Raw genomic sequence first — 57,671 nt, 5'->3', positions numbered from 1 at the left:
ATATTTACTTGAAGGAAGGATTGATTATTTTGACTATTTCAACTGAATCATTTGGACAAGGAATGCTTCTTTACACACTGACAAATAAAAATGGTGTGACTTTAAAAGCAACAGATTTTGGTGCGCGAATTGTTGCGCTCGACGTTCCTCTTACAAAAAATGAATCCCGATCACTCGTGCTAGGCTTTCCCTCAGCAGATGAATATTTGTCTAAAGACGTATATTTTGGTGCAACAATTGGTCGAACAGCTGGCCGAATTGCCGATGGATCCTTTGAACTAGCGGGTAAAACGTATCAAACGATGATTAATACTCCTACTCAAACAACACTTCACGGCGGCACACCTGGGTTTGAAAGTAAAAAATGGCACAGCGAAATCCAAGAGGCACAAGTGAATCCTTCTGTGAAATTTTGGCTAGAGAGTCCTGCTGGTGAAAATGGTTTTCCTGGAAATCTCACTGTTTCAGTCACGTATACATTGACTGAAGAAAATGAATGGCAAATTGAGTATCAGGCAACTACAGATGAACAAACACTTTTTAATCCAACCAATCATGTCTACTTTAATTTAACTGGAAATCCTGCAATCCCCATTGATGCGCATGAGTTACAAATAAATGCCCAAAAGTTTGTCCCGCTTGATGAAAGAGTTTTACCGCTTGGAGAATTAGCTTCCGTCGACCAGACAGCTTTTGATTTACAAAAACCTAAAAAATTAGCTGAGGTTTTTTCAAGTAACGATGAACAAATCCAAAAGATGAACGGCTTCGATCACCCTTTCATCTTAACCAATCATGATTTAATTAACCCAGATGTTATCTTAAAAAGTCCTACTAAAGATATCACCTTAGAAATGTTCACTGATCAACCTTCAGTTGTTATTTTTTCAGCAAATTTTGCTGATAGCGGTCCCGATATTCAAGGGCAAAAATTAGTCAATCACGGAGCGCTCACATTTGAAACCCAAGTCTGTCCTGGTGCTGAAAGATTTCCGTTGTTCGGTTCTATCACCCTCTCACCTGAACAGGAATTTCACTCAACGACCCGTTTCAAACTAATTTATTAAGTGAAAAGATGCTCTTAACCAAGCTTATCTTCGAACTAAAAAAGATAAGAATGGTTAAGAGCACTTCTATTATTTGACATTTTTAATCGCTCCAATTACACTATTTTCAATTAGAAAGGCGGTGATGTCTATGTATGCAATCAAATTTTTTCATGGCTATTTAACTGCAGATGGTAAACGTACGCGAGATAAATCAGGTTGTTTAGTTTACCACTCTGAAAAAGAAGCACAAAAATTAGCAGATAAAATTGGCGGGAGAGTTAAAAAAATTGGATAACCTTAGGTAAAGGATAGATAAGCAAGGCTATTTTGCTATCTATCCTTTTTTATTTTACATATTCCTCGACTTATTGTATTGATTTGATACAATAGAGAAAAAGCCTAAAGGAGCGCTTACATGAAACAAAATGACTTTGATTATATGCAAATGTTAAAAGGTGAATTATATTACGCCCCCACCATTTTACCCGAAAACAAATCAACAAAAGGCAAGGTGTTAGCTCAAAAAATCAATCAACTTCCTATCGATAATGTGAAAGAAATTGTGGCCCTAGAAAAAGAATTATTAGGAAAAACTGGCAATGAGTTATATATCACCCCACCCCTCCATGTAGATTACGGTCGCCATATTGAGGTAGGAGAAAATTTTTATGCAAATATGGATTGCATTTTTTTAGATGTAAACAAAATCATCTTCGGTGATAATGTCATGGTTGGCCCTCGTGCTAGTTTTTATACTGCCGGCCATCCAATTGATCCAACGATTCGAACTGCAGAATTAGAATTCGGTACGCCAATTACTGTTGAAGATAACGTGTGGATTGGCGGAAGTGCCACCATTTTACCTGGCGTTACAATTGGAAAAAATGCTATTGTTGCTGCTGGTGCTGTGGTTACAAAAGACGTTCCTGCCAACACGATTGTTGGGGGTAATCCAGCAAAAGTCATTCGCAAAATTGATGAAAAAGATCAGCAATTTTGGACAGAAAAGCAACGGCAGTATCAAATCGCTAAGAAGCAATTCTTTCATGAATAAAAAATCCCCAATCCAATGAAAATAACGGATTGGGGATTTTTTTAATCTTCTTCATAATAATTAAACATCCAATGGATGCCAAACTGATCTTTTAGGGAACCATACTTTTTGGACCAAAAAGTTTCAGATAATGGCATTGTAACAGTGCCACCTTCAGATAATCGTTTAAATAAGCGATCAATTTTTTCATCATCATCTGTGCTAACCACGAGCGAAAGGTTATTTCCTTCCGTAACTTCAAAACCAAACATATCAGGAACATCTGAAATCATTACATAGGTTCCTTCAATAATGATACTTGCGTTCATCACTAAATCCTTCATCTCGTCGTTTATAGGATGCTCAGGATCTTCAGGTGCTTCGCCAAAAGTCATTAAATTTTGACATTTTGTATCAAAAACATCTTCATAGAACGCAATTGCTTCTTTTGCTTCACCTTTAAAATTTATATACAGCTCTAACAAATGACTCACCTTCTTTCATGATCAAATTTTATACTTTATTTTCTCATGATTTGTCAGAAAGCAAAAATAGTCTGCTTAAAAATCTGATTTTTCTAGTAACAAGGTAACAAATTTTTCCAAATACAGTTGGTCAACCGCATCATAGCTATTTGTTACACCACTATCAATATCTAAAACACCGACCAATTGATGATTTTTTACCATCGGTACAACGATTTCAGACATCGCAGCTGAGTCACAAGAAATATAATTGGCGTGTGTCTTCACGTTATCAACAATCAATGTAGCTTGTTTTTCCGCGGACTCACCACAGACACCTTTGCCCATTTTAATTCTGGTACAAGAGACTTTCCCTTGAAAAGGACCCAAAACTAATTCTTCATTTTTATATAAATAATACCCAGCAAAAACAGTGTCTGGTAACGTTTGCGCAAGTAACGCAGACGAGTTTGCTAAATTTGCAATAGCATCCGTTTCTATTTCTAACAAACCGCTCAATTGTTGTAAGCACAATTCGTAGGCTGCTTTTTTGTTTTCTCTCGTTTGTTCAGTCATGCTTGGTTCATCTCCTTCATTTTGTCTTATTATAAAGGAAGATACGCAAAAGTGCTATGTTAAAGTGAGTCAAACAAACTTGAAAAGCTGATCCACGTTGTGAGCAGAAGCACTTTATACGCATTAAACTGTGACGAGTAACCGCAGGACTAAACACTGTGCGTTGCTCAGAGCTGAACCCCGTTTCCTCTGTTTGGCTTTTTAGCATTCTATTTCTACCTAATTTTAAAGCAAGTTAAACCCATTGTCCTTTCAACATAATCTGGCGTTTCTGTGGTTTTCTAGCAATCACTTCTGATGTAGAAGCTGCTTCTGTAAAGATAAAGTTTGCTTCGTCGCCTTCTGTAAACCAAAGACGTTCTTCTTCAAATGAAAAAGGTGCTTCTTTGCCACAGCCATGGACGTAAGCTTGAGTAAGTTGCTCTTCTGTAATCTTTCCTGTCATTTCACAAAAATTACGTAATTTTTCAAATAAATCACCTGAAACATTAGAACTCCAAGAGTCAAAAAAGCCATCACTACCTAAATGAACCGATACACCAGCTTGGCGTAACACATCAATTGGTGGCAATAAATAACGAGGATCATAGGGAATTGTAGACATAATCGCCGTTTGATGCGTTGCCAAGCGTTGGTATAGTTTTTCTTTTTCTGCTGGTCGTACATCTAGCAGCGCAAAGGCGTGACTGATAGCGGTTCGCTGAGTAAATTTTCGTTCTTCTAAAATGTCTAAAAATTTATCAATTGTATAAACGCCAACTTCCCCCGTATCATGCAAGTGGATATCGATTCCTACTTGAAATTCTTCTGCCAGATCGAAAATAGTTTCTAAAGATTCTTCAATTGCATAATCAATGCCTGCAGGATCTAAACCGCCAACCATTGTTCCACCATTTTTTAGGGCTTCTCTCATGAGTAAAACCGTGTGGGGATTTTTTAATAATCCATGCTGTGGAAAGACAACAATATCATAATCAATCACATGCGCATATTTTTCTAAGGCTCTTTTGACGCCCCAGAAGTTTTCTAGTTCTACATAAGGATCAATGTTGACATGTGTCCGAATATAAGAGGCTCCATAACCAATCAATTTTTCAATCATGGCCGTCGCTCGTTGTTCTGTTGACGGAGCTAACAATTTAAGTTCACTGGCTTCGTCTGCTAAACGCTCTTTTAAATTTTTAACAGGTTGGCTAGCACGCCAGCCTAATGAAAGGTAGGTTTTATCTAAGTGATTATGGCTCTCTTGAAAAGCGGGAATAGCCAGTTGTCCGTTTAAATCAGTGCCTTGTTGCTTTTCAGTGACTTGATTTTGCGGAATAATCGCTTGGATTTTGCCTTCTTGAATCGCTAAAGTATAGCGTGCGGTTTTAGTATACGTTAATTCGTGGTGGTCTTTAGCAAAACCAGTTTCTAAACGAACATTATTCAAATAAACAATGGATGCTGTCATTCTTTTTCCCCCTTTTGAACGGCTTCAACCAGTTGTCCTTTTAGTATCAGTTGTTGGATTGGCTGTTGGCGTGCAATCACGTGAGCAGTGCTCTCAGCATTAAATAGTAGGAAATCTGCAGAATCGCCGACGTTAGGCCAAACTTGCTGCCCGTTAGGATCAAGAGGCGTTACAAAATTACTCGCTAAGCCCCATAAACGATTCAAGCGATACTCATCGCTAATTTTAAATCTTTGAGCGGCTGTATTTAATTTTTCTATTGTATTGCCACTGCCAAAAGGCGACCAATGATCCGTCAAACTGTCATGAGCAACGGAAATCTTAACACCTTGTTCAACCAAGGTTGGAATCGGCATGGTGGGCATTCCAATTGGTACAGTCGAAGTCAAATCAATACCTGTTTCGATGAATTTTTGCGCAATGTCTCTAATTGCTGCTTCTTCTAAGCTCCCTAAGGCTAAAGCATGACTTAAAGTGACTTTGCCAAACATCTTTGCTTGTTCTGTATAATCAACAAATTTATTAAATTCATAAAGTCCCAAAGTATCACGGGCGTGTAAATGAACATCAATTTTTTTATTAAATGTGGTAGCTAATTCAAATATTTTTGCGATTGAATGATCCACATGACGATCCACAAGGGCTGGATCAACGCCGCCGACATGAGTTGCCCCCATGCGTAAGGCTTCGCGCATCAAAGGTTCGACTTGTGAGCGGAGTAATCCGTGTTGAGGAAAAGCCACAATTTCATGAGTAATGTATTGTTCATATCGACTAAATGCTTCTTTAGTAATTTCAATATGTTTCGTTCCAATAGATGGATCTACATTACAATGACTGCGAATATGATAATGGCCTTGTTGAATATACTGCTCAATAACTTGGCAAGCACGTTCTAAACTAGTTGGTAATTGTTCAGGTAACAGCCAAGTTTCTTCTTCAATACGTGTTAAAATTCCTTTCGTTAGTGGACGACAGGCCTTCCAAGGTCCCCCAAAATACGTTTTATCAATATGAATATGCATTTCTCTTAGAGCAGGTAAAACGAGTTGCTGATTCATATCGATAACTGTTTCGTTCTCTAAAGGCCTTAACTGCGGTGCGACCGCAGTACAGACCTCGTTTTCAATTCGAATATCATAGCTAGCTGTTTCTGTCGCAACAATTCGCTGATTCACAGTAGAAAATCCTGTTTCTAATTTACAGTTTTTTAAAAGCATGACAAACCCCTTCCTACCTTCATTCAATTAGTTAACATAAGCCCATTTTAAACTGTACGTAGGTCCAAATGAATGCCAATACAGATCCTTGATTTTTTGATTAGCTAATACAGAAATGCTTCGATTGTAGATTGGTGCTAAAACCGTTTCCTGATTCACCAAAATATCTTGTGCTTGAGCAAAGTCATTTAAACGAGCCTCTTGATTAGCCGCATGTGTTGTTCTAGTCTCTTGGATTAATTGATCATACGTATCACTCTTGAACGTTACGCCGCCCAAGGTACTATCCGAAGTAAAGATGCGCATAACTGTTAATGGATCACGATAATCGGTTCCCCAACCAGATAATTCTAAATCATAGTCTCTCGTTTGATCACGATCAACACGAATAGTAAAAGGAACTTGAGTAACATTCACTTCTAATCCGTCTAGATTTTCTTCCAATTGAAATTGGAAAAACTCAGCAGCTTTTTTGGCGCTGTCTGTATCATCTGTTAAAAATTCTAATTTGATTTTATCCAGCCCAATTTCTTTTTTCCCTTTTTCCCAGAATTCTTTTGCTTTCGCTGTATCGTAGGTTAAATAGTTATTTTTCTTAGCAGCTAGTTTTGTGAAATCTGTTCCATCTGGCGCAATCGTTTGTCCCGGCGGAATTACTTGATCTGTAGCCGTTGATTGATCTTGCAAGACTTCTTTTACAAAACTTTCTTTATCAAAAGCTTGTGCCAACGCTTTACGAATATTGTTGTTCGCTAAAGCCGGATTTTCTTTTCCATCACGAACGCTGTTCATTTTTAAAAAGTATGTGACGAATTGAGGAATTGAAAGAAAGGCTGGATTATCAACATAACCAGGAATAAATTCACCACTTAGCTTATTCACTACATCCAATTCATTCGAGTCAAACAAATTCACCGCTGTCGTTGGGCTCTTAATTACTGAAACTTTTGCTTCTGTTAATTTAACTTTTTCAGCATCCCAATACGTATCATTTTTTTCGTAGGTCCAGTCATCGGAAGAGGCATTATCCCATTCTTTCAATTTAAAAGGACCATTATAAATCAAATGTTCTGCATCAGTGGCATATTTATCCCCTTGTTCTTTGATATATTTTTCATTTTGTGGAAACAAAACAGGAAACGAAAGTAATGATTTCAAATAAGGGGTAGGCCGCTCTAAAGTTATTTCTAACGTTTTATCATCTAGCGCCTTAACCCCAAGAGTATTCACATCAGCGCCTTCTAAAGCAATTTCCTTAGCATTTTTAATGACATCAAAAAATAAAGCTTGATGAATCGATCCTGATTTAGGGGAAGCAACTTGTTGCCATGCATAAACAAAGTCGTTTGCTGTTACTGGATCATCATTCGACCATTTGGCATCTTCTCTAATCTTAAATGTATAAACGGTTTCATCTTCAGAAATCGCTGGTTCTTCGGCAGCGACCCCCAACTCTAATTCATCTTCTTTACCTAAAACATAGAGTCCTTCATAAACTTGATTCATGACTAAAGTCGAGGTCGTATCCCCCGCTGTGTGTGGTTCCATTGTCGAAATAGCCGCTTCAGAACTAATTGCAATTTTTTGTTCCGCTGCTTTGTTACTATCAGCCGAGTTTCCCGTTCCCGCCTGACAAGCCGTTAAAGCTAAAAGCAAACCGACGCATCCTAACATTTTTAATTTTTTCATACCGATCCCTCCATTTTACAAACTATAACCTTCAAAGTTACCAGAATTTTCTGATAAAATATAGAAAAAGAAGCATATCTGATAAGAGTCTCAAAAACTTACAGATTATAGAAATACTTGAGAAATTTAAAGTAGCTGAAACAATAGTAAAAGCATTAAAAATTAAGTATACTATTGCTATATCTTTAAACGATGCGTTTCTATAGGTTGTAAGCGCTGATTGTTCTTATTTGGTCACTTGTGACTACCAATCACGTGATGACTTGGAACTTTTTTCTATTAGTATAAGGATACCTTATTTTCCCTAAAATAGTTTTGTAACATCTTACAATAAATACACTTAATTTTTAGATAATTCATACAAAAGGAGGCCTTGCTAATGATGACGGTCAATGATCTACTCCATGCAGAAGAACTACCTGGTTTAACCTTATTAACGCACGAGACCAATTTAGATGCGCCAATTCTACAAGCAAATATTTTAGAAAATCCTGATGCTTTTGACTGGTTAACGCCAGGAGAAATTTTATTAACTACCGGCTATATTTTCAAAGATCAGCCTTGCTTGCAAAAACGTCTTATTCAAGAACTAGCAAATATGAACTGCGCTGCTCTAGGCTTTAAAGTCCAACGTTATTTCAATGAAGTTCCACAAGAGATGATCCAATTAGCGAATGACGTCGGATTACCAATTCTCTCAATCCCTTATAATTACAACTTTTCTCAAATTATTTCATTGGTCAATCGCCGAGTCAATCAACCTGACGAAACGATTAGCCAACATTCTGTTCATATGCATAATAAATTTTATACAATTATCAAAGCTGGCGGAAAAAGTACCCAATTACTGGAAGTATTAAGTGCCGCGATTCAAGCGCCTGTAATGCTTTTAGACGAGCGTTTTCAGATTATGAATCATTTTGATTTACCTGATGCACCAACAAGAATCACCAGTATTTTAAACAACGCGACTCTCAAAAAACAGTTTGAGACAGCTTTAAAAGCCCAGAACAATGAGCTACTATTATTTTATAAAGAACCATTGACTGTTGAATTTTCCTTAGCGAACCATCAGTTATCTTTGCGAATTTTACCCATCAAAAAGAAAAATCTCAGCTTATCTTACTTAGTGATTTGGCAAACTACCAAAAAATTACAGACGATTGATTTATTATCTGTGGAGGTCTGTGCTCACTACCTTTTACCACAACTTCAATTAGAATCTTCGGAAAATTTAACAACGAGGCAAAAGATTGGGGCGCTGTTTCAAGACCTTATCCAAGAAAAAAATACCAATCCTCAAGCTTGGCAAGAATTTAGTAATTATCTGCAATTAAATGAAAAAGATACATTTAGTCTCTTGCTTGTAGCCATTGAACAATTGGAACAACTGTTTAATCCGACTATTCAAATGAATAGCATTGGCCATCAATTGAATCATATTTTAGAAGGATATCGACAAAAAATTACTGCCTTTCCTACACAAACTGGCTTTATTTTATTACTAGAAAATCCAGCACAAGAGGAAGCCACCTACCTTGCACAAACCACTCATCTTGCCAAGAATTTACTAGAGCAACTAATGAAACTGAATCCAAAATTATCATTTAAATTAGCGATTGGTCCAACTGTCAAGAAAATCACCAATCTGTGTGATTCTTATAAATTAGCACAAGAAACATTCCACTTAGCACAAGCAAGTCAAGAATTACAACAACGAACTATTTTGAATTATGACGACCTCTTTTTTTATCGTTTAATGATCGAAACCCTGACCAAACAAGCCAAACAAAAAATATATCAACGATTGATTGAACCATTAGAAAAAGAAGATCAAAAACATGAAAGTTCCCTACTAGAAACCATCAATACCTACTTTCAATCGAATAAAAATATTTCGTTGACTGCCACAAATATGTATGTACATCGTAATACAATTATTTACCGCTTAAAAAAAATAGAAGAGATTCTTCACTTAACTTTAGAATTTCCTGATAGTTCGCTACAACTAAGTTTGGCTGTTTATTTATATAAACAAAAATTACTATAAAAAGTCCACCACGAATAGTAAATCGTGGCGGCTTTTTTAACTGTTTCAATTTTGTTAGCGAATAATTATTACAGAAATTGGGGCATATCGAGCCATATAAGCTGCTTGGCTACCAAAAAAGCTTTTTAATTTGCTAGTTGACTTAGAGCCAATAATTAACAAATCTGGTTTATTCAAAGGAATAAGCTTATTAATAATTAATTCTCCTGGGTTCCCTTCATTGACAATTACACTTACTTTATCGATGCCATTCGCTAACGCTTCTTGTTGATATTTTTCCGTTTGTTTCTCTAATTTCGCCAACTGTTCTTGCCAATAATTTTTATCTAACGATTGGTAAACATTAATCTCTTTCTCTTCTAAAATCGAAACAATAACCAATTCAGCTTGTTCTTCTTTTGCTTTTTGGATAGCATAATGAAATGCTTTTAACGCATCTGGCGACTCTTCAACACCAACCATAATTTTTGAAAATTTCATTATTTAACCTCCTCTACTTGTTGCTCCATAGCTGCAAGCTGCTGTGCATATCGTTTATCGCCTTTATATAATTCCACAACCGTCCAAACTAACAAGAGGATGACGAGTGCTATGATGACATAAGCAATATTATCGGCTAACGTAATTTGACTCGCTGTCGGATTATCACCGAAGAATCCTTCAATTTGATCAGGTAAGCCTTTCATATTGAGGTAAATTAAGCCAATGACAGAAACCCAGCCTAACAATTTAATTAACCACGAGTTTTTAAAATGTTCACCCATTTCAACACGGCTATCTGTAAACATCAGTAAAGGCAACATCGAAAATGGCAAAGCAAATGCTAGAAAAACTTGTGAATTGTTCATTAAATTATTAATCGCGATATGCTCCTCCACTGTACTTTTCCCGCTGGTCATTAAAACACAGATTAAGACAGGAATAACAGATAACAAACGTGTGACCATCCGACGTAACCAAATTGGCACACGCATATGAATAAACCCTTCCATAATGATTTGACCAGTTAACGTTCCTGTAATTGTTGAATTTTGTCCTGATGCCAATAAGGCTACCGCAAATAAAATCGATAAAATTCCAGAACCTGCAATATGCGCTAAAATAGAATTACTCATAACCGCTGGATTTGATAAAGCATCAAACAAACCAAAGAATGAAGGATCTTTGACACTACCGGATTTAAAAACGGCCACACCCATAATCAATAACAAAGAGTTAACAAAAAATGCCATCGTTAATTGAATATTAGAATCCCAAGTTGAAAAGCGTAAAGCGCGTTGAATATCGGTTTTATCTTTACGATCAATTTTACGACTTTGTACAACAGAAGAATGTAAATACAAATTATGAGGCATCACTGTTGCACCAATAATCCCCAATGCACCTGTCAGTGGCGTTTGCCCATTCACCGCATGTGATGTAGAAAAAGCTTCTGCGCTAGGAACCAGCCCTTTAATTACATCTCCCCATACTGGATTTGACAATGCCACTTGATAAGCAAAAATTACAAAAATTACAACAATTAAAGCAACAACAATAGCTTCAATTTTTCTAAAACCAATTTTTGTCAATAACAACAAAAGTAAAACATCAAATACCGTAATGAAGACAGCCAGACCTAAAGGAATATGAAATAATAAATATAAGGCAATTGCGCCCCCGATAACTTCAGCGATATCTGTAGCCATAATTGCTAACTCTGTTAAAATCCATAATACAATACCTAACGTCTTACTAGTTCTAGCACGGATTGCTTGTGCTAAATCCATCTGTGAAACAATGCCTAATTTAGCAGCCATATATTGGAGCAACATTGCAATCAAACTGGAAATTAAAATAATCGACATCAATAAATATTGAAAATTTTGTCCCCCAGTAATTGAAGTAGACCAGTTTCCTGGATCCATATACCCCACTGCTACCAATGCTCCTGGACCTGAGTAAGCAAATAACGTTTTCCAAAAACTCATATTTTTAGGCACGTCGATGGTGCCATTAATTTCTTCAAGCGAAGGACCATTTGCATATTCAATCAAATGATGTCTTTGCTTTGGTTCATGTTCTTCTGAATTTTTCAATTCAATTCCTTCTTTCGTTTTGCAATAATTTTAAAAGGCCCTTCCCGTCAGAAGGTTAACCTCTAATATATTTTAGGTACACCTAAAATATACTGCTAAAAATAACAAAATGCAAGACTTGAAAGAAAATTTTGACAGTGTAAAAATAGATTGTCGTAAATGTGCGGTCTTAAAGTTTGAAGAAATCAGGGTAGCTGGTAGTTGATTATCTTAAGAAGTAGAAAATAAGGGACCTAAGTCATTTCGGCTTAGGTCCCTTATTTTATTTTTATTCGGTTATTCTATTAAGAATGGTTGCTACAATTTCTGTCGTGTCAGCTGAATGATTTCTAAAAATCTCGGTAAACTGAATCTGACGAAAACCTTCAAGTACTTCGGGCAACTTATTTTTCCCCCATTCAAAAGTTCCATCATTTCTTTTCAATAATCTCTGTAAAATTTCTTCTTTCTCGACCGCTAACAAAAAATGATAAACGTCAATGCCTGCTCGTCTCAGATATCCAATCAGCTCTTCTTCATATTCATTTTTATAAAGGGTCATTGGAACAATAATCGGCCGTCCAGACTCTTTGGACATTCGTTTTAATAAATGAGCATTCCAGCAACGCCATTCCTGATACTCCTGAAAATCATTTTCTTTCATTTCTTCGGGAACTAACTCCATCAATGCACTACCAATAATTTCTGTATCATAAATGATTGCATTGGGAAGTTTTTGTTGTAACTCATGTGCAATGGTCGTTTTCCCGGCTCCAAACGCACCGTTTACCCAAATAATCATCATAATTTCCTTTCTTCTGAACAAATTTCTTTGTTGTTTAATTTAGGTGCTAGATTACTTTTAATTTTTTTAGCCATTCACGTATAGTTACTACTTACATCTTTAACAGTAAACGAGACAAACTAAAAATACAACATCCTACGCTATTAACCTCGGGTTATAAACATACTCATCTGATAATTTCTCCCTAAAAAAACAGAATGTGGGCAATCTTTTTAAGAATCATTGAATAGAATAACAACAAACAGTAATTCAGGTATAACCAGCTAGAAATTGTTTTATTTTTAGTCACGAGTATGATAAGCATGTAAATCAAATAGAATCATATTAGGTGAGGTTACTCTGAAGAACACAGGTTATCGCTCGGAAATGTCGAGAGACAGTAACGAGTAAAGCAGGGATTGTCGAATTAAGGCTTTCCTAAGATAACTAGAATTTTTTTCTTACGTCTCAGAAAGCCAAAGCTCAATTATTGTGATTACCCTATAATCTTCTTTTATTCGGCGACCTCTTTAATATGATTAATTGGAGGTTTTTAAATTGAAAGCTGTCACTGCATCATCTAAGAAAAATACCCTACTTGCTAAAAGTATCGGGAATCTTACCTTGCTCATCATTTTAGGCATTTTCATTTTTATCATCGTCTTCTCTTGGCTAAAAATGAATCGCCCTCTCCACACCCTTCCCTCAGAAGAATTCCTCGCAACACCAAGTAAAACAGATGATTTCTTATCTCCATCAAATCTTTTTTACTTTTCAATTCGAACCATGTTTCGAATGATTGTGGGGATGGCTTGGTCCTTCCTGTTTTCCTTTGTTTTTGGTATTTTAGCCGTAAAATATAAAACGGCACGAAGAGTCATTTTACCATTAGTTAATTTCCTTGAATCTGTTCCATTACTAGGCTTTTTGACCTTTACAACTGCTTGGTTACTTGGTTTATTTCCAGGAAATGTGATGGGCGCAGAAGCGGTTGCTATTTTTGCCATCTTCACAGGTCAAGCTTGGAACATCATGTTGACCCTTTATCAAATAATGGAAGTTATTCCTTCAGATTTAGTCAATGTGACCGATCAGTTCAAGTACAATGCTTGGGAAAAATTTTGGCGTCTTGAATTTGTTTACTCAATTCCTGGCTTACTTTGGAACGTTATTATTTCTCAAACTGCGGCTTGGTTTGCCTTGGTGGCTAGTGAGCAAGCTTCTGTTGCCTTTCCTAAAGAAACCAACCTTTATTTACCAGGAATTGGTTCTTATATCCAAGTAGCATTAAATCGAGCCGACTTTAAATCCTGTTTATGGGCTGTTTTTGCCTTATTAATCAATGTGGTGATTTTAAACTTTTTAGTCTTTCAACCTTTAGTTAGAGCCACTTATTATTTTAAATATGAAACAGATGTCGAAAGTACAACGCCACCTAAATCCATCATTTATCATTTATTAAAAAAAGCAACTTTAACAAAATACTTTTCAAAAGCTTTTGTGAAATTCAGTCATTTTTGGATTTACGATTTACCAAAAGTTTGGTACTTTTTCAAGCTAGACTATCTCTATCGATTACTAGCAAAATTACGCCATTTCTTCAAAACATTATGGTATGTCAGCCTAACCATTATTGGGGTTTATTGTTCTATTAAGCTCTATCATTTTTTGCCCCATCAAGATTTCAGCATGATTCCTAGATTAACACTTTATACTACGCTACGGGTTACCTTGGCTATGGTCGTTGCTGGCATTATCTTTACTCCCTTAGCAATCTGGGTTGCGAATGATAATCGGCGCTTAAGTATCGTTCAACCGATTGGACAAATTTTAGGCTCCATTCCGTCAAATGTTTATACTCCATTCATTGTGTTGATTATTAGTATGGGCTTCAACAAATTAGAATGGTGGATTTTACCACTCATCATGGTTGGTTGCCAATGGTATTTTTTCTTTAATGTAATTGCTGGCTACTTAGCCATCCCTGATGATATTCGTGACGTAACCAAACTTTTTAAATTATCTAAATGGCAATGGTGGACAAAATTTTTGATCCCTTCTATCTTACCTTACCTCATTACAGCAATTATTAACGCTGCTGGTGCTGCTTGGAACGCTGATATCGCAGCAGAAAGCATTCAATGGGGAAAAAAATCAATAGATGTTACTGGCCTAGGACAATATATTGCGGCAAACGATGGCGTAAAAGATAAATCTGCCTTAGGAACCTTAGCGATGTGTTTCGTTGTTGGTTTATGTATCGCCTTTGTTTGGCAACCTTTATATCGAGCAGCAAAACAAAAATTTCACTATTAATAGCTGGACGACTCAACTCGACTAAATTTTTAAGATAAACTAGAGAGGAGAACGATAGGTGATTTCCCTTTACCTATCTAATAAGACGATGGAAAATAAAGAATTATTAAGCATAAAATCAGTATATAAAGAATTTGAAATTGAAGGACATTCAGAACATTTAAAAGTCCTTGAAAATATTGATTTAACAGTTAAAACGAATGAATTTTTAAGTATTATCGGACAATCAGGAACAGGAAAATCAACGTTGCTCAGAAGTATTGCTGGACTTCTTCGTACAACTAGAGGTGAAATTACTTTTGAAGATAAAATCATTAATGAGCCTGATGCCAATATCGGCATGGTTTTTCAACATTTTGCCCTTTTTCCTTGGTTGACAGTTGAAAAAAATATCAGCTTTGGCTTAGAAAACCGTAAAGAAATTTCTCGCGAACAAATAAATAAAAGAGTCAGTAATCTCATTGAAATGATTGGTTTAACTGGTTTTGAAAAAGCTTATCCTAGAGAGTTATCTGGTGGAATGAAACAGCGTGTAGGCTTTGCTCGTGCTTTAGCCATCGAACCTAGCTTATTGCTCTTAGACGAACCTTTTTCAGCTTTAGATATCATTACAGCCAGCCAATTATCTAACGATTTATTAGAAATTTGGTTAAACAATCAAATTGCGACTAAATCAATTGTAATGATCACGCATGACGTTCAACAAGCAGTCCAACTTTCTGATCGGGTTGTATTAATGGATGCAAATCCTGGTCGTATTGCCAAAATTTACTCAATCGATATCCCCAGAAATCAACGTTCGCCAAAAACAACCATTGATATTGTAGAACAAATAACAGAAGAAATGGTTCGTCGCATTCATTTGTAAATAGAACTGTTTTGACTTCTGCTTATGTCTTGACAAAGAGTTACTTAAAAGATTATTATTTCTTTGTAATAAGTTAGGTGAGGCTCCTATACAAACATAGGCTATTGCTCAGAAATGTCGAGAGACACCAATGAGTAGAACAAGACTGGTCGAGGAGAAGGCTTTTCTCAAAATAGCTAAGAGTGATCTTTACGTTGTATAGTGCTAAAGCTCAACGTTCATGTTGATGTATCTTTTTAGTCTCTAGTCAATCAGTTAAGTACTTTTATTTAAAATTAAGAGAGGAGTGAAAGTATGACTACTATGTTAGCAATCATTGGAACTGTTGCAATCATCACAGTTCAAGTTATTGAATATAATATGACAGAAATTCATATTCCTACTGCAGGAACATTTAATGACGATGATGCAGAACCCCCACATTCTTCTGTAATCCTTGTATTTATTCGCACTATACTTATCACTCTCTCACTTAACTTTCCATCTCATTTTTTTGAGATGGTTTTTTTATGTATTCGAGAAAATAATAAACAAAAAAGACTGTTAAATCAATGATTTAACAGTCTTTAGTATACCGGCGGCCGGGGTCGAACCGGCACTCCCGTGAAGGAACTGGATTTTGAGTCCAGCGCGTCTGCCAATTCCGCCACGCCGGCAAGATATTTTGGAAGGCGGTAACCGGATTTGAACCGGTGATGAAGGTTTTGCAGACCTCTGCCTTACCACTTGGCTATACCGCCATATTCCATTTTTGTTACAAAAAAACTGGGGTAGCTGGATTCGAACCAACGCATGACGGAGTCAAAGTCCGTTGCCTTACCGCTTGGCTATACCCCAATAAAATTACAAAGGGCGACCGATGGGAATCGAACCCACGAATGCCAGAGCCACAATCTGGTGTGTTAACCACTTCACCACGATCGCCGTAATTTTAAAAAGTGTATCTATTAAATAATTAAATGGCAGGGGCAGCAGGAATTGAACCCACACCAACGGTTTTGGAGACCGTTGTTCTACCTTTAAACTATGCCCCTAAAATGGAGGAAAGTGGATTCGAACCACTGAACCCTAAGGAACGGATTTACAGTCCGTCGCGTTTAGCCACTTCGCTATTCCTCCATAAATGGCGTGAGACAGAGTCGAACTGCCGACACACGGAGCTTCAATCCGTTGCTCTACCAACTGAGCTACCACGCCTAAAACAAAAGCTTGTTCAAATAATTTTCAAGTAACAACATTAAATGGCGGTTCCGACGGGATTTGAACCCGCGATCTCCTGCGTGACAGGCAGGCATGTTAACCCCTACACCACGGAACCAACCGAGTAATGGAGGTTAACGGGATCGAACCGCTGACCCCCTGCTTGTAAGGCAGGTGCTCTCCCAGCTGAGCTAAACCTCCAAAAAGGAATGTTACTATTAAAATAAATGACCCGTACGGGACTCGAACCCGTGTTACCGCCGTGAAAGGGCGGTGTCTTAACCGCTTGACCAACGGGCCAGTTTGTAAATATGAAACGGAGAGTAAGGGATTCGAACCCTTGAGACAGTGTTTACCGCCTACATGATTTCCAATCATGCTCCTTCGGCCTCTCGGACAACTCTCCATAGCTGAAAGAAGCACATACTCGTGATATTTCATATGTTAAACTCCGGCAGTAGGACTCGAACCTACGACATCATGATTAACAGTCATGCGCTACTACCAACTGAGCTATGCCGGAATAATCGCGTGGCGACGTCCTACTCTCACAAAGGGAAACCCTTCACTACAATCGGCGCTAAGAAGCTTAACTTCTGTGTTCGGCATGGGAACAGGTGTATCCTTCTCGCTATCGCCACCACACTGGGTGTTGTTTCTTATTGAGTTGAATCTTCATTCACTCAAAACTGGATTGAAGTTTGAATCAAAATAACCAAGTTGCTTTTACTTATCCATTCTTTGGTTAAGTCCTCGACCGATTAGTATTGGTCCGCTCCAACTATCACTAGCCTTCCACTTCCAACCTATCTACCTGATCATCTCTCAGGGGTCTTACTTTCTTAAAGAAATGGGAAATCTCATCTTGAGGTGGGCTTCACACTTAGATGCTTTCAGCGTTTATCCCTTCCCTACATAGCTACCCAGCAATGCCCTTGGCAGAACAACTGGTACACCAGCGGTAAGTCCATCCCGGTCCTCTCGTACTAAGGACAGCTCCTCTCAAATTTCCAACGCCCGCGACGGATAGGGACCGAACTGTCTCACGACGTTCTGAACCCAGCTCGCGTGCCGCTTTAATGGGCGAACAGCCCAACCCTTGGGACCGACTACAGCCCCAGGATGCGACGAGCCGACATCGAGGTGCCAAACCTCCCCGTCGATGTGGACTCTTGGGGGAGATAAGCCTGTTATCCCCAGGGTAGCTTTTATCCGTTGAGCGATGGCCCTTCCATGCGGAACCACCGGATCACTAAGCCCGACTTTCGTCCCTGCTCGACTTGTAGGTCTCGCAGTCAAGCTCCCTTCTGCCTTTACACTCTTCGAATGATTTCCAACCATTCTGAGGGAACCTTTGGGCGCCTCCGTTACCTTTTAGGAGGCGACCGCCCCAGTCAAACTGCCCATCTGACACTGTCTCCCACCACGATTAGTGGTGCGGGTTAGAGGGTTCATAACACAAGGGTAGTATCCCACCAGCGCCTCCTCCGAAACTAGCGTTCCGGTCTCATCGGCTCCTACCTATCCTGTACATGTGGTACAAACACTCAATATCAAACTACAGTAAAGCTCCATGGGGTCTTTCCGTCCTGTCGCGGGTAACCTGCATCTTCACAGGTACTAAAATTTCACCGAGTCTCTCGTTGAGACAGTGCCCAAATCGTTACGCCTTTCGTGCGGGTCGGAACTTACCCGACAAGGAATTTCGCTACCTTAGGACCGTTATAGTTACGGCCGCCGTTTACTGGGGCTTCAATTCTGAGCTTCGCCGAAGCTAACCCATCCTCTTAACCTTCCAGCACCGGGCAGGCGTCAGCCCCTATACTTCATCTTACGATTTTGCAGAGACCTGTGTTTTTGATAAACAGTCGCTTGGGCCTATTCACTGCGGCTGACCGAAGTCAGCACCCCTTCTCCCGAAGTTACGGGGTCATTTTGCCGAGTTCCTTAACGAGAGTTCGCTCGCTCACCTTAGGATACTCTCCTCGACTACCTGTGTCGGTTTACGGTACGGGCAGTTGTTTTCTCACTAGAAGCTTTTCTTGGCAGTGTGACATCAGGAACTTCGCTACTATTATTTCGCTCCCCGTCACAACTTGTCCTTAGAGAGTAAAGCATTTAACTCTACTCAAGACTCATTGCTTGGACATGCACTTCCAATCGCATGCATTCCTTAGCCTACTGCGTCCCTCCATTGCTCAAACAAAAACAACTGGTACAGGAATATCAACCTGTTGTCCATCGCCTACGCCTATCGGCCTCGGCTTAGGTCCCGACTAACCCTGGGCGGACGAGCCTTCCCCAGGAAACCTTAGTCATACGGTGGACAGGATTCTCACCTGTCTTTCGCTACTCATACCGGCATTCTCACTTCTAAGCGCTCCAGCCGTCCTCACGATCGACCTTCAACGCCCTTAGAACGCTCTCCTACCACTACACCTAATGGTGTAGTCCACAGCTTCGGTAATATGTTTAGCCCCGGTACATTTTCGGCGCAGGGTCACTCGACTAGTGAGCTATTACGCACTCTTTAAATGGTGGCTGCTTCTAAGCCAACATCCTAGTTGTCTGTGCAACCCCACATCCTTTTCCACTTAACATATATTTTGGGACCTTAGCTGGTGGTCTGGGCTGTTTCCCTTTCGACTACGGATCTTATCACTCGCAGTCTGACTCCCGGATATAAATGAATGGCATTCGGAGTTTATCTGAATTCGGTAACCCGAGATGGGCCCCTAGTCCAAACAGTGCTCTACCTCCATCATTCTCAATTCCGAGGCTAGCCCTAAAGCTATTTCGGAGAGAACCAGCTATCTCCAAGTTCGTTTGGAATTTCTCCGCTACCCACACCTCATCCCCGCACTTTTCAACGTACGTGGGTTCGGTCCTCCAGTGCGTTTTACCGCACCTTCAACCTGGACATGGGTAGATCACATGGTTTCGGGTCTACGACTACATACTCATTCGCCCTATTCAGACTCGCTTTCGCTGCGGCTCCGTCTCTTCGACTTAACCTCGCATGCAATCGTAACTCGCCGGTTCATTCTACAAAAGGCACGCCATCACTCATTAACGAGCTTTGACTTGTTGTAGGCACACGGTTTCAGGATCTATTTCACTCCCCTTCCGGGGTGCTTTTCACCTTTCCCTCACGGTACTGGTTCACTATCGGTCACTAGGGAGTATTTAGCCTTGCGGGATGGTCCCCGCGGATTCCGACGGAATTTCTCGTGTTCCGCCGTACTCAGGATCCTCCTAGGTGTTGTCAGCATTTCGTCTACGGGGCTTTCACCCTCTTTAGCGGAATTTTCCAAATCCTTCAACTATACTAACAGACTACCATATTGGAGTCCTACAACCCCAACAAGCAAGCTTGTTGGTTTGGGCTCTTCCCGTTTCGCTCGCCGCTACTCAGGGAATCGAATTTTCTTTCTCTTCCTGCAGGTACTAAGATGTTTCAGTTCTCTGCGTCTACCTCTAATCAGCTATGTATTCACTGAAAAGTAATATCCTATAAAAGATATTGGGTTCCCCCATTCGGAAATCTCTGGATCATAGCTTACTTACAGCTCCCCAAAGCATATCGGTGTTAGTCCCGTCCTTCATCGGCTCCTAGTGCCAAGGCATCCACCGTGCGCCCTTATTCACTTAACCTTATCAACCTTACGGTTGGGTCTTAATCACTTCTTCTAGCGATAGAAGGTTAATCAATAAATAAGCAATTGAACTTATTAAAAAACTCATTCAACGCGGTGTTCTCGGTTTGTTTTGATTCTTTTTACTTCAATATCCAGTTTTCAATGAACGAATCTGATAGCAAAAGCTATCAATGGAGCCTAGCGGGATCGAACCGCTGACCTCCTGCGTGCAAAGCAGGCGCTCTCCCAGCTGAGCTAAGGCCCCGAACTTATTTGATTAAGAGTAGACCTCTCAAAACTGAACAAAGTAAAGACGAAATGTGTATTTCCGTAATATTCCTTAGAAAGGAGGTGATCCAGCCGCACCTTCCGATACGGCTACCTTGTTACGACTTCACCCCAATCATCTATCCCACCTTAGGCGGCTGGCTCCAAAAAGGTTACCTCACCGACTTCGGGTGTTACAAACTCTCGTGGTGTGACGGGCGGTGTGTACAAGGCCCGGGAACGTATTCACCGCGGCGTGCTGATCCGCGATTACTAGCGATTCCGGCTTCATGCAGGCGAGTTGCAGCCTGCAATCCGAACTGAGAGAAGCTTTAAGAGATTTGCATGACCTCGCGGTCTAGCGACTCGTTGTACTTCCCATTGTAGCACGTGTGTAGCCCAGGTCATAAGGGGCATGATGATTTGACGTCATCCCCACCTTCCTCCGGTTTGTCACCGGCAGTCTCGCTAGAGTGCCCAACTAAATGATGGCAACTAACAATAAGGGTTGCGCTCGTTGCGGGACTTAACCCAACATCTCACGACACGAGCTGACGACAACCATGCACCACCTGTCACTTTGTCCCCGAAGGGAAAGCTCTATCTCTAGAGTGGTCAAAGGATGTCAAGACCTGGTAAGGTTCTTCGCGTTGCTTCGAATTAAACCACATGCTCCACCGCTTGTGCGGGCCCCCGTCAATTCCTTTGAGTTTCAACCTTGCGGTCGTACTCCCCAGGCGGAGTGCTTAATGCGTTTGCTGCAGCACTGAAGGGCGGAAACCCTCCAACACTTAGCACTCATCGTTTACGGCGTGGACTACCAGGGTATCTAATCCTGTTTGCTCCCCACGCTTTCGAGCCTCAGCGTCAGTTACAGACCAGAGAGCCGCCTTCGCCACTGGTGTTCCTCCATATATCTACGCATTTCACCGCTACACATGGAATTCCACTCTCCTCTTCTGCACTCAAGTCTCCCAGTTTCCAATGACCCTCCCCGGTTGAGCCGGGGGCTTTCACATCAGACTTAAGAAACCGCCTGCGCTCGCTTTACGCCCAATAAATCCGGACAACGCTTGCCACCTACGTATTACCGCGGCTGCTGGCACGTAGTTAGCCGTGGCTTTCTGGTTAGATACCGTCAGGGGACGTTCAGTTACTAACGTCCTTGTTCTTCTCTAACAACAGAGTTTTACGATCCGAAAACCTTCTTCACTCACGCGGCGTTGCTCGGTCAGACTTTCGTCCATTGCCGAAGATTCCCTACTGCTGCCTCCCGTAGGAGTCTGGGCCGTGTCTCAGTCCCAGTGTGGCCGATCACCCTCTCAGGTCGGCTATGCATCGTGGCCTTGGTGAGCCGTTACCTCACCAACTAGCTAATGCACCGCGGGTCCATCCATCAGCGACACCCGAAAGCGCCTTTCACTCTTATGCCATGCGGCATAAACTGTTATGCGGTATTAGCACCTGTTTCCAAGTGTTATCCCCCTCTGATGGGTAGGTTACCCACGTGTTACTCACCCGTCCGCCACTCCTCTTTCCAATTGAGTGCAAGCACTCGGGAGGAAAGAAGCGTTCGACTTGCATGTATTAGGCACGCCGCCAGCGTTCGTCCTGAGCCAGGATCAAACTCTCATAATAAAAGTTAGAACAATCTTGCGATTGTTAAGCTCAATTTGTTTGCTAGCATATTGCTTGCTTGTTAAAAATGTTTGTTGTCTTGAATTGAATCAAGACGCCCTACACATTTGGTTCGTCTATTCTTTGTTCAGTTTTCAAAGGTCTACGTTACCTCGCAGCAACTTTTATATCATAACAAACTTTCATTTGAATGTCAAGAACTTTTTTGAAAAAGTTTTTTTAAGTTGTTTTGCTCGGTTGTTGTTGTCTGTTGTGACAACTTCTATATCTTATCATTATCTCAGTTGTTTGTCAACAACTTTTTAAAACTTTTTTGTTATTTTATAACAAGTTTTTTTGATCAAATGATTGATTTAAAAGCAATCTCTTTAACGACTTTGTTATTCTAACATGTTATTTATCTTTTCGTCAAGAAAAATTTTTAACTTTTTAAAACTTTTTTCTTAACGAACTGTTTGTCAGAACAGATATTAATATACCAAGGATTTTTCTAAAACGCAACTATTATTTTGCAGAAAAATAACATTTTTTTCAATTTCGAACGATGAATATTTTCTGCAAAGAAAACATTCGTTTCTTTATCTTATAATCCCTTTTCTCTTACTGAAATGTTCGTTAATCATTCGTAAAAAAAGCAACGTACTTTATTGTACGTTGCTCTCTTCTTTTATTCCAGCGATTGGAATAAAAATTCTAAAGATCGTTCCTTGATGCAATACGCTTTCTGCATCAATACGTCCTTTATAGTTTTCGACTAATTGTTTTGCAATCGATAGTCCTAAGCCATTACCGCCTTTATTTCTTGCACGGGCTTTATCTACTCGATAGAATCGATCAAATATTTTCTCCAAGTCTTCTTCAGTGATTCCTTCACCAAAATCTTGCACAGCTATTTCAAATTCATTCATCGTTCGAGAAATGGAAATATGCACTTCTTTTCGATCTGTTGAATATTTAATAGCATTATCTAATAGAATAATTAGCAATTGTTCAAAGTGATTACGATAGATTTTCAGTTCAACTTCGGTTGGTAAATCGTCATCTAATGTGATATGAAACTCAGGATAAACCAATTGGAAGTTATTAAATACTTGGTAGACTACTTGTTTAGCATCTGTTCGTTCATTTGCATATTGGGTGTCCACTTGTTCAGCGCGTGAAAGGTCAAGCATTTCTTGGACCAAACTCTTCATACGACTAATTTCTTGTAAACTGGCCTTTAATGATTCATCTAAAATTTCAGGATCGTCTTTCCCCCAACGATTTAAAAGGTTTAAATGGCCTTCCATAATCGCAACGGGCGTTCTTAATTCATGGGAAACATCTTCAACAAACTGCTCTTGTTGTTCGATATAGCGTCTCATACGATCTAACATTTCATTAAAGATTTCCGAGATATCTGCTAACTCATCTCTCGTATTAATCTCCGGCATGTGGACATCTGATTGCGGGTCTTTGCGGATTGTATCCATCGTGTCTCTCAATACTTTTAATGGTTTTAAGAAATAAGAAGAGAGGATAAAGCCTAAGACACTACTTACAATCAGAGAAATCACTTCTAAAACTACAAGTGTTAATAATAAATGATTACGAATTTCATAAAAAGAAGAAAGTTCATAAAACGCTTGAATATAGCCAATCTTTTCTCGTGTTTCTTTTGAAAAAATAGGTTCCACGGAATAAAAACCGGTTTTATCAAAAACGGTTCGAACAACAGGTAATTGTCGATCCAATTGTAATAACTTATCATATTCATTTTGTGTTTTAAAAACTAGCTTTTGGTTTGTGTCATACACAGATAAATAAAGTTCTGGTTGTCCTAGTTCAGATATGAAACTGTCCATTTCCATAAACGAACCTTCTACTGCTGTATGCTTATTATAGTAGTTTTCATCTCTTTCACTCGGCGTTTTTAAATAGTCAAAAACGTCTGTTACCGTTAAATTTTCATTGGCATTAGCTAATCGATTTGTTACTTCTGCAATCGTTGCTTCGACATTTTCCTTTTCTTTGGCAACAATAAGACTGACAGAAGACTTATAGGTAATCACCGCAAAAATGGTAAAAACTACAAATATAAAGAAAGAACTTGCGAAAGCCCACTTTATAGTTAAAGATGGGCCTTCCAGTTCTTTTTTAATCGTTCTTTTCATTAATTAGTTCTCACGAACGCATAACGTAGCCAGTTCCACGGACAGTTTGGATGTAGCTTTCTTCTCCAGGTACGTCAATTTTATTTCGCAAGTAGCGGATATATACATCCACAACGTTTGTTTCTACTTCTGTTTCATAGCCCCAAACTTTATTTAGTAACACATCACGTGCCAAGACAACGTTCACGTTTTCCATTAGCGTTAATAGTAATTCGTATTCGCGTTTTGTTAATTCAATCATTTCAGAATTACGACGAACGACACGATTTTCTTTTTCAATTGTTAAGTCACGATATGTAATCGTTGTTTGTTTTGCAACGTTTTTATCGCCCTCAATATCAATACGACGAAGTAACGCACGTAAACGAGCTAACAATTCTTCAATTGCAAATGGTTTAACAATATAATCATCCGCTCCATGGTCTAAGCCAGAAACACGGTCAATTACTGAATCACGCGCAGTCATCATAATAATTGGTGTATTTTTCACTTGGCGAACACGGCGACATACTTCTAATCCATTTAATTCTGGTAACATCAAATCAAGAAGGATAGCATCCCATTCGTTGTTAAGAGCGGCTTCCAATCCTGTACGACCATTGTAGTGTACTTCTGTCGTATACCCCTCATGTTTTAATTCAAGCTCAACGAATCTCGCTAAGTTCTTTTCATCTTCAATAATTAAAATGTTGCTCATTTGATTAATTGTCCTTTCTCTTTAAAAGCTATACTCAAGCTCAACCTTTTTATTCCTTACTACTTATTAGAGAATTACTACTCAATCTGTCTGGTTCTTTTTTAAGCCACAGTAAAACCATGAGCATGGTGAGCCACACTCATGGTCTCCAGCGTGTTTATTCTTCGTTGTACCAGCTGTAATGGTAGATTCCTTCTTTGTCTGTGCGTTCGTACGTATGAGCACCGAAGTAATCACGTTGTGCTTGAATTAAATTCGCTGGTAAGCGATCTGAACGATAAGAATCGTAATAAGCAATTGCAGATGAGAATGTTGGTACAGGAACACCTGCTTGAACAGCAATCGCAACAACTTCACGAACGGCTTGTTGATATTTTTTCGTAATTTCTACGAAGTATTCATCTAACAACAAGTTTTCAAGTGCTGGATTTTTTTCATATGCATCGGTAATTTTTTGTAAGAATTGTGCACGGATAATGCAACCTGCTCGCCAGATTTTTGCAATTTCACCAAATGGTAAATCCCATCCGTATTCTTCAGAAGCTGCACGGAGTTGTGCAAAACCTTGCGCATAACTCATTAATTTACTAAAGTATAATGCTTCGCGAATTTTTTCAATCAATTCTTTTTTATCGCCTGCAAAGTTAAAGGCTGCAGGTTTTGATAAAATGCCACTTGCTTTTACGCGTTCTTCTTTGTAAGCCGAAATAAAACGTGCAAATACTGATTCTGTAATTAATGGTAATGGTACGCCAAGATCTAACGCACTTTGGCTTGTCCATTTACCTGTTCCTTTGTTGCCTGCTGCATCAAGAATAACATCAACGATTGGTTGGTCGGTTCCTTCATCATCTTTACGTGTCAAAATGTCAGCCGTGATCTCGATAAGGTAACTGTCTAATTCGCCTTCGTTCCATTCTTTGAAAATCTCTGCCATTTCATCAACAGATAAACCTAAGATTTGTTTCATTAAATCGTAGGATTCAGCAATTAATTGCATGTCCCCATATTCAATCCCATTATGAACCATTTTTACATAATGTCCAGCACCATTTGGGCCAATGTAAGTCACACATGGTTCACCGTCTTCTGCTTTAGCTGAAATTTTTTCAAGAATTGGCGCAACTAACTCATACGCTTCTTTTTGTCCGCCAGGCATGATAGACGGTCCTTTCAAGGCTCCTTCTTCTCCGCCAGAAACGCCAGTACCAATAAAGTTAATTCCTGAGTTTGCTAGTTCTTCATTACGTCGCATTGTGTCTTTGAAGAACGTATTACCGCCATCAATTAAGATGTCGCCTTTATCAAGGTGTGGTAACAATTCTTGGATTGTCGCATCTGTTGCAGGTCCAGCTTTAACCATCAACATAATTCGACGAGGTTTTTCAATTGCATTCACAAATTCCTCAATTGAGTATGTTGCTTGAAAGTTTTTGTCAGGATGTTCTTCAACCACTTCTGTTGTTTTTGATCCTGTACGGTTATACAGCGCAACTGTATAGCCTCTGCTTTCAATGTTTAAAGCAAGATTTTTTCCCATGACAGCCATGCCGACTACGCCAAATTGTTGTTTTGTCATTTTATGACCTCCTATATTATAATCAACGAAAATTCTATGAGCATTCTCTTATAATCCTCACTATTATAACGCACTATCTTTCATATGAAAACAATATAGTGCCAATAAATTTCCAATTTCTTCATATTTTCTTAAAAAAATACAAATCCCCTAGGCTCCATGGTTAGCCTAGGGGATTCAACATTTCAAAAAATGTTTTTATGCTTATGCTTCTTTAGACATTACGTCTTTTCCATCGTAGTGACCACATGCTGGACATACGTGATGGCTTTTTTTCATTTCACCACAGTTTGAGCATGCATTTAAGCCTTTGATTGTTAATTTGTAGTGTGTGCGACGTTTTGCTTTTTTCGCTTTAGAAGTTCTTCTAGCTGGTACTGCCATTGTTGTTCCACCTCCTTGTAAAGATGCGTGTATTTACATACACAATATATTCCAACCTAGCTGTTATCTTCCTCTTCAGCATTATCGCTGAGTAATTCTGATAGTTTAGCCAGACGAGGATCCACTGTTTGTTCTGCTGCTTTCTGCTTACTTTCCAAATATGCTTCTTCTGAAATCACTTCCCAGTCATTGCCACTTGGCATTTCTTGACTGTTTTGTTCTTCTTCCGTAAGCACTTGAATTGGAATGGACAATAGAATGTTGTCTTCGACAGATTCATCTAAATCAATTGTTGGCTTGTCCAATAAAATAATCTCTTCAGCTGCAAATCGTTCATCTCTTGTATCCATTTGTTCTTTTGTCATAAAGACTTCATCGACCGTGATTTGCATTGGCAAAGCCACAGGTTCTAAAGAACGGGATGAAGGAACGGTTACAGTTACCTGAATAGTGTAATGAAGTAAATATTCTGATTTATTGACTGCTAATAAGCCTTCTACTTTGATTGGACTAACATCCAACAAGGTATCATCTCGTTGAAGAAGCTCTTCTTTAAGATGCAATGTTTCTGAAAACACTAGCGGCTCTTCTTTGTATTTATTTAATTCTAACAAAGACCACTTCATAATTATCACTCCTAAGCAACAAAAGCTATTATACAGGGGTATGAAAGCTTTGTCAATGAAATTTTCTTGACAGCCCTTTCTTATTTCCTGTTTTTCTTTCGTTTTTTTTATAATTGTTTTTCTGTTGAAGATAACTTAGCGCTTATTTAATTAAATAACAAAATTTTTGTGTGAAATAACATAAATAATTTAAAACTCAGACATAATTTTACTATTTGCGCCCAACTCTTTATTTACTGAATACGTGTTTTCTGAACATTTCATACCACTGTCTTCCTTGTAAAAAAAGCTGAGACAAACTGACGAATCGGTTTGTCCCAGCTTTGCGTCCGAGTACATATTGCTTAAAATCAAATGATTGAATTAATTAGACTTAGATAGCTGTTGTTGCTCCGCGGTAAACAATACCACGACGAGGATCAACAGTAATCACTTCGTCATTATTAATTAATGATGTTGCATCTGCAGCACCTACGATAACTGGAATATTTTGCGCAATCGCTACAACAGCTGCATGAGAAGTTAAACCACCTTCTTCAACAACTAATGCTGATGCTTTTTCAATTGCAGGCATGTATTCTTTATCTGTTGTTTTTGTAACTAAAATAGCTCCTTCAGTCGCTTTAGCAACTGCTTCTTCAGCAGTTCCTGCAACAACGGCTTTTGCAATAATTGCTTCTTCGCCGACACCTTGACCTTGAACTAATTTAGAACCGATCATTTGAATTTTCATTAAGTTTGTTGTGCCTTTTTCGCCAACTGGAACACCAGCAGTGATAATGATTAAATCACCTTCTGAAGCATAACCTTCTTCTTGTGATACTTTTGAAGCTAAATTAAACATTTCATCTGTGCTTGATGGTTTGTCAGCAACTGTTGCGTAAACACCCCATGATAATGATAAGCTACGTGCTTTTTGTTCTGAGAACGTAATTGCAACGATATGTGCTTTTGGACGGTATTTAGAGATCATACGTGCTGTATGGCCTGATTCTGTTGCCGCAACGATTGTTTGGATACCCAAGTTACGTGCTGTATGGCCAACAGATTGTCCGATTGCTTCAGTCATATCTGTTTTGCTATATAATTTCAATGCGAATGAATCTTGGTTAACTAATGTTTCTTCTGTACGAACTGCAATACGAGCCATTGTTTGAACAGCTTCTAATGGGTAATCCCCTGCTGCAGTTTCGCCTGATAACATTACTGCATCTGTTCCATCGTAGATTGCGTTTGCTACGTCATTTGCTTCCGCACGTGTTGGACGTGGGTTACGTTGCATTGAATCTAACATTTGTGTTGCAGTGATAACTGGTTTACCTAAAGCATTACATTTTTTAATTAAAGCTTTTTGGACAACTGGAACATCTTCTGTTGGAATTTCAACACCCATGTCACCACGAGCAACCATTAAACCATCAGAAACTTTTAAGATTTCATCGATATTATCGATACCTTCTTGGTTTTCGATTTTAGGAATGATTTGGATGTGTGTTGCGTTTTCTTCTTCTAAAATTTTAGTGATTTCTAAAATGTCAGAAGCACGACGAACGAAGCTAGCTGCGATAAAGTCAATTCCTTGACCAATTCCGAAACGGATATCGTTAGCATCTTTTTCAGTGATCCCTGGTAAGTTTACAGAAACGCCTGGTACGTTAACGCCTTTTTTGTTTTTCAAGACGCCTTCGTTTTTAACAACTGTTACGATTTCGTTTGCATCACGGTCGATATCAGTTACTTCTAAATCGATTAAACCATCATCTAAAAGAATGTGTGAACCTACGTTTACATCATTGATTAATTCTGGATAAGTGATTGAGAATTTTTCATTTGTTCCTAAAACTTCTGTCATAGAAATACGTACTGAGTCACCAATTTTCATTGTGATTGCGCCATTTTCCATGTCATTTGTGCGGATTTCAGGACCTTTTGTATCTAGTAAGATCGCTACGCGTTTCCCTGTAATTTTTACAGCTTCACGAATGTTTTTAATACGAGCACCATGCTCTTCGTAGTCACCATGTGAAAAGTTCAAACGGCAAACATTCATACCTGCATTAATTAAGTTTACTAGCATATCAACGGATTCACTAGCTGGTCCAATCGTACATACGATTTTCGTTTTTTTCATTACTAAAACGCTCCTATTCCAAATTTGTTTATACAAAGCTAATAAGATTAGCTAATATACAAGATTAAAAAGAAATTTCATGATTTAACTCATAAAGAGATAAATCTGGTTTGTGTTTATTGTTTTCTAACGTATCAATAATATCAGCTGCAACTACTTGGTTATCTAACATACCGATACATAAACCGCCTTTGCCTTCTTTTAGAAGTTCAACAGCATATGACCCAAATTTACTTGCTAATACACGGTCACGAGCACTTGGCGAGCCCCCACGAACCACGTGTCCTAAAATTGATACACGCGTATGGAAATCACCGTATTCAGAAAGTTTATCAGCAAATTCATTTCCACCCATTACGCCTTCTGCTAAAATGATTAAGCAATGTTTTTTCCCGCGGTCGCGGCCTTCTTGAATACGTTTGGCAACGTTTTTCATATCAAAATCATGTTCAGGAATAATGATTTCATCTGCTCCGCCTGCCACGCCTGACCACAATGCGATATCACCAGCGTTACGTCCCATTACTTCGATAACGAATGTACGAACATGAGAAGTTGCTGTATCACGAATTCGGTCAATTGATTCCAAAACAGTGTTAATCGCTGTATCAAAACCGATTGTGAAATCTGTTCCAGGAATATCATTATCAATTGTTCCAGGAATTCCAACAGCGGGGAAACCACGTTTTGTCAAAGCCATTGCGCCATGATAAGAACCGTCTCCACCAATAACAACTAAGCCTTCAATACCGAATTTTTTCAATTGTTCGATTCCTTTTAATTGCCCTTCTTCAGTAGCAAATTCAGGATAACGAGCAGAGTACAAGAATGTTCCACCACGTTGAATCTTATCGCCAACGTCAGCAACATCTAAACGACGGATGTCGCCTGCGACTAAACCGGCAAATCCATAGTTAATACCGTAAACTTCGATTCCATCAAAAATACTTTTGCGTACGACTGCACGAATTGCAGCGTTCATTCCAGGGGCATCTCCCCCGCTGGTTAAAATACCAATGCGTTTCATTCGCTATTTCACCTCATATAATATACTTTCAACTGCCAAAAGAAACCTTTTCGCAAAAATTGATATACAAAAATATTACGTCATTCATTTTACCATTAAAGAACCAAAATGTCTTGAGTTAAGAAGAAAAAAATGAAAAAAGTTGAAAACAACTAGTATTTTTTACCGTAAATCATTTGAAAATGACGTTTTGCTCGCCTAAAACGTAAGCTAATTGTTGCTGACTAGCGCTTGTATGAGCGACCCAATTTTCTTCATTTAATACTATTTTCTTTCCTGTTTTTTCAAAATAGACAATCACTGGAATATGTCCAGCGTGACGACTGAGTACCTCTTTCATTTTCTGAAAAACGTCCGTTTGTTCGACATCTTTTGTAATTCTGATAAAACACGTTTCGTCACTAATTGATGTTTCTACTTGTTGCGCTTTTTCTATTCGTTGAACCAATATTTGCAATTCTTGATTGTAAGTACTGCGTTCCACTTTTCCTTCCACATAATAAACTTGCCCTTTCTCGACACTCTGTCTTAACTGGCGAAAAACGGTTGGGAACAACGTTAGTGAAATACTTCCTGTTGTATCATCCCCATCAACAAAGGCCATTTGTTCTCCCTTTTTGGTCCGAATCGTCCGAATGTTTTTGACATAAATCAATAATTTCGTGGGCTGATTTTCAACAAGTTCATGAACAAGTTGCGTTTGCTTGGCTAAGCGTGTTTTTTTGAACTCTTCTGTCGGATGTCCTGATAAATAGACCCCTAAATATTGTTCTTCTTGTTCTAGTCGCTCTTCTAGCGGATAATCGGCAATTTCTTCTTCCTTGGGCTTCAATGTTTCTAACAAATCCATACTACCACCGCTGAGAAGAATACTTTGGATATTACTCTCTAAACCTACTGCTAATTGACGGCGATTAGGCGCAATTTCGTCAAATGCACCGATGGCAATCAATGGTTCGATATTTTCAACTTTCAACCACTTACGGTCAATTCGCAAAAGAAACTCATCGAACGTTTTGTACGGTCCATTTTCTCGGCGTTCATTTAAAATATTTTGAATGAAGTCTCGGCGGATTCCTTTTAAAGAACTAAAACCAAATAAAATTTGCTGTTGCTGATTTAGGTAAAAGCTGTAGTGACTTTGGTTAATTGACGGCTGCAAAATCGTCTGCTTGTTTTTTCTAGCTTCGCCAATATATTCTTTAATTTTTGTTGGATTATGACGAACAGAATGCAACAATGCGACATAAAAAGCACTCGGATAATGAACCTTCAAGTAAGCCATTTGAAAACCAATAAAGGAATAGGCAAATGCATGCGAGCGGTTAAAGCCATAATTAGCAAAGCGCTCAATATAATCGTACACTTGGTTAGCTGTTTCTTGGGGATAGCCTTGTTGTAACGCACCATTAACAAAATGATTTCGTTCTTCATCTAGCACATCTTTTTTCTTTTTACTAATGGCCCGACGTAAAATGTCAGCTTGCCCTAAAGAGAAGCCTGCCATTTTCGCAGCAACTTGCATAATCTGCTCTTGGTAAACAATAATTCCGTACGTATTTTCCAAAATGGGGGCGAGACTAGGCTCTGGATAACTAATTTGTTCCAAGCCTTTTTTCCGGCGGATGAAAACATCAATATTTTGCATCGGACCAGGACGATACAGGGCATTGACAGCAGCAATATCTTCAATGCTAGTCGGCCCTAATTTTCTTAATACATTCCGAATTCCAGCAGATTCAAACTGAAAAACACCACTTGTTTCCCCTTTTCTAAATAAAGCCAGCGTCGTTTCGTCATCTAATGGAATCTGATTCAAACGAATGGTTTGATTATAGACGCGTTTAACAGCTGTGAGGGTATCATCAATGATGGATAAATTTCTTAAGCCCAAGAAATCCATTTTCAGAAGACCAATTTTTTCAACATCATTCATAGTAAATTGGGTCAATAAAATTTCATTCGATCCTAGTTGTAACGGAACCAAATTCAAAAGATTTTCATCACTAATTACCACACCTGCTGCGTGCGTAGAAACATGGCGAGGCAATCCTTCTAGCTGAACAGCTGTTTTATAGAGCAATTGATTATTTGGTGAAAAATTGACCAATTCTTGCATCCGTTTCGACTCTTGGTACGCTTCTTCTAACGTAATTTTCAGCTTGTTGGGGACAGCTGCCGACCAACGATTCGCTTCACTCTGGGACAACCCGAAAACACGTGCAACGTCCCGTAAAACCATTTTCGCAGCCATCGTACCAAACGTGGCAATTTGCGCCATGTGATAATGACCATATTTTTGACTGACATAAGCTAAAACTTCCTCCCGCCGATTATCAGGAATATCTAAATCAATATCGGGCATCGTGTAGCGTTCCGGATTCAAAAAACGTTCAAAGAGCAAATCATATTTGATTGGATCTACATCTGTAATTGATAGCACATAGGACACTAAAGAGCCTGCAGCTGAACCTCGGCCAGCGCCTGTAACAATTTGATTGTTATGACAGAAGTCCATCACATCCCAAACGATTAAAAAGTAATCATCAAAGCCCATATTGTGAATGATGGTTAACTCTTTTTCTAATCGTTTTTGGTAAACTTCATTTAGATGAGGCACTCTTTCTGGTAATTTTTCTAAACACAATGTGCGTAAATAAGAACCAGCCGTTTGATTATCAGGCACAGGAAAATGCGGTAATAATTTTTGATGTAAAGGAATGTCAACTCGGCAATTTTCAGCTAGCTGAATCGTATTCTGGACCACTTCTGCACCAGCTATTTGAAGCATTTGTTCCATCGTCGTCTCTGCTTCACGCAAGTAATTCAGACCTTCTATTTCCGGTGTTTGACTTGTAATATTCAATTGATTATTTTCTTTGATGCTCTCAAGAACAGTTACGGCAAAGCCTTCTTCCCTTGTTAAATGACGTACCTCTTGCAAAGCCACGCCAGGTAATTGTTCTCTTTGGTAAAAAGAAAAGAGCGCTGGATTACGTTGTTGATTCATTGAAAAAGAATGTTCAACAAATAACGACTGGGGATCAAAATATGAAGCAAGTTGTTGGAAAGCGTGAACCGCTTGTTGTTCATCTTCAAAAAATGTTTGGGCGACTTCTCCTTTGGCTGACAAAGTCACGGCAAATAAATCACTTAATAAGGATTGATGTTCCGCTAAGTAAAAGGGACCCTCTGTCGTCATTTTGCTGCTAGATAGTTGCATTAATTGCTGATACCCTTTTAAATTTTTAGCAAATAAAAGCAATTCGGAATGCCCTTCTTTTTCTGCTGGGGTATATTCTAATCTTAAACCGATAATTGGTTGAATTCCCGCTTCTTGGCATGCTTCATAAAATTCAACCGCCCCATGCAAGACATTGATATCGGTAATCGCTAATGTTTGATAACCTAACGCTTTCGCTTGTTTTACATAGGAACGAATCCTAACCGTACTAGATAAAAGCGAATAGGAAGTAACGGTATGTAATTGTGGAAATGACATTGGACAGCTCCTTTTTGAATCCTTGCTATTTTTTGCCTCTTCTCTTATTTTCCTATCGCGGATTCTTTACTTTTAAAGAAAATATGCTAAACTAAGAGCTAGAAAAGAGGTGCTCATATGCGTTATCTTGTTGTATTTTTCTGGACCTTCGCATTAGGCCAAGTCGTTGGATATATCGGCGGTGCATTATCTGGTGGTTCATACGACTTTAAAATGACAACGATTCTATCGTTGGCAACAGCCGTTATTATTTTATTAATTGCACACTTTGCAGTACCGAAAGAAACCAAACCTGTTAAATAAGAAAAAACCAGTTACTAAAGTTATTGTAACTGGTTTTTTTATCTTTTCAACTGTTTAGAGCTTTTTATTTAAAACTTTTCGGAAATTAAAGAAGGACAACCCAATGTTTCCTAAAACGAAACAAGCGGTTACCAGAAAAACAGAAGAATAGCCAAAACCATGGGCAACTGTCGACCCTACCATCGGTCCTAAAACTTGACCGAAATTACTACACATCTGATTGTAACTATAAACTCTACTTACGCCCTCTGTTGGCGTTATTTTACTAATTAACGTATTAATTGATGGCATTAAAGCACCTGTTGAAAAACCTAAAAGGAATCGTAAAACACCTAACTGAAAAGGTGTTTGCACAAACGCCATGGGAATGTAACAAATAAAAGAAAGAATTAATCCGCCTAATAAAACTTTTTGGTTCCCAATGCGGTCCCCAATTTTTCCCAAAGTTGGAGAAGAAATAATTGCTGAAACGCCGGCAATCGAAACAATCAAACCACTAACAAATAATACATTCTCTGTATCGCCACTTAAAGATCGAATATATAGCGTTAAGATTGGGCTGATACTTGTAATTCCTAATTGTAAAATTAACGTAGTCACAAACAAACCAATCAATACTGAAACATGATCCATCTTACTAAAAATTTCTTTAGTCGTTAATAAATCCTTTTTCTCAACTGGTTGAAAATCTTCTTTAACTAAAAAGATAGTCAACAACGTTGTAATGAATAAAATAACGCCGGTAATAATAAAGACATTTTCCATTCCAAACCACTGTGCCAACGCACCGCCAATCGATGGCGCAATTAACGTCCCAGCAATTGCACCTGTTGATAATGTTCCTAGAGCCCAGCCATTTTTCTCTTTTGGCGCCTGCGACGCAATCATCGCTGTTGCGTTAGGAATATAGCCGGATAAAATCCCGTTCATAAAACGCATAATCAACAGCCAGTATACATTAGGGACAAATGCTAACGCCCCCATCGTGATCGTCATTCCTGCTGCAGCCCGAATCATCATAATTTTCCGACCTTTTCGATCAGCTAAATTTCCCCAAATCGGTGCAACAATCGCAGCAGCAAACGCCGTGACGGAAATTGCCAATCCAGAAAACAACTCTACTTGACTCTTAGGCGTCCCTAATTGTTCAACGTATACTGGAATAAACGGCATAACTAAGCTAATACTCGCCCCTGTAAAAAAGCAACCAATCCATGCGACTAACAAATTCTGCTTCCATTTTATTTTCATACTTTTATCCACCTTATCACCTCTTCACCTACCACTATACTCTAAAAGAGTGAATCTCTCAAAAGAAAATTCTTTAAAAAAAAGTCTGACAGACCGGTCAAAACGACCAATCTGCCAGACTTCTTAACACTTGGGCTTAAGATAAATAGCTGAATAAACGCAACACCTTCAAAGCTAACCGCTGTTATCTCAGCCTCACTTCTATTTACTATAAAATAGCTAAGATTACAAAGTTTAAGATAAACAACGCATCAATGACCCAAATAATTGGTGAAACTTCTTTGGCTTTTCCTTTGACTACTTTCACCACTGCATAAAAGATGAACCCAGCAGCAATCCCATAAGAGATGCTATAACATAATCCCATGAAAATTGAAGCAAAAAATGCTGGAATCGCATCTTCTAAATCCGTCCAATTGATGTCTTTGAAAGAAGCTAACATCATAATTCCCACTAAAATTAACGCTGGAGCCGTAGCTTGTGCTGGTACAATAGCAATAAGTGGTGAAAAAAGACTACTTAAGGCAAATAGAATTGCTACCACTACCGATGTCAAACCTGTTCGACCACCCGCACCGATTCCTGCTGCACTTTCTACATAAGTTGTCGTATTCGATGTACCAAAAATCGCACCGATAGATGTTGCAATAGCATCTGCAAATAGAGCTTTGTCCATTTTAGTGCTGAAACCCTTACTATCTTCTAAAGCTAATTCATCTTCTTTAGAGAAAATCCCTGTTCGACGTCCCGTACCGATAAATGTTCCAATTGTATCAAACGTATCTGATAAACTGAAGGCAATAATGGTCATTAAGACTTGAGGAATTTTTGAAGAATCACTAAACAATGACTGTAAGCCCTCAGCACCAAAAGCAGCGCCAAAAGTTGTACCTAATTCTTTAAATGAATTGCCCAACGAATTAGCATGCCAATCAACCGAAGCAGTGTCTACCACCCCCATTGGAATTGCGACTAACGTAGTAACCACAATGCCAATTAAAATAGCCCCACGAACATTCGTGACAACTAAAATCGTTGTTAAAACTAACCCAATTACCGCCAAAATAATGGCTGGATTATCAAAATTTCCTAAAGCGGGCACGATACTCGAACCATTCACAACACCATTTTGAGGTTCTGCTTGTACTGTGAAACTTAGTAAGCCAGCATTTTTCAACCCTACATAAGCGACAAAAATTCCAATCCCACCACCAATAGCATGTTGTAAACTCTCTGGAATTGCTTTAATAATCATTTTGCGAATTTTTGTCACTGTAATTAAAATATTAATCAAACCACAAATAAAAACCATTGCTAATGCTTGTTGCCATGTATACCCCATCCCAAAAACGACCGTAAACGTGAAGAAAGCATTGAGTCCCATCCCCGGTGCTTGAGCGTAAGGTACATTAGCAAACAGCCCCATAATTAATGTACCGATGATTGAAGCAATAATGGTCGCTAAAAAAACAGCCTGAAAAGGCATCCCTGTTTCTGAAAGAATGGACGGATTAACAAATAAAATATAACTCATTGCAAAAAAGGTCGTGACCCCCGCCATTATTTCAGTTGATACCGTTGTCTTGTTTTCCTTTAATTTGAAAAACGTATTCATAATTGCACTTCTCTCCCTTAAAATCCATGTTTTCGAATAATTACTCTTTGATTATAAGAGAATCGCTATCTTTTTACAACAAAATATTAACTATTATATATATTTTTCTATATAACGTTCGTGTTTTGTGGGTATAAAAAAAGAAAAAGCTTTACATTGCTTCTTCTTTTCCTAATAATTGGATTAGCCCAAACAACAGCATCTGTAGAAACATCATTAATAAAATAAACATTAATTTTTGAAGGGACCAGTCAAAAAAGATAATTTTCACTGTTTCAATTGGACTCATAAAAAGATAGACACTGTGTAATCGATCAAAACGTCCAACATAAATCGCCAAAGCAGACAAGAAATGAAGGCTGGCTTGAAAGACTACAATTGTTCTATAGTCACAATAACTTTGCAATTTCTGACTAACAGTTGTTACTGTTTTCATCCCTAAAAGTCCATATATAACAATCCCGCTAGTTAAGCAAACAAACGCCCACCAATCACCAATTTGGTTTGCAAAAATCGTATTAAAGCCTCGATAAATAGATAGCGTTTCTAAATGAAAAAAATCCGTAAATAGGTACGGCGCATTAGGATAAAAAATTAACCAAGCAAAACCTATCAACCAATCCCTTTTACGTTTTTCTGCGTTTAAAAGATAACTAAGTTCAATTGGAATATAGGCTAACAACACGTTCAACGCCATAAAATGAAAATGCGTAGCAAATAACCACATATAGATACAATAGATTAAGGTGATCACTCGTAAATAATTTCTAGAATTTTTCAAGATGCTCTGCGCTCCTTTTTCAAACGGTTTATTTTAGTGTAGCATACTTCTTAAGCTTTTTTTTAAACCTTATAAATGAACATGCTTCTCCCCTTGATAATCTTCGGTTTTATGCTAGACTGAGTAAAAGGCATTTAGGAGGAATTTTTACTTGAAAAAATTAATTGCTATTGATTTAGACGGCACAACATTAAATGCACAGTCTTTAATCAGTCCAAAAACCGAACAAACACTAAAAAAAGCGATTGACAACGGTCATTACGTCAGTATTGCCACTGGACGTCCCTATAGAATGAGTCATCAATTTTACCAACAACTTGGCCTAACGACCCCTATGGTTAACTTTAACGGCGCTTTAGTCCACATTCCAGAGAAAAAATGGGACTTGGAAAGCGAAGCCAATATTGAGCGTGACCTAGTCTTTGACATTTTGGCACAGAAAAAAGAATTACAATTAGATTTTGTTGCTGCTGAAAACAAAGAAACATTTTATATCGATACGTTAGATGGGTTCGATCCGAAATTTTTTGCTTCCAAAGCAACCTTAGATAATTTACTTACTGCTAAAAATTTACGAACAAATCCTACCTCAATGATGGTTCGGACCACACCAAACCAAGCTGAAAAAGTTGCTGATACATTGACAAAACAATATGGTGATTATATTGATGTCCGCACTTGGGGCGGTCCAATGCCTATTTTAGAAATGGTCGCAAAAGGAATTCAAAAGGCCCATGGCGTTGATCAAGTGGCGAACTTTTTATCTGTCAAACCAGCTGATATCATTGCTTTTGGCGATGAACATAATGACGAAGAAATGTTAAGTTATGCTGGTTGGGGTGTTGCTATGAACAATGCCACGGATAAAATTAAATCCGTAGCCAACGATGTCACTGAAAAAACAAATGATCAAGATGGTTTAGCAGATTACTTAGAAAATTATTTAGATCTATAAAAGGCTAAAATAAAAGTATTTCTTTAAAAAGAACTCACTTTGGTTTAGCTGATAATCTTAAGATTACAAAAGTAGGGCATAAGTCGAAACGACTTATGCCCCACTTCCGTTTTTTTATTCCTTCAATGAATTTTGAAACGTGCTGATTTTTTCAGCCAATCTTTGATAAGTAGTAAAAGACGGATGCTGTAGCTCTTGTTCTTCGTTAACGGATAAAGTTTGTTGTGTCGTAATGGCCTTTGTTAGTGCATCTACAAAATGAATAAAAGAATTGTTGGTTTGTTTATTGTATCCTGGTGAATAATATTTCGATTGACGATAAAAAGGCCGCAGGGCTGTTTCTGTGATTTTTTCCTGTTCATCTGAAAAGTATTCATCATAGCTGACATGTTTTATTTTCTGCTCTTCTGTTATCACTTGAAGTCGAGCGATTAGGCCATTGCCTAAATCTTCTGCGTAACCGATATACGTTTCTTTCGATGGCTCTTTTAGCCAAGTGTCCATCTCTGCTGCTAAAGGCATTAAACCTTCACGCGCAGAAGTTGATGAACCGCGTACCGTATAAAAATTACCTGTGACACGATTTTCGTCACGCATTTGTTTTTCTACATAAGTAATACCATTAACAACGGTGACTAACGTATCGTCTGTGCGCGTGTTGCTTGCTTGAAATTCAGGATAATCCGACAGGCGTTTGTTGACACCCGAATATCGTGTATCGTAATAAGGATCACTAGCAAACTCTGTAAACTCAACATTCAGAATCCGTTGCGTTTCAGGTTCCGTAATAATCTCTACAATGCCGTAATTTCCGCCAGTAAATACACCTTCATTTTTATAATAGTTACCCGTCATTAATCCCAAAGGCGGTTGATTGGACCAAAACATTTTTTCCTTTTTTTCTTCTGGTGTATATTTTGCTGGTGGGGTTGTCCCAAATGTCGTTTGTGTGGCCCCTGTAACCACTTCGTACGTGTATTCATGAGAATCAAAAGTCAATTGATTAGCAATCAGTTCGTCATTTTTAGTCGGCGCTTGTTTTTCCACCGCAGAAGTCGTTTGATTGGTGACGGTAACTTCCTTCACTTGCTTTGTCTCTTGCGGACCACTTGTTGTTTGTTTCGTTGGCTCTTGATCTGGCGCACAACCAACCAAAATAAATAATCCGATAAAAACCAACATTCCTTTAATATGTTTCATTCACTTCTCTCCTTTTTATAAACGCTTAATTTCCTCTTATCTCCAGTGTAGCAAACATTTATAAACCAAAACTGACGGAAAAATGAATAAATAATAAACAAAAACGCTAAGCCTCCTGCAGCTTGAGAGACTTAGCGTTTTTTTATTTAATTGCTTGGCGCTTTTGGCGCAACCACTCTTCTTTAATGTGTTCAGATAGGCGAATCATTCGTTTACCAACTTCACTATATTGGTTAGTAGCTAAATTGGCTAAAGAAATTCGAACTGACCATTTGTCACTCCCGAAAGCATCCGCTTTTAAAAGCATTAATTTTTCTTTTTCTGCTAAAGAGGTTAATACTTTTGTGATCGTCCACGATTTCGTTAAATAACTTGAAAATTCTGGGCCATAACGTTTTTCTGTCCAATCTCTAAAGTTAATTTCACAATAGTATGCTGTATTTAAACTTGCTAAAGGCTCTTCAATGCCTAAGGTGCGGAACAAGAGCTTTTCACGCGTATGACAAATATCCATCACTTCGTCTTTATATGCTTGACCGTCTTTTAACAAAGCATACAAACTAAATAAAGCCATCATCGCTTGCTGAATAGAAGAAAGTCCCGCTGCATGGTTCAACGCAATATCGCGGCTGTCTGCGACTAAGCGGCTGATAAAGTTAATTTGGCTTGTGTCTGCATTCAATGTAGCATAACGTGCCTGTAATTCCATTTTTCGAGCCACTGGCAATTCTTTTAATAATTGATCAAAGATGTTCTCTTGACTGACCGCAATAGTCCCCACACGCCAACCGGTAGCGCCAAAGTATTTAGAATAAGAATAGATACAGGCTGTATTGTAAGGTAACTCCGTAAATAGTGAACGGAAAGCTGGCACAAAGGTTCCGTAAACGTCATCTGTTAAAATCATTAACTTAGGGTTATCCACTGCAACGATTTGTTTGATTTGTTCAATGGTAGGTTTTCCCATAGCATTAGCAGTTGGATTGCTGGGATTTACGACAAAAACCGCTTTGATGGACGGGTCTTTTAGTTTATCAATTTCCTTGTTTGAGTATTGATACGTCGTTTTTCCATCAATAATCATTTGCTCTGCTTTGATTTTAACCACGTCAAAATCATAACGTGGTAGTTCTGGAATTTCTAGATAAGGAGCAAACGTTGGTAATAACAACGCAATACGATCACCTTTTTCTAGTAAATAATTATTTGCCAACGTATCAAACAAGTAACAGATCCCTGCTGTACCACCTTCAACGGCAAAAATATCAAACGGTTGTGCTTCACTGGAAAATAATTCTTGATTTAAATATGCTTTAATCGGTTGTTCACACGCCTTCAAGCAACGCACAGGATTCGGATAATTATCCCCAATCACATAGTCTAACATGGCATCTAACCACATTTCCTTATCCATCCCAAAATAGTTATGCTCTGCTGTCCAAATTTCTTGTAAGAAGGTTGCCCCTTTGCTTGGATTTTCTGCTAAAAAGTTTAAGAAGCGTTGCGTTCTACCAAAACTTGGCTGAATCATACCAGCCGTTTGTTCGCTCCCCTCTCTTAACGTTTCTTTTGTAGCAAATTGACCTAATAAAAAAAAGGCTTCCCTTGGTGTTGGCGCCGTCCAATTAGGATTGCCTCGCCCTGCATTTAACAATGTTTCTAAATTATGATTTTCTTCATGTAATTTCTTCTCTAAAAATAGACTTAATTCAAACGGACTAAGATTTTCTGTCAATTCATCACTTGTTATCATTTTATCCTCCTGAAGCACACGCGGTCATTTAGTATTTAGTATGTAGTCTATACTACTCTTCTACCTCCAGATGTCAACCATTTAAGCGGAATATTCTGACAATTAATAAAAAAGAAACAATCCTTTATAAAAAATAAAGGATTGCTTCTTTTTCGCTGATTAACCAAAGAACCGTTGCATCTCAATTTTTGCTGATTGGACAGAATCAGAAGCATGGATTAAATTTTTGGTGACAGACAACCCATAATCCGCTCGTAAGGAGCCACTTTCAGCATCTAACGGATTCGTTGCTCCAACTAATTTACGCACTTTTTTAACCACATTGTCCCCTACAACGACCATCACAACCACTGGGCCACTTGTCATATAGGCTAATAATTCAGGGAAAAATAGTTCATCTTTTAAATGCTCATAGTGTTCCTTCACTGTTTCTACTGTTAGTCGTTCGAATTTAAGGTGCAATAAGTCAATACCTTTATCTTCAAAACGTTGAATGATTTTGCCAACTAACTTCCGTTCAACGCCATCTGGCTTAATAATTACTAAACTTGTTTCCTTCATTTTTTCCATCCCTTTCAAAACTTCCTTTTGCCCTTTCCCAAGGGGTAGCTACAGAATAAAATGAAAGCGGATACTTTGTCAATGATAAATTTTCTTTTCCTTTTGATTAAATAAAAAATTAAAGATTATTCACAAGGTTTGTGAATTGTTCTTTCAGTTCTGTATTGCTTGTTTCTTTTAAAAACAAATAAGGTTGCTCCTCTACTGGCTGTTCTTTACTCACATAAACTTTGGCTTCACCATTCACTAAAGTAAATAAATAGACATGCTTCTGGGCAACTTGTGTCGCACTGTCAGAGTATACTGCCACCAGACAATAACCCCCTTCGCTGCCTGTTTCTGACCAATTTAACCAAATGGGATTGTTCCCAATAGCTGGTTGTATTTTAGGTTCATAACTCAATAAATCATCAGGCACTTGAATCGTGTAAAAAGCTACAGAGTGACCTGGTTGGTACGCTTGATAGTTCTGATTGCGTTCTTGACCCCAGGTTTCCATGTATTGTCCTAACTGTTTTGCTTTTTGCTGATTCCAAATCGTCCCTTCTTCTGTAACTAATTCAGTTAATTCTTGTGTTTGCGTTGTTTGCTCTAATTCCAACGCCGTGGTTTGACTAACTTCGGTTGCTGAAATTGCTCTTGTTTCTTCAGTATTTACATTGTTTGTTTGTACGGTTTGTACTTTCTGTGATTCCTCTTTCGATTTTTGCCAACCACAGCTAGATAAAACGCTTCCAACAACCGCTATCATAATAATCCCGTTTAGTTTCATTCCTTAAACTCCTGTTTTTATTTTTATTCTATCGAAATAAACCTAAAATCTCAATCCCTTTCTTTGGATAGTTGAAAACCATTTGGGAACTAGTAATTCTCCACAATTATAGTCCTCTAGTAATTGTTGGTATTGCTGTTCCATAGTCCTGATTTCTTTTTCACCAAAGCTCAGTGCCCAAACTAAAGAATAGAGTCCTGCGTGAAAAGTATAAAGCTTTTGAAACCGCCAAAATAAGGTAGGAACTTTCCCAGCAAAATAACCTTGTAATTGACCATAAGCAAACAATGGCGAAACATTTCTTGAAAAAAATTGTAACTTGTAAAATTCTTCATAAGGATCCCCAAAATCCCATCGATTAAAATCAATCACACCGACCTGCCTAGTTGGCAAGTAAATAAAATTTCCCACATGGAAATCTCCATGCTGATAAACCACAGGCCGTTGTTGCAATAACGGTAATTGTTTTTCTAAATATGAAATTATTGGCTGTTGGTACGGCATACAAAATTGAGATTCCTTATACTTATTTAGTTGGCTCTGCTTTTTTTCGTATAAATTTCGCGCAATCTCTCTTTGACTAATCCTTTCAGGCAACAAAAGCTTATGGATTTTGTTTAAATAGCGGCCTGCCTCTACGCCTAAGTTCAGTTGTCTTTTGGGAGAAAGAGCGGGTAAAACATCGCTTAAGTCTTCACCTTCTAGATACGTTAATAACATATATCCTTGTTCACTTTCAGGAATAGGTGCACATAAAAAAGGTTTAGAACTGGGAAATCCTAACGCCGCTACTTTTTTGATAAATTGATATTCTTGTTGTTTGGCTAATAACTCTTCTTGTTGAAAAATTCGCAATAAAAAGATTTCTTGATTTTTGGTAACTTTAAACTTTAAATCAGTTGACCAACCACGGTGAATAGCTTCAACTTTTTGCCATTGCTGAAACGCTGGAATCTTCTCAAACGCCCTCATTACTTTCGCCTCCATTTCCCTATTGGTTTTAGTATACCAAAGAAAAAAGGCTGGAGACAATTGGGGATAAATTGTCTCTAGCCTTCACTGGTTATCATTTTCTAGTTTTCCTTATATAAATCGTTCCACTCGTTAATAAGAAAGCTCCTCCTAAAACAATCCAGAAAGTACTAGGTACTTCTGCACCTGCTTTTGGTAATACTTTTTTGGGAAGCTGTTCTTGTTTCCCAATCATACTTTTATTAGAAAAAGCATGCGTACTTTCTGTTGATTTGGTTCCCTGATTTGCTGATGAATTCAGCGAATTATCTAAGGATGACTCACTAGTAGTTTTTCCAGATTTGTCTGGGTTTTGGTTTTTTCCTTCGATTGGTTCTTCACTTGTTTTTGTTTCTTTGTCTTTATCTGGCTTGCCACTTGCATCTGGCTCTTTGTCTTTGTCTGGTTCGCCGCTTGCATTTGGGTCTTTGTCTTTTTCTGGTTCGCCACTTGCATCTGGCTCTTTGTCTTTGTCTGGTTCTTCTACATGTGGTTGATTTATCTTGTGGTTATTTTCAAATAAAGCACCTAATTGTAGCAATGTTCGGTCTTCATTTAATGCACTATTAAATTGAATCCCCAAAGGCAGTCCTTCTTTTGAAACGTAAGTTGGTACACTTAATGCTGGATGTCCAAATAAATTTGCTTGTTGTGTAAACGGTGTATATGTGAACGCCGTCAGCCATTGGTCATAAATCAATTGTTTTTGTTCTGCTGGTGACAATTGGTCAATTTTTTCCATCTGTGCTGCATGTTCTGGTTTTAGTAACGGATTATCAATACTAGGTGCCGTGGCAGCTGTCGTTGGTGTTAATAAGATAGGATACTGTTGATAAAATTCGTCCATCGCTTGTGCTTGTAAAGCAATATCTGTCCAAGCCGCAGTTGTCTCTTCACTCGTTATATTTTTTCCTGTTTGAAAAAGCGCCCATGTTAACAGTTCTACATCATTTCGTTCAAGCGGTCTTTTCAATTTCTGCCGCGCCATAAAATCGGCAATTCCTGCTGAGCCAGCAGCTACAGTATAATAATTTTTCATTAGACGTTCCCCATCAACAGGGTGCTTCACTTCAACCAATGTGTACCCTTGGTCTTTTAAAAAAGCAACAGCTTCAGCGACCGCCTCTTTTGCTTCGGCACTTACAGGCGTTCCGGCAGGAGATTCTGTTGTATAAGCAATGGGTTGCGCTTGACTTAAATGTCCCGTAGGAAGATCTTTTTTGGTTAATAAGGTTTCAAATAATGCATTTGTATCCGCCACGGTTCGACTTAAACCAAAGTGAACAGTTTGACCTTTTGCACTATTAGAATTGCCAATGATTACTCCTCTAGAAGGTTTCAAACCTACGGTGCCTGTCCAAGAAGCAGGGATGCGGATAGAGCCACCAGCATCACTTCCAGAAGCAATGGGAACAAATGCCGCGGCGACACTAGCACCCGCTCCGCCTGAAGAACCACCTGAATAATGGTTAGGATTCCATGGATTGACGGAAACGCCATATAACTTTGAATCTGAAATATTCTTCCAACCTAATTCTGGATAATTCGTTTGACCAATGATTATGAATCCGGCATTTTGTAGTGCTTTGACAAAGGTCGATGTCCCACCAGCTACTTGATCTCGGAGAAAACCAAAACCGTTCGTGTTGCTTTCACCTTTCAAGGATTGTCCTAACCCTTTTAGTAAGAGCGGCACACCTAGAAATGGTTGACCTGTATCTTGTAAAGCTTTTGCTTCTGTCAAAGCCGCTTCTTCTCGTAAAGTAATGACCGCATTTAATGTAGGATTTTCACGTTTAGTGATGGCCAACGCAATTTTTACTAATTCTTCGCTCGTCACCTTTTTTTCTCTTACTAAAGTTGCTAACTCCAGTGCAGTTGCTTGTTTATAATCTGCTTCTGAAAAAACACTCTCTGCAGAAACAGCTTTTCCATCTGTATCACTATTTTGTATCTCATTTGTGGTTTCAGTGGTTACTGCAACCACATTTCGGCTACTGCTTTCGGCGATTGCCGAAGAGGATTCTTTTTCCTGCATCACCGTTTGGCTAGTAGTTTCAGATTCCAAGTTAGCTACAGTCTGACTGGTTTCTGTTGTTACTGATTCCGTCTCTGTTTGAACGGTTGTTTCTAGTATACTTTCTTGTGCCAACATTGGTACCCCTACCAGTGTTTGGCTAATTAATAAAATAATCCCTAACTTTTTGAACAAAATCGACTTCTTCATAAGTCACATCCTTTATCTATTAATACAGTTAAAAAATCTGTATTACTTATAGCATAAATGAAAGCGATTAAAAAGTAAAGTTCTCTTGAAAATTCCCATGTTCAACTTTTAGGCTAGGTTCTTTTTATATGCTAAAATAGAATAGAAACGGAGGTTTTTTAATGGAATGGATTGAAATTAAGCACGCATCACAAAATAATTTGAAGAATATCTCTGTCAATATCCCTAAAAAGCAACTAACTGTTGTTACTGGACTTTCGGGTTCAGGAAAGTCCTCCTTAGTATTTGACACATTAGCCGCTGAATCACGTCGTGAACTAAATGATACATTTAGTTCGTTTGTTCAAAATTACTTACCCAAATATGGTCGTCCAGAAGTTGAAAAAATCGAGAATCTTCCTGTTGCAATTGTCATTGACCAGAAAAAAGTAGCAGGTAATTCTCGTTCGACAGTGGGAACGTACACAGATATTTATACGTTTTTACGTTTGCTGTTTTCACGAGTAGGTTCTCCATTTGTTGGTTATTCAGATACTTTTTCGTTTAATCATCCGGATGGAAAATGTCCAACATGCGATGGCTTAGGAAAGATTACCGAAATCAATCTTCATCAGCTAGTTGATTATGACAAATCATTAAACGAAGGGCCTATCGATTTCCCCACATTTACAGTTGGCAACTGGCGGTGGAAGCGTTATGCCCATAGTGGTCTATTTGATTTGGATAAAAAAATCAAGGACTATTCTCCTGAAGAGTTAGCATTATTTTTATATGCTCCACAACAAAAACTAGCTAATCCACCCAAAGAGTGGCCTCATACAGCTTTGTATGAAGGAATCGTCCCGCGTATGCAACGTAGCATATTGCATACAGACGAAGGCAAACGTCATCAAAAATACCTTAATCACTTTGTTACCGTAAAAAGATGTCCTGATTGTTTAGGAAGTAGAGTCAATGAACGTGTTCGTAGCTGCAAAATTAATCAGAAAAGTATTGCTGATGCTGTTGACATGCCACTCACTGAATTACATTCTTTTATTCGTTCAATGGACCTATCCTTAATAAAAACTATTCAAGAAGAGCTACTTGTACGTCTAGAAGCATTAATTAATATCGGTCTCTCCTACCTCACATTAGGACGAGCAACTGAAACACTTTCTGGTGGTGAAGCACAGCGGATTAAAATTGCTAAGTATGTAAACAGCGCCTTAAATGATATTATGTATATTTTAGATGAACCAAGTGCTGGCTTACATCCAAAGGACATCGAACGGATCAGTCGTGCATTGCTCAATTTAAAAAATAAAGGAAACACCGTGGTTCTCGTGGAACATAATCCACAATTAATTAGAGAAGCTGATTTTATCATCGATATAGGACCTTTCGCAGGCGAAAATGGTGGCCATGTCCAGTTTTCAGGAACGTATGACGCATTTTTAGCCTCCAAAACCTTGACTAGTCAAGCGCTTCAAGAGCCGCTCCTTTTAAACGTCCAACCAAGAAAAGCAAGGAAGTCTTTAACAATCGAACATGCGACACTGCATAATTTAAACAATCTATCTGTCGAAGTTCCGTTAGGAGTTTTGACTGTTATTTGTGGGGTCGCTGGTTCAGGTAAATCATCATTAGCGGAAGAAATTTATCAAAAAGCCCAGGCTGATAACCAAGAAATTATTCATCTTTCACAAAAAAGCATTACCGCAAATTTACGATCCACACCTATGACCTATCTTAATATTTTTGATAAGGTCCGCAAACTGTTTGCGGAAGAAAATCATGTTAGTCCAGCTTTATTTAGCTATAATTCCAAAGGCGCCTGTCCTACTTGCAAGGGGAAAGGCATAATTGTCTCCGATATGTCTTTTATGGAGGATGTTACTAGTATTTGCGAAACCTGTCACGGAACGCGTTACAAAGAAGAGGTGCTTCATTATCTGTATAACGGAAAAAATATCGTTGAAGTATTAGCTTTAAGCGTTAAAGATGGCTATGATTTTTTCAAAGACCAGCCTTTTGCTCTTTCATTAAAAAATTTACTGGAAGTTGGCTTAGGCTACCTTAAACTCAATCAATCGCTCTCAACATTATCTGGTGGCGAATTGCAAAGGGTAAAATTAGCAGACACACTTCACCAAAAAAAAGCTATCTATTTAATGGATGAACCTACAGATGGCTTACACTTAATTGATATCCAACAAAGTCTTCAACTTTTCAATCGAATGGTAGAAGAAGGAAACAGCTTGATTTTATTAGAACATCACATTGATGTGATTAAAAGTGCCGACTGGTTGATTGAACTAGGTCCCGAAGGTGGAGAAAATGGCGGACAGCTTCTTTTTACAGGAACCCCAGCAAATATGTTAAATTCCACTCACTCTATTACTAAAGGCTATCTGTAAAATAAAAAGTACAAACGGTGCAAGCAACAAGCACCGTTTGTACTTTTTCTATTTCAACCCCACTTCCATCTTCACAGGTTGGTGATCTGTATATTTAAATTGTTCGTCCTTTGTTTTCACGCTATGAACAGCCACATTATCAGAAACAATAAAACCATCAATTACATACACTTGGGATGTTTCATAAGAGCCAGTGTAAGGCTTATTAAGCACCCGCACAGTCGGTTGTTGGTCATCATAAGCAAGTGAAAAATGTTTAGGTAAGTCTGCTGGATCAATTTCTCCTGGTGCCCAACCAGCTTCACCTAGGTCAGGATATCGATGACTGCCTTTGAAAACTTGATTAAAGTCACCTCCAGCAATTACATAGTTTCCTTTAGCGTATTCTTGGGATAATACGTCAGCTAACTTTTTGCTTTGAGCAATCTTCCCTTCCCCATTGTCATAGGCTTCCAAATGTAAGTTAAAAACCACTAATTCTTTGTCTGTGCCTTTAATTGGAAAGCGCGTTTCTAGAAGCGCTCGTTTTAAGTTACTAATGCTAACGGGCCAACGAAAGGGATTGGGTAAAGCAATACGTTTGGCCTCTGTTATTTTTTCATTTGATAATGTTAATAAACCACTTTCTACTCGTCCAATCGGCGGCCAAGGAATGGGCACATAATCTACCTTAAAATTATAAGCAAATGCGCTGTTCAGCTGTAGCTGTTTTTGTAATTCTTCCTCTTGATTGACTTCATAAGAACGTTGCGAGCGACGATCAACTTCTTGAAATAAGTAAATCATCGCTGGTAATTCTTTTAAGGTTCCTTCAATGCCTGTTAAATTCTGTTGGACCATTGCCTTATTAACTGGTTGGACAGTTTTGCCACCGTCCATAAAAAAATCTTCTGTTTGTCCTAGGCCGGCATAGCCTATGTTATACGTGACTAAAGAAATGGATTGCTTTTTTTCGATGGTTTGCTCTGAAAATTGTTTATTTATAGCAACTGGTTCAACCGCTCGTGGTCGAAACTCTCGGAAGGTTAAATATCCTATCAAAATTAAAGCTATGCTTAGAAGAAGGACCATCAAGCTACCGAGATATTTAAAAAACTTTTTCATTGATTCCGATGTTCCTTTCACATTATGTCAAACCAAAAGTAGTAATTATCTTCGTTGCTACTTCTTCTGGTGTCATGTTTGAATTATTTATTTTCGTTATTTTTACATTTGGAAATGTACTTTCTAGTTCACCTTCGTGGCTTACTAATCGATGTTCTTTAAAGGTATTGAGTAATTCTTTTCGAGAAAAGTCGACATCGCGTTTTGAAGGTTTTGCCTCTAGCCGCTCTGGATGAACATTTCGTTCTAGGCGGATTGATGTTGAAGAGACGAGTTCGACGAAATAAACGGCCTCATGTTTATTAAGAAAAATTTCTGATATTTCTTCTAAAAATTGAAAATCCTGTTCTTGATCAAAAGCAATCACCACTGTAAAAATAATGTTTTTTGTTGTATTTGTGGCTGGATTTTCTACAAAGGCATGAAAAAGTTCCTTTCTAACGGAATCAGACAATTGAAATGCACGTTCCGTATACCCAAGATAGTTTGCAAATAAGTCAATGGTTTGATGATTAAATAGTAATTTAGCATCTAACTGCTTTTCTAAAGCCTTGCCAACGGTCATTTTCCCGACAGCTTGGGCACCAATTAAAACGATTAAAGACATCAACTTTCCCTCCTCTAGTCTAATTTTTAGGTGGCTATCTTCTACTATATCACACTATATTACAACACCTTACAAAACTGTTCGGAAAATTTTCTGTTTTTTATTACAAAAAAAAGACAAAAGACTCTATAATGAGAGAGGACTCGATTGATTATAGATGAGATAGGTGACGGAGAATGGCAATAGAAAAATATTTTCAAACAATAGATGGCAGTCAAATTTTTTATCAAATTTTTGGCAAAGAAACAAATTACCCCCTTGTGTTACTTCATGGTAATGGCAATGATCATACTTTTTTTAATTATCAAATTTCTTATTTCTCCAAGGAGTATCAAGTTATTGCGGTGGATACCCGCGGACATGGACGTTCCACCAATACACAAAGTCAATTAACTTTTCCGCTTTTGGCAGAAGATTTAGCTGGTATTATTCAACAAGAACACTTAACAAAAATTAATTTATTGGGCTTTAGTGACGGAGCAAATATTGCCATGGTTTTTACCCATTTATATCCTGATTTCGTCAACAAACTCGTCTTAAATTCTGGAAATGTCACCATGTCTGGTCTGAAAAAATATGTAACGATTGCCACTTATTTTCAATATTGGTTTTGTCGTATTGGCGCCTTTTTTTCAAAAAAATTGCGCGCACGGCTCCCTATCGTGGCTCTGTTATTTGAAGATACTGGACTGACAAAACAAGATTTAGAACACATCCCCTGTCCTACTCTTGTTATTACTGGCAGTCGAGATTTAATTGCGCTTTCCCATTCACGGGCGATTGCTGATGCCATTCCTGCTGGCAAATTGGTCTTGGTAAATAAACAGGGTCATTTATTTGCCAAAAACTCACCAGATATTTTTAATAAAACAATCGAAAAATTCTTAAAGGAAATGAAGGTGTCTAAATGAAACAAATTATTCATTGGATCAAAACGCATACAGGATTACTAAAAACACTGTTTGTTATTGCGGTCTCAATTATTGTTGTTGCCCAACTTTTATCAATTGGTAAAACGATCTCATTTGAACAGTTAAAACAGATTTTTGATGAGATTCCGCTATGGAAATTGTTATTGATGATGGTTATCGGTTTAGTTTCCGTTACTCCGATGCTAAATTATGACTTAACATTAAATCGCATTTTAAACTTGAAAGTCTCAAAACGGGAACTCCTTGAATCTAGCTGGATTGTCAATACCATCAATAATATTGGTGGATTCGGTGGTTTGGTCAGCATGGGACTTCGTTCTGAATTTTATGGAAATAAAACAGAGGAAAAGAAAATTTTACCTGCGTTAACCCATATTTTACTTTTTGTGTTATCCGGTCTATCTATTTATAGTATTCTTTGCTTTTTCCTTGTTCAGTTTGATCCAAAGATGGCTTATTTACAGCAATATTGGATTTGGTTATTAGGTGGCGGTCTTTATTTCCCGTTACTTTATCTTATTTTACATTTCCAAAAAAATAGTTCCTTTGGTAACCTCGATGCAAAAAATCGCTTATCTTTAGTTGTTTCTTCGTTTTTAGAATGGACAGGTGTTTTAATTACCTTTATCAGTATTGGTTACTTATTAGATGTACCGATTCCTTTAATTGATATTGTTCCTTTATATGTAGCAGCTTCGATTATTGGGATTGCTTCGATGATTCCAGGGGCTTTAGGTAGTTTTGATGTCATGATGATTTTAGGACTAAGCAACTTAGGTGTTGATCGTGAAATTATTGTTTTGTGGTTATTGCTCTATCGTTTATTCTATTATATTATTCCTTTCTTAATTGGCTGTTTGTTCTTTACAAAACACTTAAGCCAAAAGTTGGATACTCATTATCGTCAATTGCTAAAACAAATTACTTTGGAAATTGCCCACAAGCTGGAAGTGGTTTTACTTTATTTTTCAGGAATTATGATGGTGCTCCTAGCCACTATTCCAGAAGCCTTCACTCAAGTGCATTGGTTAAGAGATATTAACCCCTTCCGTTCACATATTATTATTCAAATTCCGAGTATTGTTTTAGGCTTTGCATTATTAATTATGGGACGTGGGATTGCTGATCGTGTTAAAAGAGCCTATTATCCAACGATTATTTTATTAATTGGTGCTATCTTGTATTCATTTGTTGTTGACTTTAGTATGTTTTCCATTTTCTATTTAGCTATTTTATTATTTATCGTTATTTTTTCAAAATCAGAATTGTACCGTGAACAACTGGTTTACTCTTGGGAGTGGATGACGATTGATGGCTTTATCTTTGGCTTGTTGACTTTGTTATACCTGGTAATTGGTGTTTATAATTTACCGAACTTCCCACACCATCGTCATCATTTTGTGGAATTTTTCTTGTTCCCTTCCGAACGGATCTGGTTGTCAGGATTTATCGCTATCCTCTTAGTTATGAGTTTTAACTTTCTATTTGTTCGCTACCTCCAAGGGAAAAAACACCAAGTGGGTGAGTTTCCAGAAGATAGTATCTTGCATAATATCTTAACAACTTATGGCGGGAATATTGACAGTGAACTTGTCTTTCTTCATGATAAACAGGTTTTCTTATATCCCAAAGAAGAACCGACTGTCTTTTTACAATTCAACACCATTAATAATAAATGCGTTGTGATGGGCAACCCTTCTGGGAACAAAGAAGATTTTCCTGCGGCGATCGATGCATTCCTTAAAGAAACAGATCGTTTCGGCTATGTACCCGTCTTTTACGAAACCAATGAGGACAGCGTGATGTTGCTACACGAATACGGCTACGAATTTATCAAAATGGGCGAAGAAGCCTTAGTTAATCTAGAAACATTTACGATGTCTGGGAAAAAATTCAAAGGTACCCGCGCAGTGTTTAATAAAATTACCAAAGCTGGCTATTCATTTGACGTACTCCAACCTCCTTTTAGTGCCGAACAAATGCACGAATTAAAAGCTATTTCGGATAGTTGGTTAGACAATCGAAAAGAAAAAGGCTTTTCACTAGGATTTTTCGATGAAGCGTATCTTCAAAGAAACCCAATTGCTGTTGTCCGAAATGCTGAAGGAGAAATGGTCTCTTTCGCTAATATCATTCCTAGTTACACAAATGAAGTTGGTACCATCGACTTGATGCGTCACCATAAAGAAAAAGCCCCTTCTGGAAGTATGGATTTCTTATTTATTCATTTATTTGAATATATGAAAACAGAAAATATTCATTATTTCAATTTAGGGATGGCTCCGTTAGCCAACGTTGGTCAATCAAGAAAAAGTTTTATTCAAGAACGGATTGCTGCGTTAATTTATGAATTTGGTTCAGAAATCTACTCCTTCCAAGGATTACGCGAATACAAGGAAAAATTTGCTAGCAAATGGCAACCCCGCTATACACTTTATTCTAAAAGCAGCTGGATTGTCTACGTGATGATTGCTTTACTCATTGTCGATCAAAAAAATATTGACTAACAAAAAGAAGCCCAATTAAGTATAAAAAGCTTGGCAACTTCACTGAAATTTAGTGAGGTTGCCAAGCTTTTTAATTTCTTTCATCTAGTTTTTCTTTAATTAAAAAGGCTGTTTCTTCGACAGATTTTGCGGTTACATCAATCACTGGGATACCATACTTCGCAAAAATTTCTTCAGCATAAGCTAATTCTTGTTCAATCCGTTCAACATTGGTATAACTGGTCTCATTACCTAAACCTAAGGAAGCCAACCGACTGCTACGAATCTGTCCTAATGTTTCTGGCGAACAAACTAAACCAATCATTTTTTGTGGATCCATTTCTTCCAAAATTGGCGGCAATGGAACTTCTGGAATTAATGGTAAGTTAGAAACGCGGTAGCCTTGATTTGCTAAATACATACTGACTGGCGTTTTTGAGGTCCGCGAAACGCCTAACAACAATATATCAGAATCAAGAAACCCTTGAGGATTTTTGCCATCATCATATTTTACAGCAAATTCAATCGCTGAGATTTTATCAAAGTAAGCACGATCTAGTTGGTGGCGTCGTCCAGGCTCTTCAATAGGATCTACTCCGGCTTTCGCTTGAATTAATTCAAAAAATGGCGCCATTAAATCTAAATATAACAACCCTGTTCGTTCACTAAATTCTTTCGCCGCTGTGATTAGTTGTTTACTGACTAATGTACTGACAACTAAGGCTTTATCTTTTAAGGCGTCTTTTAAAATCTCTAATAATTCTTCTTCTGTTGTGACAAAAGAAAAATTGTATCGATTAAGAAAAGAAATATCTGGATATTGTGCGCTTGCTGCAGCTAACAATTTTTGTGATGTTTCTCCAAGTGAATCGGAAATAGTATAAACAATGATCTCTTTTTTCATAATTAAGCTCCCTTATCTGTTTTGTGCGGCTTCTTTCGCTTGTTGCGTAATATAGGTTAAAATTTTCGTTTTCGTAATTTTTCCAATAACTTTTTTAGGATTTTCTTTTTCAACGACTGGCAAAGAATCCACTTCGTATTTTTGCAAAGTGTCAGCAGCTTCAAGAATAGTAAATTCTGGTGTGCAGGTTTTCACATGTGGCACTCTTGTCATACAAACAGCAACAGGTGTGCCATCAATATTTGTATTTAAAGAGGCCCGTAATAAATCTTTTCGTGACAAAACCCCTAATAATTCTTTTGCTTCATCCATGACATAAAGAGAACCGACATCATACATAAACAAGTTGGTAATCGCATCTCGAATTGAGGTGTCTTGGGCAACCATCAATGGTGGACTCATGATCTCCTGAACTTTTGTTTGAAAAACATCAAAAAAGAAAAAAGCCTCCATATTATCACTTTCGTAAGTATACCCAACTTTCGGACTTGCTTTTAAAATTCCTGAAAGTGTTAAAAAAGACAAATCAGAACGCAATGTCGCACGTGAAACGGCTAGTATGTCCGAAATGCGTTCACCACTAACTGGCTGATGCTCTTTTACAACAGCGATAATTTGCTCTTGTCGTTTACTTAATTTCATCATTTCCTCCTCAATTCCTCTTAAACAAATTGTGCATTCGCTTACAATTATACACATATTTATTGTTTTTTCAACATATTGACAAGAATTTTTTTCTATTGACAAACTTATTCCTGTCTATTATGATGTTTATTGAACATATAAGACACATATTAAACGGAGGTCACGCATGAAAAAGTTTATTTATTCTTTTAACGAAACACACAATGAAGGTAAAGAGACTCTTGGTGGTAAAGGGGCAAACTTGGCAGAAATGACACGCTTAGGTTTGCCAATTCCACAAGGATTCACGATTACAACCCGTTGCTGTATGGACTATTTGGCAGATGCTACTTTCTTTGAAGAACACTTACAATCAGAAATTTTGAAAGCGGTTAAAAATCTAGAAACTGAAACAGGCAAATCTTTTACCGCGGACAATGAGATTCTCTTAGTTTCCGTTCGCAGCGGTGCTGCCTTCTCGATGCCTGGTATGATGGATACTATTTTAAATTTAGGTTTAAATGATCAACGTGTGAAAAAATTTGCGACCTTAACCTCTCCTAGTTTTGCTTTTGACTGTTATCGCCGACTTATTCAAATGTTTGGAGACGTCGTCTATCACATTCCCAAAGAATTATTTGACCAACAAAAAGAGCGCTTGGAACAAGAGCTAAACAAAAAAATCACCGCTTTTCAAGAAGCAGATCATTTTGCCTTGATTGTCCGCTACCAAGAAGTTTTCGAACAACATCATGTGGTCTTCCCGCAAGACCCTGTCGCACAACTTTTTGAAGCAATCAAAGCTGTTTTTGATTCATGGAATAATCAACGTGCGGTGGTTTATCGAAACTTACATCATATTGCACATGATTTAGGTACAGCTGTCAATATTCAAGAAATGGTTTTCGGCAATCGTGGACTAGACAGTGGCACTGGCGTTGTTTTCACTAGAAATCCGGTCACAGGGGAAAATCAACTGTTTGGAGAGTTTCTTTTGAACGCGCAAGGAGAAGATGTAGTGGCTGGTATTCGGACGCCAGAACCCATTCGTCGTTTACGTTTGACTATGCCAAAAGTTTATCAAGATTTTCGCCATTACGCAGAACTTTTAGAATATCATTATCGTGACATGCAAGATATTGAATTTACCATTGAAAATGAAAAATTATATATTTTACAAACAAGAAACGGGAAACGAACCGCCGCAGCTACGGTTAAAATTGCTTTAGACTTAGCCAAAGAAAATCGCATTACTAAACAAGAAGCACTGTTGCGTGTGACACCTGATACGATTGATCAATTAATTCATCCCGTGTTTGATCAAGAGAAACGACAACACATGGAACGTTTAGCTATGGGACTTCCTGCTAGTCCTGGTGCAGCAAGTGGCCAAATTGTTTTTACAGCAGAAAAAGCCAAAGAACTGACCAATCTAGGAAAGAAAGTCATTCTTGTTCGTCAAGAAACTTCACCAGAAGATATTGAAGGCATGGTTGTAAGCGAAGCAATTGTGACCAGTCGTGGCGGAATGACTTCTCATGCCGCTGTGGTCGCACGAGGAATGGGAACTTGCTGTGTGACTGGTTGTGAAAGTTTAACCGTCAATGAAGAAACCAAGCAACTACACTGCGGGCCACAAGTCATCTTAGAAGGAACAATCATTTCCGTCGATGGCTCAACGGGGGAAATTTATCTTGGCGAAATTCCTACAATTTCTGCTGATAATAACGATGACCTTCAAGAGCTCTTGTCTTTGGCAGATGCGTATGCTGATTTAACTGTTCG

At 38.2% G+C, this 57,671-nt stretch carries 42 protein-coding genes, 13 tRNA genes, 3 rRNA genes and 2 riboswitches (1 of these 60 running past the window's edge); of the genes, 13 read left to right on the top strand and 45 right to left on the bottom strand.

What is annotated here, in order from left to right; translation table 11 throughout:
* Positions 1-8: 8 nt before the first annotated feature.
* The 3 genes from galM to IGL23_RS04320 all read left to right on the top strand — a co-directional run bounded on the left by galM (position 9) and on the right by IGL23_RS04320 (position 2,103).
* A complete protein-coding gene (gene galM / locus IGL23_RS04330) occupies positions 9-1,067 on the top strand; it encodes a galactose-1-epimerase (RefSeq protein ID WP_311388818.1) in 1,059 nt (352 codons plus the stop codon).
* A gap of 130 nt (positions 1,068-1,197) precedes the next feature.
* Positions 1,198-1,344, top strand: a complete 147-nt coding sequence (locus tag IGL23_RS04325) for a hypothetical protein (RefSeq protein ID WP_002384758.1) — start codon at positions 1,198-1,200, stop codon at positions 1,342-1,344.
* 120 nt (positions 1,345-1,464) lie between these two features.
* Positions 1,465-2,103: a sugar O-acetyltransferase gene (locus tag IGL23_RS04320; protein WP_033595468.1), complete on the top strand. Its 639-nt coding sequence runs from the start codon at positions 1,465-1,467 to the stop codon at positions 2,101-2,103.
* A 41-nt stretch (positions 2,104-2,144) separates the two neighbouring features.
* Here IGL23_RS04320 and IGL23_RS04315 read toward each other — a convergent pair whose 3' ends face one another.
* From IGL23_RS04315 to IGL23_RS04295, 5 genes are all read right to left on the bottom strand, one after another.
* Entirely contained in the window at positions 2,145-2,576 is a 432-nt protein-coding gene (locus IGL23_RS04315) for a VOC family protein (protein ID WP_002390068.1), read from the bottom strand.
* Between the two features lie 66 nt (positions 2,577-2,642).
* The gene (locus tag IGL23_RS04310) at positions 2,643-3,122 is read right to left on the bottom strand and encodes a GAF domain-containing protein (RefSeq protein WP_002365470.1); all 480 of its coding nucleotides are present in this window, start codon (positions 3,120-3,122) and stop codon (positions 2,643-2,645) included.
* Between the two features lie 235 nt (positions 3,123-3,357).
* Entirely contained in the window at positions 3,358-4,575 is a 1,218-nt protein-coding gene (locus IGL23_RS04305) for an amidohydrolase (protein ID WP_430619675.1), read from the bottom strand.
* A complete protein-coding gene (locus tag IGL23_RS04300; protein WP_161634312.1) occupies positions 4,572-5,822 on the bottom strand; it encodes an amidohydrolase family protein in 1,251 nt (416 codons plus the stop codon). The genes IGL23_RS04305 and IGL23_RS04300 overlap by 4 nt, the downstream gene beginning before the upstream one ends.
* Positions 5,823-7,484: a peptide ABC transporter substrate-binding protein gene (locus IGL23_RS04295; RefSeq protein ID WP_033595472.1), complete on the bottom strand. Its 1,662-nt coding sequence runs from the start codon at positions 7,482-7,484 to the stop codon at positions 5,823-5,825. It lies immediately after the preceding gene.
* A gap of 379 nt (positions 7,485-7,863) precedes the next feature.
* Here IGL23_RS04295 and IGL23_RS04290 point away from each other — a divergent pair, with 379 nt between their 5' ends.
* Positions 7,864-9,534: a PucR family transcriptional regulator gene (locus tag IGL23_RS04290; protein WP_002358159.1), complete on the top strand. Its 1,671-nt coding sequence runs from the start codon at positions 7,864-7,866 to the stop codon at positions 9,532-9,534.
* 54 nt (positions 9,535-9,588) lie between these two features.
* Here the strand turns inward: IGL23_RS04290 and IGL23_RS04285 are convergent, their stop codons facing one another.
* The 3 genes from IGL23_RS04285 to IGL23_RS04275 all read right to left on the bottom strand — a co-directional run bounded on the left by IGL23_RS04285 (position 9,589) and on the right by IGL23_RS04275 (position 12,396).
* Complete coding sequence (locus IGL23_RS04285) at positions 9,589-10,014, bottom strand: universal stress protein (RefSeq protein WP_033595474.1); 426 nt, start codon at positions 10,012-10,014, stop codon at positions 9,589-9,591.
* Entirely contained in the window at positions 10,014-11,612 is a 1,599-nt protein-coding gene (locus IGL23_RS04280) for an Nramp family divalent metal transporter (RefSeq protein WP_002382010.1), read from the bottom strand. The genes IGL23_RS04285 and IGL23_RS04280 overlap by 1 nt, the downstream gene beginning before the upstream one ends.
* Before the next feature lie 268 nt (positions 11,613-11,880).
* Positions 11,881-12,396: an AAA family ATPase gene (locus IGL23_RS04275; protein WP_050443338.1), complete on the bottom strand. Its 516-nt coding sequence runs from the start codon at positions 12,394-12,396 to the stop codon at positions 11,881-11,883.
* A gap of 313 nt (positions 12,397-12,709) precedes the next feature.
* Positions 12,710-12,877: riboswitch (M-box (ykoK) riboswitch) on the top strand.
* A gap of 41 nt (positions 12,878-12,918) precedes the next feature.
* Between IGL23_RS04275 and IGL23_RS04270 the strand changes: the two genes are divergently transcribed.
* From IGL23_RS04270 to IGL23_RS04260, 3 genes are all read left to right on the top strand, one after another.
* A complete protein-coding gene (locus IGL23_RS04270) occupies positions 12,919-14,691 on the top strand; it encodes an ABC transporter permease subunit (RefSeq protein ID WP_002384764.1) in 1,773 nt (590 codons plus the stop codon).
* 88 nt (positions 14,692-14,779) lie between these two features.
* Positions 14,780-15,559: an ABC transporter ATP-binding protein gene (locus IGL23_RS04265; protein ID WP_002360638.1), complete on the top strand. Its 780-nt coding sequence runs from the start codon at positions 14,780-14,782 to the stop codon at positions 15,557-15,559.
* A gap of 62 nt (positions 15,560-15,621) precedes the next feature.
* Positions 15,622-15,789: riboswitch (M-box (ykoK) riboswitch) on the top strand.
* A 64-nt stretch (positions 15,790-15,853) separates the two neighbouring features.
* Positions 15,854-16,114 (top strand): hypothetical protein, encoded by a 261-nt coding sequence (locus tag IGL23_RS04260; RefSeq protein ID WP_033595476.1) that lies wholly within the window; start codon positions 15,854-15,856, stop codon positions 16,112-16,114.
* A gap of 17 nt (positions 16,115-16,131) precedes the next feature.
* On the opposite strand, the gene IGL23_RS04255 is transcribed toward IGL23_RS04260, so the two are convergent.
* From IGL23_RS04255 to dnaE, 24 genes are all read right to left on the bottom strand, one after another.
* Positions 16,132-16,215 (bottom strand) — tRNA-Leu (locus IGL23_RS04255).
* A 13-nt stretch (positions 16,216-16,228) separates the two neighbouring features.
* Positions 16,229-16,299 (bottom strand) — tRNA-Cys (locus IGL23_RS04250).
* A 25-nt stretch (positions 16,300-16,324) separates the two neighbouring features.
* A tRNA-Gln gene (locus tag IGL23_RS04245) sits at positions 16,325-16,396 on the bottom strand.
* 14 nt (positions 16,397-16,410) lie between these two features.
* Positions 16,411-16,483 (bottom strand) — tRNA-His (locus IGL23_RS04240).
* A gap of 36 nt (positions 16,484-16,519) precedes the next feature.
* Positions 16,520-16,593, bottom strand: a tRNA-Trp gene (locus IGL23_RS04235).
* Between the two features lie 4 nt (positions 16,594-16,597).
* A tRNA-Tyr gene (locus tag IGL23_RS04230) sits at positions 16,598-16,678 on the bottom strand.
* Positions 16,679-16,683: 5 nt separating this feature from the next.
* Positions 16,684-16,756, bottom strand: a tRNA-Phe gene (locus tag IGL23_RS04225).
* Positions 16,757-16,801: 45 nt separating this feature from the next.
* Positions 16,802-16,877, bottom strand: a tRNA-Asp gene (locus IGL23_RS04220).
* 10 nt (positions 16,878-16,887) lie between these two features.
* A tRNA-Val gene (locus IGL23_RS04215) sits at positions 16,888-16,960 on the bottom strand.
* 27 nt (positions 16,961-16,987) lie between these two features.
* Positions 16,988-17,059, bottom strand: a tRNA-Glu gene (locus IGL23_RS04210).
* Positions 17,060-17,076: 17 nt separating this feature from the next.
* Positions 17,077-17,165 (bottom strand) — tRNA-Ser (locus IGL23_RS04205).
* Positions 17,166-17,208: 43 nt separating this feature from the next.
* Positions 17,209-17,282: transfer RNA gene (locus IGL23_RS04200), tRNA-Asn, on the bottom strand.
* 6 nt (positions 17,283-17,288) lie between these two features.
* Positions 17,289-17,404, bottom strand: a 5S ribosomal RNA gene (gene rrf / locus IGL23_RS04195).
* A 96-nt stretch (positions 17,405-17,500) separates the two neighbouring features.
* Positions 17,501-20,413, bottom strand: a 23S ribosomal RNA gene (locus IGL23_RS04190).
* 176 nt (positions 20,414-20,589) lie between these two features.
* Positions 20,590-20,662: transfer RNA gene (locus IGL23_RS04185), tRNA-Ala, on the bottom strand.
* 79 nt (positions 20,663-20,741) lie between these two features.
* Positions 20,742-22,302, bottom strand: a 16S ribosomal RNA gene (locus tag IGL23_RS04180).
* The 16S, 23S and 5S rRNA genes sit together here with 13 tRNA genes alongside, the layout of an rRNA operon.
* 644 nt (positions 22,303-22,946) lie before the next feature.
* The gene (locus IGL23_RS04175) at positions 22,947-24,455 is read right to left on the bottom strand and encodes a HAMP domain-containing sensor histidine kinase (RefSeq protein ID WP_002363430.1); all 1,509 of its coding nucleotides are present in this window, start codon (positions 24,453-24,455) and stop codon (positions 22,947-22,949) included.
* Positions 24,456-24,465: 10 nt separating this feature from the next.
* Positions 24,466-25,152 (bottom strand): response regulator transcription factor, encoded by a 687-nt coding sequence (locus IGL23_RS04170; protein WP_002355954.1) that lies wholly within the window; start codon positions 25,150-25,152, stop codon positions 24,466-24,468.
* Positions 25,153-25,309: 157 nt separating this feature from the next.
* On the bottom strand, positions 25,310-26,731 hold the full coding sequence (gene gndA / locus IGL23_RS04165; protein ID WP_002355953.1) for an NADP-dependent phosphogluconate dehydrogenase: 1,422 nt from the start codon (positions 26,729-26,731) through the stop codon (positions 25,310-25,312).
* A gap of 204 nt (positions 26,732-26,935) precedes the next feature.
* Positions 26,936-27,115 carry a 50S ribosomal protein L32 gene (rpmF, locus tag IGL23_RS04160; RefSeq protein ID WP_002355952.1) on the bottom strand — a complete coding sequence of 60 codons (180 nt, stop codon included), beginning with the start codon at positions 27,113-27,115 and terminating at the stop codon, positions 26,936-26,938.
* 56 nt (positions 27,116-27,171) lie between these two features.
* Positions 27,172-27,741 (bottom strand): YceD family protein, encoded by a 570-nt coding sequence (locus IGL23_RS04155; RefSeq protein ID WP_002363429.1) that lies wholly within the window; start codon positions 27,739-27,741, stop codon positions 27,172-27,174.
* A gap of 373 nt (positions 27,742-28,114) precedes the next feature.
* Positions 28,115-29,872 (bottom strand): pyruvate kinase, encoded by a 1,758-nt coding sequence (gene pyk, locus IGL23_RS04150; RefSeq protein ID WP_129193448.1) that lies wholly within the window; start codon positions 29,870-29,872, stop codon positions 28,115-28,117.
* A gap of 64 nt (positions 29,873-29,936) precedes the next feature.
* On the bottom strand, positions 29,937-30,899 hold the full coding sequence (gene pfkA / locus IGL23_RS04145; protein ID WP_002355947.1) for a 6-phosphofructokinase: 963 nt from the start codon (positions 30,897-30,899) through the stop codon (positions 29,937-29,939).
* 172 nt (positions 30,900-31,071) lie between these two features.
* Positions 31,072-34,401 (bottom strand): DNA polymerase III subunit alpha, encoded by a 3,330-nt coding sequence (gene dnaE, locus IGL23_RS04140; protein ID WP_002361435.1) that lies wholly within the window; start codon positions 34,399-34,401, stop codon positions 31,072-31,074.
* Between the two features lie 117 nt (positions 34,402-34,518).
* On the opposite strand from dnaE, the gene IGL23_RS04135 reads away from it, so the two are divergent.
* On the top strand, positions 34,519-34,704 hold the full coding sequence (locus IGL23_RS04135) for a YjzD family protein (protein ID WP_002355945.1): 186 nt from the start codon (positions 34,519-34,521) through the stop codon (positions 34,702-34,704).
* Between the two features lie 54 nt (positions 34,705-34,758).
* Here the strand turns inward: IGL23_RS04135 and IGL23_RS04130 are convergent, their stop codons facing one another.
* From IGL23_RS04130 to IGL23_RS04120, 3 genes are all read right to left on the bottom strand, one after another.
* Positions 34,759-35,955 carry a multidrug efflux MFS transporter gene (locus IGL23_RS04130; RefSeq protein WP_002381323.1) on the bottom strand — a complete coding sequence of 399 codons (1,197 nt, stop codon included), beginning with the start codon at positions 35,953-35,955 and terminating at the stop codon, positions 34,759-34,761.
* 208 nt (positions 35,956-36,163) lie between these two features.
* Positions 36,164-37,570: an NCS2 family permease gene (locus IGL23_RS04125; RefSeq protein WP_002355943.1), complete on the bottom strand. Its 1,407-nt coding sequence runs from the start codon at positions 37,568-37,570 to the stop codon at positions 36,164-36,166.
* A 151-nt stretch (positions 37,571-37,721) separates the two neighbouring features.
* Positions 37,722-38,297, bottom strand: coding sequence for a DUF1361 domain-containing protein (locus IGL23_RS04120; protein ID WP_002386206.1), 576 nt, complete (start codon positions 38,295-38,297; stop codon positions 37,722-37,724).
* Between the two features lie 205 nt (positions 38,298-38,502).
* Here IGL23_RS04120 and IGL23_RS04115 point away from each other — a divergent pair, with 205 nt between their 5' ends.
* Positions 38,503-39,306, top strand: a complete 804-nt coding sequence (locus IGL23_RS04115; protein ID WP_002355941.1) for a Cof-type HAD-IIB family hydrolase — start codon at positions 38,503-38,505, stop codon at positions 39,304-39,306.
* A 114-nt stretch (positions 39,307-39,420) separates the two neighbouring features.
* Here IGL23_RS04115 and IGL23_RS04110 read toward each other — a convergent pair whose 3' ends face one another.
* The 6 genes from IGL23_RS04110 to IGL23_RS04085 form a co-directional block, all read right to left on the bottom strand.
* On the bottom strand, positions 39,421-40,506 hold the full coding sequence (locus IGL23_RS04110) for a hypothetical protein (RefSeq protein WP_033595342.1): 1,086 nt from the start codon (positions 40,504-40,506) through the stop codon (positions 39,421-39,423).
* 142 nt (positions 40,507-40,648) lie between these two features.
* Positions 40,649-42,259, bottom strand: a complete 1,611-nt coding sequence (aspD, locus tag IGL23_RS04105; RefSeq protein ID WP_002355939.1) for an aspartate 4-decarboxylase — start codon at positions 42,257-42,259, stop codon at positions 40,649-40,651.
* Between the two features lie 159 nt (positions 42,260-42,418).
* The gene (ndk, locus tag IGL23_RS04100; protein WP_002391256.1) at positions 42,419-42,829 is read right to left on the bottom strand and encodes a nucleoside-diphosphate kinase; all 411 of its coding nucleotides are present in this window, start codon (positions 42,827-42,829) and stop codon (positions 42,419-42,421) included.
* A 109-nt stretch (positions 42,830-42,938) separates the two neighbouring features.
* Positions 42,939-43,592, bottom strand: a complete 654-nt coding sequence (locus IGL23_RS04095) for a DUF4767 domain-containing protein (protein ID WP_002376227.1) — start codon at positions 43,590-43,592, stop codon at positions 42,939-42,941.
* Positions 43,593-43,634: 42 nt separating this feature from the next.
* Positions 43,635-44,579: an aminoglycoside phosphotransferase family protein gene (locus IGL23_RS04090; RefSeq protein ID WP_033595352.1), complete on the bottom strand. Its 945-nt coding sequence runs from the start codon at positions 44,577-44,579 to the stop codon at positions 43,635-43,637.
* Between the two features lie 79 nt (positions 44,580-44,658).
* On the bottom strand, positions 44,659-46,830 hold the full coding sequence (locus IGL23_RS04085) for an amidase family protein (protein WP_033595344.1): 2,172 nt from the start codon (positions 46,828-46,830) through the stop codon (positions 44,659-44,661).
* 161 nt (positions 46,831-46,991) lie between these two features.
* Here IGL23_RS04085 and IGL23_RS04080 point away from each other — a divergent pair, with 161 nt between their 5' ends.
* Positions 46,992-49,229 carry an ATP-binding cassette domain-containing protein gene (locus tag IGL23_RS04080; RefSeq protein WP_033595346.1) on the top strand — a complete coding sequence of 746 codons (2,238 nt, stop codon included), beginning with the start codon at positions 46,992-46,994 and terminating at the stop codon, positions 49,227-49,229.
* Between the two features lie 48 nt (positions 49,230-49,277).
* Here IGL23_RS04080 and IGL23_RS04075 read toward each other — a convergent pair whose 3' ends face one another.
* Together IGL23_RS04075 and IGL23_RS04070 are read right to left on the bottom strand one after the other, a co-directional pair.
* Positions 49,278-50,333 carry an endonuclease/exonuclease/phosphatase gene (locus tag IGL23_RS04075; RefSeq protein WP_016634667.1) on the bottom strand — a complete coding sequence of 352 codons (1,056 nt, stop codon included), beginning with the start codon at positions 50,331-50,333 and terminating at the stop codon, positions 49,278-49,280.
* A 22-nt stretch (positions 50,334-50,355) separates the two neighbouring features.
* Positions 50,356-50,940 (bottom strand): hypothetical protein, encoded by a 585-nt coding sequence (locus IGL23_RS04070; protein WP_033595348.1) that lies wholly within the window; start codon positions 50,938-50,940, stop codon positions 50,356-50,358.
* A 176-nt stretch (positions 50,941-51,116) separates the two neighbouring features.
* Between IGL23_RS04070 and IGL23_RS04065 the strand changes: the two genes are divergently transcribed.
* Together IGL23_RS04065 and mprF are read left to right on the top strand one after the other, a co-directional pair.
* Positions 51,117-51,851: an alpha/beta fold hydrolase gene (locus tag IGL23_RS04065; RefSeq protein WP_002358908.1), complete on the top strand. Its 735-nt coding sequence runs from the start codon at positions 51,117-51,119 to the stop codon at positions 51,849-51,851.
* Positions 51,848-54,379 carry a bifunctional lysylphosphatidylglycerol flippase/synthetase MprF gene (mprF, locus tag IGL23_RS04060; protein ID WP_002358907.1) on the top strand — a complete coding sequence of 844 codons (2,532 nt, stop codon included), beginning with the start codon at positions 51,848-51,850 and terminating at the stop codon, positions 54,377-54,379. Before IGL23_RS04065 ends, mprF begins: the two co-directional genes overlap by 4 nt.
* Before the next feature lie 70 nt (positions 54,380-54,449).
* Here the strand turns inward: mprF and IGL23_RS04055 are convergent, their stop codons facing one another.
* Both IGL23_RS04055 and IGL23_RS04050 read right to left on the bottom strand, forming a co-directional pair.
* Positions 54,450-55,262, bottom strand: a complete 813-nt coding sequence (locus tag IGL23_RS04055) for a pyruvate, water dikinase regulatory protein (protein WP_002355927.1) — start codon at positions 55,260-55,262, stop codon at positions 54,450-54,452.
* 12 nt (positions 55,263-55,274) lie between these two features.
* Entirely contained in the window at positions 55,275-55,904 is a 630-nt protein-coding gene (locus tag IGL23_RS04050; RefSeq protein WP_002355926.1) for a helix-turn-helix transcriptional regulator, read from the bottom strand.
* Positions 55,905-56,073: 169 nt separating this feature from the next.
* On the opposite strand from IGL23_RS04050, the gene ppdK reads away from it, so the two are divergent.
* Positions 56,074-57,671 carry the 5' portion of a pyruvate, phosphate dikinase gene (ppdK, locus tag IGL23_RS04045; protein WP_033595350.1) on the top strand. 1,048 nt of this gene lie beyond the right edge of the window, so 1,598 of the gene's 2,646 nt are visible here — the first part of the coding sequence; the start codon lies at positions 56,074-56,076; its stop codon lies off the right edge, out of view.

This window comes from Enterococcus sp. MSG3299 (assembly GCF_050555765.1).
Classification (GTDB): Bacteria; Bacillota; Bacilli; order Lactobacillales; family Enterococcaceae; genus Enterococcus; species Enterococcus faecalis.
This window is presented reverse-complemented; position numbering and strand designations above follow the sequence as displayed.

Bases quoted from the DNA above. Each gene is read 5' to 3' on its own strand.
- IGL23_RS04325 (WP_002384758.1), top strand. From the start codon at position 1,198: ATGTATGCAATCAAATTTTTTCATGGCTATTTAACTGCAGATGGTAAA.
- IGL23_RS04320 (WP_033595468.1), top strand. From the start codon at position 1,465: ATGAAACAAAATGACTTTGATTATATGCAAATGTTAAAAGGTGAATTA.
- IGL23_RS04310 (WP_002365470.1), bottom strand. From the start codon at position 3,122: ATGACTGAACAAACGAGAGAAAACAAAAAAGCAGCCTACGAATTGTGC.
- IGL23_RS04305 (WP_430619675.1), bottom strand. From the start codon at position 4,575: ATGACAGCATCCATTGTTTATTTGAATAATGTTCGTTTAGAAACTGGT.
- IGL23_RS04295 (WP_033595472.1), bottom strand. From the start codon at position 7,484: ATGAAAAAATTAAAAATGTTAGGATGCGTCGGTTTGCTTTTAGCTTTA.
- IGL23_RS04290 (WP_002358159.1), top strand. From the start codon at position 7,864: ATGATGACGGTCAATGATCTACTCCATGCAGAAGAACTACCTGGTTTA.
- IGL23_RS04285 (WP_033595474.1), bottom strand. From the start codon at position 10,014: ATGAAATTTTCAAAAATTATGGTTGGTGTTGAAGAGTCGCCAGATGCG.
- IGL23_RS04275 (WP_050443338.1), bottom strand. From the start codon at position 12,396: ATGATGATTATTTGGGTAAACGGTGCGTTTGGAGCCGGGAAAACGACC.
- IGL23_RS04265 (WP_002360638.1), top strand. From the start codon at position 14,780: ATGGAAAATAAAGAATTATTAAGCATAAAATCAGTATATAAAGAATTT.
- IGL23_RS04260 (WP_033595476.1), top strand. From the start codon at position 15,854: ATGACTACTATGTTAGCAATCATTGGAACTGTTGCAATCATCACAGTT.
- IGL23_RS04175 (WP_002363430.1), bottom strand. From the start codon at position 24,455: ATGAAAAGAACGATTAAAAAAGAACTGGAAGGCCCATCTTTAACTATA.
- IGL23_RS04170 (WP_002355954.1), bottom strand. From the start codon at position 25,152: ATGAGCAACATTTTAATTATTGAAGATGAAAAGAACTTAGCGAGATTC.
- gndA (WP_002355953.1), bottom strand. From the start codon at position 26,731: ATGACAAAACAACAATTTGGCGTAGTCGGCATGGCTGTCATGGGAAAA.
- rpmF (WP_002355952.1), bottom strand. From the start codon at position 27,115: ATGGCAGTACCAGCTAGAAGAACTTCTAAAGCGAAAAAAGCAAAACGT.
- IGL23_RS04155 (WP_002363429.1), bottom strand. From the start codon at position 27,741: ATGAAGTGGTCTTTGTTAGAATTAAATAAATACAAAGAAGAGCCGCTA.
- pyk (WP_129193448.1), bottom strand. From the start codon at position 29,872: ATGAAAAAAACGAAAATCGTATGTACGATTGGACCAGCTAGTGAATCC.
- pfkA (WP_002355947.1), bottom strand. From the start codon at position 30,899: ATGAAACGCATTGGTATTTTAACCAGCGGGGGAGATGCCCCTGGAATG.
- dnaE (WP_002361435.1), bottom strand. From the start codon at position 34,401: ATGTCATTTCCACAATTACATACCGTTACTTCCTATTCGCTTTTATCT.
- IGL23_RS04135 (WP_002355945.1), top strand. From the start codon at position 34,519: ATGCGTTATCTTGTTGTATTTTTCTGGACCTTCGCATTAGGCCAAGTC.
- IGL23_RS04130 (WP_002381323.1), bottom strand. From the start codon at position 35,955: ATGAAAATAAAATGGAAGCAGAATTTGTTAGTCGCATGGATTGGTTGC.
- IGL23_RS04125 (WP_002355943.1), bottom strand. From the start codon at position 37,570: ATGAATACGTTTTTCAAATTAAAGGAAAACAAGACAACGGTATCAACT.
- IGL23_RS04120 (WP_002386206.1), bottom strand. From the start codon at position 38,297: ATGTGGTTATTTGCTACGCATTTTCATTTTATGGCGTTGAACGTGTTG.
- IGL23_RS04110 (WP_033595342.1), bottom strand. From the start codon at position 40,506: ATGAAACATATTAAAGGAATGTTGGTTTTTATCGGATTATTTATTTTG.
- aspD (WP_002355939.1), bottom strand. From the start codon at position 42,259: ATGATAACAAGTGATGAATTGACAGAAAATCTTAGTCCGTTTGAATTA.
- ndk (WP_002391256.1), bottom strand. From the start codon at position 42,829: ATGGAAAAAATGAAGGAAACAAGTTTAGTAATTATTAAGCCAGATGGC.
- IGL23_RS04095 (WP_002376227.1), bottom strand. From the start codon at position 43,592: ATGAAACTAAACGGGATTATTATGATAGCGGTTGTTGGAAGCGTTTTA.
- IGL23_RS04090 (WP_033595352.1), bottom strand. From the start codon at position 44,579: ATGGAGGCGAAAGTAATGAGGGCGTTTGAGAAGATTCCAGCGTTTCAG.
- IGL23_RS04085 (WP_033595344.1), bottom strand. From the start codon at position 46,830: ATGAAGAAGTCGATTTTGTTCAAAAAGTTAGGGATTATTTTATTAATT.
- IGL23_RS04080 (WP_033595346.1), top strand. From the start codon at position 46,992: ATGGAATGGATTGAAATTAAGCACGCATCACAAAATAATTTGAAGAAT.
- IGL23_RS04075 (WP_016634667.1), bottom strand. From the start codon at position 50,333: ATGAAAAAGTTTTTTAAATATCTCGGTAGCTTGATGGTCCTTCTTCTA.
- IGL23_RS04070 (WP_033595348.1), bottom strand. From the start codon at position 50,940: ATGTCTTTAATCGTTTTAATTGGTGCCCAAGCTGTCGGGAAAATGACC.
- IGL23_RS04065 (WP_002358908.1), top strand. From the start codon at position 51,117: ATGGCAATAGAAAAATATTTTCAAACAATAGATGGCAGTCAAATTTTT.
- mprF (WP_002358907.1), top strand. From the start codon at position 51,848: ATGAAACAAATTATTCATTGGATCAAAACGCATACAGGATTACTAAAA.
- IGL23_RS04055 (WP_002355927.1), bottom strand. From the start codon at position 55,262: ATGAAAAAAGAGATCATTGTTTATACTATTTCCGATTCACTTGGAGAA.
- IGL23_RS04050 (WP_002355926.1), bottom strand. From the start codon at position 55,904: ATGAAATTAAGTAAACGACAAGAGCAAATTATCGCTGTTGTAAAAGAG.